This is a genomic window from Actinacidiphila sp. bgisy160 (genome assembly GCF_965342435.1).
In the GTDB taxonomy this organism is placed as follows: Bacteria; Actinomycetota; Actinomycetes; order Streptomycetales; family Streptomycetaceae; genus Actinacidiphila.
On record NZ_CBDRCM010000024.1, the window covers coordinates 54,325 to 102,159 of the forward strand.

At 73.6% G+C, this 47,835-nt stretch carries 42 protein-coding genes (1 of these 42 only partly in view); 22 read left to right on the forward strand and 20 right to left on the reverse strand.

Features of this window, described 5'->3' with window-relative positions:
• On the reverse strand, nucleotides 1-120 hold the start of the coding sequence (locus ACRWNP_RS20035; RefSeq protein WP_431963211.1) for a FadR/GntR family transcriptional regulator. The gene continues 588 nt to the left of window position 1, outside the view; 120 of the gene's 708 nt are visible here — the first part of the coding sequence; it begins with the start codon at nucleotides 118-120; its stop codon lies off the left edge, out of view.
• Between the two features lie 113 nt (nucleotides 121-233).
• On the opposite strand from ACRWNP_RS20035, the gene ACRWNP_RS20040 reads away from it, so the two are divergent.
• The 3 genes from ACRWNP_RS20040 (at nucleotide 234) to ACRWNP_RS20050 (ending at nucleotide 3,194) form a co-directional block, all read left to right on the forward strand.
• Nucleotides 234-755: a gluconokinase gene (locus tag ACRWNP_RS20040; protein WP_431963213.1), complete on the forward strand. Its 522-nt coding sequence runs from the start codon at nucleotides 234-236 to the stop codon at nucleotides 753-755.
• Between the two features lie 39 nt (nucleotides 756-794).
• Nucleotides 795-2,198, forward strand: coding sequence for a GntP family permease (locus ACRWNP_RS20045; protein ID WP_431963215.1), 1,404 nt, complete (start codon nucleotides 795-797; stop codon nucleotides 2,196-2,198).
• Nucleotides 2,199-2,273: 75 nt separating this feature from the next.
• Complete coding sequence (locus ACRWNP_RS20050) at nucleotides 2,274-3,194, forward strand: MBL fold metallo-hydrolase (protein ID WP_431963217.1); 921 nt, start codon at nucleotides 2,274-2,276, stop codon at nucleotides 3,192-3,194.
• A gap of 12 nt (nucleotides 3,195-3,206) precedes the next feature.
• Here the strand turns inward: ACRWNP_RS20050 and ACRWNP_RS20055 are convergent, their stop codons facing one another.
• Together ACRWNP_RS20055 and ACRWNP_RS20060 are read right to left on the reverse strand one after the other, a co-directional pair.
• Nucleotides 3,207-4,496 carry a glucarate dehydratase family protein gene (locus ACRWNP_RS20055; protein ID WP_431963219.1) on the reverse strand — a complete coding sequence of 430 codons (1,290 nt, stop codon included), beginning with the start codon at nucleotides 4,494-4,496 and terminating at the stop codon, nucleotides 3,207-3,209.
• A gap of 79 nt (nucleotides 4,497-4,575) precedes the next feature.
• Nucleotides 4,576-5,022 carry an ADP-ribosylglycohydrolase family protein gene (locus ACRWNP_RS20060; protein WP_431963221.1) on the reverse strand — a complete coding sequence of 149 codons (447 nt, stop codon included), beginning with the start codon at nucleotides 5,020-5,022 and terminating at the stop codon, nucleotides 4,576-4,578.
• Nucleotides 5,023-5,153: 131 nt separating this feature from the next.
• On the opposite strand from ACRWNP_RS20060, the gene ACRWNP_RS20065 reads away from it, so the two are divergent.
• Entirely contained in the window at nucleotides 5,154-6,179 is a 1,026-nt protein-coding gene (locus tag ACRWNP_RS20065; RefSeq protein WP_431963223.1) for a phosphotransferase family protein, read from the forward strand.
• A 3-nt stretch (nucleotides 6,180-6,182) separates the two neighbouring features.
• A complete protein-coding gene (locus ACRWNP_RS20070; RefSeq protein WP_431963225.1) occupies nucleotides 6,183-7,406 on the forward strand; it encodes an acyl-CoA dehydrogenase family protein in 1,224 nt (407 codons plus the stop codon).
• Nucleotides 7,407-7,833: 427 nt separating this feature from the next.
• Here the strand turns inward: ACRWNP_RS20070 and ACRWNP_RS20075 are convergent, their stop codons facing one another.
• From ACRWNP_RS20075 to ACRWNP_RS20085, 3 genes are all read right to left on the reverse strand, one after another.
• Entirely contained in the window at nucleotides 7,834-8,820 is a 987-nt protein-coding gene (locus ACRWNP_RS20075) for an NADPH:quinone oxidoreductase family protein (protein ID WP_431963227.1), read from the reverse strand.
• 21 nt (nucleotides 8,821-8,841) lie between these two features.
• Entirely contained in the window at nucleotides 8,842-9,450 is a 609-nt protein-coding gene (locus tag ACRWNP_RS20080; RefSeq protein WP_431963229.1) for a TetR/AcrR family transcriptional regulator, read from the reverse strand.
• A 159-nt stretch (nucleotides 9,451-9,609) separates the two neighbouring features.
• Nucleotides 9,610-10,377: an SDR family oxidoreductase gene (locus tag ACRWNP_RS20085; RefSeq protein WP_431963231.1), complete on the reverse strand. Its 768-nt coding sequence runs from the start codon at nucleotides 10,375-10,377 to the stop codon at nucleotides 9,610-9,612.
• A 178-nt stretch (nucleotides 10,378-10,555) separates the two neighbouring features.
• Between ACRWNP_RS20085 and ACRWNP_RS20090 the strand changes: the two genes are divergently transcribed.
• Nucleotides 10,556-11,863, forward strand: coding sequence for a serine-threonine protein kinase (locus ACRWNP_RS20090; protein ID WP_431963233.1), 1,308 nt, complete (start codon nucleotides 10,556-10,558; stop codon nucleotides 11,861-11,863).
• A 44-nt stretch (nucleotides 11,864-11,907) separates the two neighbouring features.
• Here ACRWNP_RS20090 and ACRWNP_RS20095 read toward each other — a convergent pair whose 3' ends face one another.
• Nucleotides 11,908-14,655, reverse strand: coding sequence for a penicillin acylase family protein (locus ACRWNP_RS20095; RefSeq protein ID WP_431963235.1), 2,748 nt, complete (start codon nucleotides 14,653-14,655; stop codon nucleotides 11,908-11,910).
• A 188-nt stretch (nucleotides 14,656-14,843) separates the two neighbouring features.
• On the opposite strand from ACRWNP_RS20095, the gene ACRWNP_RS20100 reads away from it, so the two are divergent.
• Nucleotides 14,844-15,443 (forward strand): hypothetical protein, encoded by a 600-nt coding sequence (locus ACRWNP_RS20100; protein ID WP_431963237.1) that lies wholly within the window; start codon nucleotides 14,844-14,846, stop codon nucleotides 15,441-15,443.
• 718 nt (nucleotides 15,444-16,161) lie between these two features.
• Nucleotides 16,162-17,607 (forward strand): amidase, encoded by a 1,446-nt coding sequence (locus tag ACRWNP_RS20105; RefSeq protein ID WP_431963239.1) that lies wholly within the window; start codon nucleotides 16,162-16,164, stop codon nucleotides 17,605-17,607.
• Nucleotides 17,608-17,676: 69 nt separating this feature from the next.
• On the opposite strand, the gene ACRWNP_RS20110 is transcribed toward ACRWNP_RS20105, so the two are convergent.
• Nucleotides 17,677-19,014: a glycosyltransferase 87 family protein gene (locus ACRWNP_RS20110; protein ID WP_431963241.1), complete on the reverse strand. Its 1,338-nt coding sequence runs from the start codon at nucleotides 19,012-19,014 to the stop codon at nucleotides 17,677-17,679.
• Between the two features lie 126 nt (nucleotides 19,015-19,140).
• Here ACRWNP_RS20110 and ACRWNP_RS20115 point away from each other — a divergent pair, with 126 nt between their 5' ends.
• Nucleotides 19,141-19,602, forward strand: a complete 462-nt coding sequence (locus tag ACRWNP_RS20115) for a MaoC family dehydratase (protein WP_431963243.1) — start codon at nucleotides 19,141-19,143, stop codon at nucleotides 19,600-19,602.
• On the opposite strand, the gene ACRWNP_RS20120 is transcribed toward ACRWNP_RS20115, so the two are convergent.
• Nucleotides 19,593-20,225, reverse strand: a complete 633-nt coding sequence (locus ACRWNP_RS20120; protein WP_431963245.1) for a TetR/AcrR family transcriptional regulator — start codon at nucleotides 20,223-20,225, stop codon at nucleotides 19,593-19,595. The genes ACRWNP_RS20115 and ACRWNP_RS20120 overlap by 10 nt on opposite strands.
• 71 nt (nucleotides 20,226-20,296) lie before the next feature.
• A complete protein-coding gene (locus ACRWNP_RS20125) occupies nucleotides 20,297-21,448 on the reverse strand; it encodes an acyl-CoA dehydrogenase family protein (protein WP_431963247.1) in 1,152 nt (383 codons plus the stop codon).
• 68 nt (nucleotides 21,449-21,516) lie between these two features.
• On the opposite strand from ACRWNP_RS20125, the gene ACRWNP_RS20130 reads away from it, so the two are divergent.
• A complete protein-coding gene (locus ACRWNP_RS20130) occupies nucleotides 21,517-22,161 on the forward strand; it encodes a TetR/AcrR family transcriptional regulator (protein ID WP_431963249.1) in 645 nt (214 codons plus the stop codon).
• A gap of 358 nt (nucleotides 22,162-22,519) precedes the next feature.
• On the opposite strand, the gene ACRWNP_RS20135 is transcribed toward ACRWNP_RS20130, so the two are convergent.
• From ACRWNP_RS20135 to ACRWNP_RS20150, 4 genes are all read right to left on the reverse strand, one after another.
• Complete coding sequence (locus ACRWNP_RS20135; protein WP_431963251.1) at nucleotides 22,520-23,602, reverse strand: zinc-binding dehydrogenase; 1,083 nt, start codon at nucleotides 23,600-23,602, stop codon at nucleotides 22,520-22,522.
• A 38-nt stretch (nucleotides 23,603-23,640) separates the two neighbouring features.
• Nucleotides 23,641-25,035 (reverse strand): aldehyde dehydrogenase family protein, encoded by a 1,395-nt coding sequence (locus ACRWNP_RS20140; protein ID WP_431963253.1) that lies wholly within the window; start codon nucleotides 25,033-25,035, stop codon nucleotides 23,641-23,643.
• Between the two features lie 112 nt (nucleotides 25,036-25,147).
• Complete coding sequence (locus ACRWNP_RS20145; RefSeq protein WP_431963255.1) at nucleotides 25,148-27,382, reverse strand: molybdopterin oxidoreductase family protein; 2,235 nt, start codon at nucleotides 27,380-27,382, stop codon at nucleotides 25,148-25,150.
• 94 nt (nucleotides 27,383-27,476) lie between these two features.
• Nucleotides 27,477-28,133 (reverse strand): TetR/AcrR family transcriptional regulator, encoded by a 657-nt coding sequence (locus ACRWNP_RS20150; RefSeq protein ID WP_431963257.1) that lies wholly within the window; start codon nucleotides 28,131-28,133, stop codon nucleotides 27,477-27,479.
• Between the two features lie 66 nt (nucleotides 28,134-28,199).
• On the opposite strand from ACRWNP_RS20150, the gene hmgA reads away from it, so the two are divergent.
• Genes hmgA through ACRWNP_RS20165 form a run of 3 tightly spaced genes read left to right on the forward strand, consistent with a single transcriptional unit; the run spans nucleotide 28,200 to nucleotide 31,533 of the window.
• Nucleotides 28,200-29,528 (forward strand): homogentisate 1,2-dioxygenase, encoded by a 1,329-nt coding sequence (hmgA, locus tag ACRWNP_RS20155; RefSeq protein WP_431963259.1) that lies wholly within the window; start codon nucleotides 28,200-28,202, stop codon nucleotides 29,526-29,528.
• Nucleotides 29,525-30,286 (forward strand): GntR family transcriptional regulator, encoded by a 762-nt coding sequence (locus ACRWNP_RS20160; RefSeq protein WP_329188710.1) that lies wholly within the window; start codon nucleotides 29,525-29,527, stop codon nucleotides 30,284-30,286. Before hmgA ends, ACRWNP_RS20160 begins: the two co-directional genes overlap by 4 nt.
• Before the next feature lie 14 nt (nucleotides 30,287-30,300).
• Entirely contained in the window at nucleotides 30,301-31,533 is a 1,233-nt protein-coding gene (locus ACRWNP_RS20165) for a type ISP restriction/modification enzyme (protein ID WP_431963262.1), read from the forward strand.
• 125 nt (nucleotides 31,534-31,658) lie between these two features.
• Here ACRWNP_RS20165 and ACRWNP_RS20170 read toward each other — a convergent pair whose 3' ends face one another.
• The gene (locus tag ACRWNP_RS20170; protein WP_431963264.1) at nucleotides 31,659-31,922 is read right to left on the reverse strand and encodes a hypothetical protein; all 264 of its coding nucleotides are present in this window, start codon (nucleotides 31,920-31,922) and stop codon (nucleotides 31,659-31,661) included.
• A 116-nt stretch (nucleotides 31,923-32,038) separates the two neighbouring features.
• Nucleotides 32,039-32,812: an anti-sigma factor domain-containing protein gene (locus ACRWNP_RS20175; RefSeq protein ID WP_431963266.1), complete on the reverse strand. Its 774-nt coding sequence runs from the start codon at nucleotides 32,810-32,812 to the stop codon at nucleotides 32,039-32,041.
• 174 nt (nucleotides 32,813-32,986) lie between these two features.
• On the opposite strand from ACRWNP_RS20175, the gene ACRWNP_RS20180 reads away from it, so the two are divergent.
• The 4 genes from ACRWNP_RS20180 (at nucleotide 32,987) to ACRWNP_RS20195 (ending at nucleotide 39,419) form a co-directional block, all read left to right on the forward strand.
• Nucleotides 32,987-34,555, forward strand: a complete 1,569-nt coding sequence (locus ACRWNP_RS20180) for a DUF4331 domain-containing protein (protein ID WP_431963268.1) — start codon at nucleotides 32,987-32,989, stop codon at nucleotides 34,553-34,555.
• 121 nt (nucleotides 34,556-34,676) lie between these two features.
• Nucleotides 34,677-36,032: a tetratricopeptide repeat protein gene (locus ACRWNP_RS20185; protein WP_431963270.1), complete on the forward strand. Its 1,356-nt coding sequence runs from the start codon at nucleotides 34,677-34,679 to the stop codon at nucleotides 36,030-36,032.
• On the forward strand, nucleotides 36,029-37,639 hold the full coding sequence (locus ACRWNP_RS20190) for a nickel transporter (RefSeq protein ID WP_431963272.1): 1,611 nt from the start codon (nucleotides 36,029-36,031) through the stop codon (nucleotides 37,637-37,639). The genes ACRWNP_RS20185 and ACRWNP_RS20190 overlap by 4 nt, the downstream gene beginning before the upstream one ends.
• 82 nt (nucleotides 37,640-37,721) lie before the next feature.
• Nucleotides 37,722-39,419 (forward strand): protein kinase domain-containing protein, encoded by a 1,698-nt coding sequence (locus ACRWNP_RS20195; RefSeq protein WP_431963274.1) that lies wholly within the window; start codon nucleotides 37,722-37,724, stop codon nucleotides 39,417-39,419.
• Nucleotides 39,420-39,510: 91 nt separating this feature from the next.
• On the opposite strand, the gene ACRWNP_RS20200 is transcribed toward ACRWNP_RS20195, so the two are convergent.
• Entirely contained in the window at nucleotides 39,511-40,302 is a 792-nt protein-coding gene (locus ACRWNP_RS20200) for an SGNH/GDSL hydrolase family protein (RefSeq protein ID WP_431963276.1), read from the reverse strand.
• A 277-nt stretch (nucleotides 40,303-40,579) separates the two neighbouring features.
• Between ACRWNP_RS20200 and ACRWNP_RS20205 the strand changes: the two genes are divergently transcribed.
• The 3 genes from ACRWNP_RS20205 (at nucleotide 40,580) to ACRWNP_RS20215 (ending at nucleotide 42,561) form a co-directional block, all read left to right on the forward strand.
• Nucleotides 40,580-40,765, forward strand: coding sequence for a hypothetical protein (locus ACRWNP_RS20205; protein ID WP_431963278.1), 186 nt, complete (start codon nucleotides 40,580-40,582; stop codon nucleotides 40,763-40,765).
• 138 nt (nucleotides 40,766-40,903) lie between these two features.
• Entirely contained in the window at nucleotides 40,904-42,019 is a 1,116-nt protein-coding gene (locus ACRWNP_RS20210; RefSeq protein WP_431963280.1) for a DUF5925 domain-containing protein, read from the forward strand.
• Complete coding sequence (locus ACRWNP_RS20215; RefSeq protein WP_431963282.1) at nucleotides 42,019-42,561, forward strand: TrmH family RNA methyltransferase; 543 nt, start codon at nucleotides 42,019-42,021, stop codon at nucleotides 42,559-42,561. Before ACRWNP_RS20210 ends, ACRWNP_RS20215 begins: the two co-directional genes overlap by 1 nt.
• Before the next feature lie 10 nt (nucleotides 42,562-42,571).
• Here ACRWNP_RS20215 and ACRWNP_RS20220 read toward each other — a convergent pair whose 3' ends face one another.
• The 3 genes from ACRWNP_RS20220 to ACRWNP_RS20230 form a co-directional block, all read right to left on the reverse strand.
• Complete coding sequence (locus tag ACRWNP_RS20220; protein WP_431963284.1) at nucleotides 42,572-42,946, reverse strand: GntR family transcriptional regulator; 375 nt, start codon at nucleotides 42,944-42,946, stop codon at nucleotides 42,572-42,574.
• The gene (locus ACRWNP_RS20225) at nucleotides 42,943-44,109 is read right to left on the reverse strand and encodes a methyltransferase domain-containing protein (protein ID WP_431963286.1); all 1,167 of its coding nucleotides are present in this window, start codon (nucleotides 44,107-44,109) and stop codon (nucleotides 42,943-42,945) included. The genes ACRWNP_RS20220 and ACRWNP_RS20225 overlap by 4 nt, the downstream gene beginning before the upstream one ends.
• A gap of 623 nt (nucleotides 44,110-44,732) precedes the next feature.
• Nucleotides 44,733-46,262 (reverse strand): carboxyl transferase domain-containing protein, encoded by a 1,530-nt coding sequence (locus ACRWNP_RS20230; protein WP_431963288.1) that lies wholly within the window; start codon nucleotides 46,260-46,262, stop codon nucleotides 44,733-44,735.
• Between the two features lie 489 nt (nucleotides 46,263-46,751).
• On the opposite strand from ACRWNP_RS20230, the gene ACRWNP_RS20235 reads away from it, so the two are divergent.
• Both ACRWNP_RS20235 and ACRWNP_RS20240 read left to right on the forward strand, forming a co-directional pair.
• Nucleotides 46,752-47,504, forward strand: coding sequence for a DUF2637 domain-containing protein (locus tag ACRWNP_RS20235; RefSeq protein ID WP_431963290.1), 753 nt, complete (start codon nucleotides 46,752-46,754; stop codon nucleotides 47,502-47,504).
• Nucleotides 47,505-47,614: 110 nt separating this feature from the next.
• On the forward strand, nucleotides 47,615-47,835 hold a 221-nt coding region (locus tag ACRWNP_RS20240), incomplete at its 3' end, for a hypothetical protein (RefSeq protein WP_431963292.1).

A 47,835-nucleotide genomic window follows, 5' to 3' on the forward strand; every position in this document is an offset into this window, starting at 1 on the left:
CCGCTCCAGCTCGTCGATGCGCAGCACGGTGCCGGGCGGGTGCGCGCCCGAGGCGATGGCGGGGCCGAGTTCCGCCAAGACACGGGCGTGCAGGCCGCCGTGCTCTCCCTGCCGATCCATGGGCGACAGCCTATGCGGGAACGGCCTCGTATGACGATTTGATTTCGAACCCTTGAATAAGTAGTACCTATGGCGTTTCCTGGGGCGGTCACGCGGACGAGGAGGTACCTGTGATGACCGAGGCAGGCCAGGAAGGCCCGCATCTCCCCCTGGTGGTGGTGATGGGCGTCTCCGGCTCGGGCAAGTCCACCGTCGGGGGGCTGCTCGCCGAGCGGCTGGGCGTTCCGTACGCCGAGGCGGACGACTTCCACCCGCCCGCCAACATCGCCAAGATGTCGGCCGGGCACCCGCTGGACGACGAGGACCGCGCGCCCTGGCTGGACGCCATCGCGGCGTGGATCGTCGGGCGCGGCGACCGCGGCGGCGTGGTCAGCTGCTCGGCGCTGCGGCGCCGTTACCGCGACCGGCTGCGCCGGGACACCCCCGGGCTGTTCTTCGTCCACCTCCACGGCTCCGAGGAACTGATCGCCACGCGCCTGGCGGTGCGGATGCAGCACTTCATGCCCGCGGGCCTGCTGCACTCCCAGTTCGAGGCGCTCGAAGCGCTGGAGCCCGACGAGGCCGGCGCGGTCGTGCCGATCGACGGCAGCCCCCAGCAGATCGCCGAGCGCGCCCTGGGCGCGCTCCCCCACTGAGCCCCCTTCCCCCTTCCCTCCCCCCCCACGGAGTAGAACGTGTCTGCACTCAGCGCCGAGTTGCTGGCCGCGGCCCCGGCGGCGACGGAACCGATCACCAGCGCGGGCGACACCCAGCTCGCCCTCGCCGCGCTCGCCGGCATCGCGGTGATCGTCCTGCTGATCACCCGCTGGAAGATGCACGCCTTCCTCGCCCTCACCATCGGCACCGGAGTCCTCGGTGCCGTCGCGGGCGCCCCCCTCGCCAAGACCATCGCCAGTTTCACCACCGGCCTCGGCGCGACCGTCGCGAGTGTGGGCGTCCTCATCGCGCTCGGCGCGATCCTCGGCAAGCTCCTCGCCGACTCCGGCGGCGCCGACCAGATCGTCGACACGATCCTCGCCAGGACGAGCGAACGCCGGCTGCCGTGGGCGATGGCGCTCATCGCGGGCCTGATCGGGCTGCCGCTCTTCTTCGAGGTCGGCATCGTGCTGCTGATCCCGGTCGTGCTGCTGGTGGCCCGGCGCGGCAACCACTCGCTGATCCGGATCGGCGTCCCGGCGCTGGCCGGTCTGTCCGTGATGCACGGCCTGGTGCCGCCGCACCCCGGCCCGCTCGCCGCGATCGACTCCATCCACGCGGACCTGGGCACCACTCTCGCGCTCGGCGTGCTCGTCGCCCTGCCCACCGTGGCGATAGCCGGCCCGCTCTTCGGGCGGTTCGCCGACCGCTGGGTGAAGGTCACCCCGCCCGACCACCTCACCCCCACCCGGGCCTCGGACGACCTGGAGAAGCGTCCGGGCTTCACCCCCACCGTGGCCACGATGCTGCTGCCGGTGGTGCTGATGCTCGGCAAGGCGCTGGTGGACGTCCTCGTCGACGACCAGGGCGGCCTGGTCTTCCGGATCTTCGACGTCATCGGCTCGCCGCTGGTCGCCCTGTTGTCCGCCGTGGTCCTGGGCATGTTCACCCTGGGACGGGCGGCCGGCTTCACCAAGGAGCGGATCTCCACGACGGTGGAGAGGTCGCTCGGCCCGATCGCCGCCATCCTGCTGATCGTCGGCGCGGGCGGCGGCTTCAAGCAGACCCTCATCGACGCCGGCATCGGCAACATGATCCTGAACTGGTCGGACGGCTGGAACATCTCGCCGCTGCTGCTGGCCTGGCTGATCGCCGTCCTCATCCGGGTCGCGACCGGCTCCGCCACCGTGGCCACCATCTCCGCCGCGGGTCTGGTCGCGCCGCTGGCCGAGGGCATGACCTCGACGCACGCCGCGCTGCTGGTGCTCGCCGTCGGCGCCGGCTCGCTGTTCTTCTCGCACGTCAACGACGCGGGCTTCTGGCTGGTGAAGGAGTACTTCGGGATGAACGTCCCGCAGACCCTGAAGTCCTGGTCCGCCATGGAGACCGTGATCTCCGTCGTCGGGATCGTCTTCGTCCTGCTGCTCTCGCTCGTCTTGTAGGCGACGCCCCCGCGTCGCCGCGCGTACGCCCTTTCCTGGTACGTTCCATGCGTCTGACCAGGGAAGGGCGTCGAAATGTCACAGCTGCACACCGAGCACCCGTTCGCCGAGGAAGTGGCTCCCGGGGTCCACGCCTACGTCCAGCCGGACGGAGGCTGGTGCCTCAACAACGCGGGCTGGGTGACCGACGGGAACACGACGCTGCTGATCGACACCGCCGCCACCGAGCGCCGGGCCCTGATGCTGCGCGACGCGCTCGTCGCCTCCGGCGCGCCGATGCCCGCGCACGTGGTCAACACCCACCACCACGGTGACCACACCTACGGCAACAGCGTCTTCGCGGAGGAGGCCCGGATCATCGGGCACTCCGCGTGCGTCTCCGAGCAGGTCGCGGCCGGCCACCAGCTGCACGCGATCTGGCCGGACGTGGAGTACGGCGAGGTGCCGGTGATCCCGGCGACGGTCACCTACGAGGACCGGCTGACCCTCCACGTCGGCGAGGAGGAGGTGCAGCTCCTGCACCCCGGGGTGGCCCACACCCTCGGCGACACGATCGTCTGGCTCCCGGGGCGCAAGGTCGTCTTCACCGGCGACCTGGTCTTCAACGGAGGCGCGCCGTTCGTCCCCATGGGCTCGCTCGAAGGCTCGTTGCGCGCCCTGGAGGTGTTGCGCTCGCTCGACGCCGAGGTCGTCGTACCCGGGCACGGCGGCATCTGCGACCCCTCGGTGTACGCCACCGTCGAGGGCTACCTGCGGTTCGTGGCCGAGCTGGCGGCCGAGGGCCACAAGGCGGGTCGGACGCCGATGGAGGTGGCGCGGGCGGCCGACCTCGGCGAGTTCGCTGCGCTGCGCGAGCCGGAGCGGCTGGTCGCCAATCTGCACCGCGCGTACGCGGAACTGGACGGCCTGCCGCTCGGCTCGCCGCTGGACCTGCCGCCCGTGATCACCGACATGGCCGTGCTGAACGGCGGCCGGATCCCGGAGTGCCTGGCCTGAGGCCGGCCCGGGTCACCAGCGACGGGTGACCCAGCCGGGCTCGGCCTTGCGCATGGCGGCGGCGTCGTCGCGCACGTGGAAGGTGCCGTCGTCCTCCAGCCAGCGCCGGTGCAGCACGTCCAGTGCCGTACGGTCCAGCTCGACCCCGAGGCCGGGGGCGTCGGAGACGGGCAGCCGCCCGCCGCGGAACTCGTGGCGGCGGGTGATGACGTCCTCGGTCTGCCAGGGGTAGTGCGAATCGCAGGCGTGGTGCAGGCCGGGCACGGTGGCGGCGACATGGGTCATGGCGGCCAGGCTGATGCCCAGGTGGGTGTTGGAGTGCATCGACAGGCCGACGCCGAAGGTCCGGCAGATCGCGGCCAGTTCGCGGGTGTTACGCAGCCCGCCCCAGTAGTGGTGGTCGGAGAGCACGATCTGGACCGCGTCCTTGGCGAAGGCCTCGGCGATCTCGGGGAAGGTCGTCACGCACATGTTGGTGGCGAGCGGAACGTCGGTGCCGGCGGACACCTCGGCCATCGCGGCGGTGCCCGCGGCCGGGTCCTCCAGGTACTCCAGGACGTCGCCGAGCTCGCGCGCCACGTGCAGCGAGGTCTCCACCGACCAGGCGCCGTTGGGGTCCAGCCGCAGCGCCTGCTCGGGGAACGACTCGGCCAGGGCGCGTACGGCGGCGATCTCCTCCTCCGGCGCGAACACCCCGCCCTTCAGCTTGAACGAGGTGAAGCCGTGCTCGCGCACCAGCCTGCGGGCCTGCGCGACCACCCCGGCCGGGTCCAGCGCGGCGCCCCAGTCGTCCCTGGGCCCCTGGCCTCCGGGGTGCTCCGCCCAGCGGTAGAAGAGGTAGGCGCTGTAGTCGACCGTGTCGCGGACCTTCCCGCCGAGCAGGGCGTGCACGGGCAGCCCGAGCGCCTTGCCGAGGGCGTCCAGGCAGGCCACCTCGAAGGCCGAGACCACCGAGAGCAACAGCTTGTCGGCGGTCTGGACGCCGCGCAGGCCACCGGCGTCCACCGCGTCGGAGGTCTCCTCGGGGGGCGCGCACACCAGCGTCGCGAGGGACGGCAGATTGTTCAGGTCGTCGACCCGGCAGCCGGGCAGGGCCTCCGCCAGCGGTCGCGCGAGTTCCAGGTAGCGGGTGTCGCCGTAGGTCTCCCCGACGCCGCTCACGCCGCCCGCGGTGGTCACCTCGACGATCAGGCGCGGGGTGTAGGGCTGGTGCACGCCTTGGGTGTTGAGCAGCGGCGGGTCGGAGATGAGGACGGGGGTGAGGCGCACCCCGGTGATCGTCAGGTCCCTCTGCGGTGTCACTGCACGCCACCCCTCGGTTCATGTATGTGAATTCCGTACGTCCACCAGAACGCGACCTTAGGTGGCGTCCGGATGCCCGTCAAGAACGCGCAGGTCGGCGGCGCCACGCCGGTCCACCGGGTGGCGCCGGGACCCAGCCGGTAAGCGGCTCCAAGGCCGCGCGCCAGGTGGGCGGCAGATCGGCGACACCGGTGCGGGCGGCGATGGCACAGGTGGTTGCGCCGATGCGGCGCAGGACGTCGTGCATGGAGGGGCCGTACTCGCGGTACGGATCGGCGGCGTAGGCCCCGGCGAGGCCGGCCGCGAGGGCGTCCTGCCGGACGGATACGCCGTTCGCCGCGAGGTGCCCGAAGGGCGCCAGGGCCTGGGCGGTGTCGTCGGTCCAGTACCAGGGAACGTCCCCGGGGGTGATCCGGTGCGCGATGGCGCCTTCCCGTTCCTCGCGCGAGGTGAAGAACCAGCGATCGCCGAAGGCGCCGCCATGCGCCGGTCCGTACAGCGAGTCGAGGGCGGCGGGCGGGATCATGGCGTCAGTCTCGCAGCGGCGGGAAGGCCGGACACCCGCCTTTCGCTCGGGCGGACCGCAGGCGGACTGGACGACATACCGACTGGTCGGCATGATAGCCGGGACACTCATGACAGCGGCGAGGAGCAGGGATGAGCGGGACGGAGAACCCACCGGGACTCGATCTGGAGCGGTTGCGGCGGCACCTCGACGCCGAGCGGCCCGGGCTGGTGGCGGGCCCGATCCACGGCGGGCTCATCGAGGGCGGCCGGTCGAACCTGACCTACGCGGTGACCGACGGCGTCTCCCGCTGGGTCGTCCGGCGCCCCCCGCTCGGCCACGTCCTGGCGACGGCGCACGACATGACCCGCGAGCACCGTGTCATCAGCGCCCTGCGCGACACCCCCGTCCCCGTCCCGGGAGCCGTGCTGCTCTGCGAGGACCCCGAAGTCGTCGGCGCGCCCTTCTACGTGATGGACTTCGTCGAGGGCACGCCCTACCGCACCGAGCGACAGCTCGCGGCGCTCGGGCCGGAGCGCACCCGGGCCATCGTGCTGCGCCTGCTGGACACCCTGGTCGCGCTGCACACCGTGGACCCGAGAGCGGTGGGACTGGACGACTTCGGCCGGCCCGACGGCTTCCTGGAGCGGCAGTTGCGCCGCTGGGGCAAGCAGCTCGACGCCTCGCGCAGCCGCGAGCTGGCGGGCATCGACGAACTCGCGGCGCTGCTCGGCACCCGCCTGCCCGCCTCCGCGCCCGCGGCGGTCGTGCACGGCGACTACCGGCTCGACAACGTTCTCGTCGGCGCCGACGACACCGTCCGGGCCATCCTCGACTGGGAGATGTCCACGCTCGGCGACCCCCTCACCGATCTCGGGCTGCTGCTCATGTACAGCGAGCTGCGCCCCACTCCGGGCACCCCCGTCTCCGTCACCGGGGGCGCGCCCGGCCACCCCTCCCCCGCCGAGCTGATCGAGCGCTACGCGGCCGGCTCCGGCCGCGACGTGTCCTCGGTCGCCTGGTACACCGCCTTCGCCTACTTCAAGCTCGCGGTGATCCTCGAGGGCATCCACTACCGCTACACCCTCGGCCAGACCCTCGGCGCCGGCTTCGACCGGATCGGCGCCCTGGTCCCGGCCTTCATCGACAACGGCCTGCGGACGCTTCAGGAAGGCTGAGCCATGGATTTCGCGTACGACGCCAGGACCGAGGAACTGCGCGAGCGGCTGCTCGCGTTCATGGACGAGCACGTGTACCCCGCGGAACCGGTCTTCCGCCGGCAGCGGGAGGAGGCCGAGGGCGAGGCCGTGTGGTCCGCGCCGCCGGTCGTGGAGGAACTGAAGGCCAAGGCGCGCGAACTCGGCCTGTGGAACCTCTTCCTCCCCGGCGAGCGGGGCGCCGGGCTCACCAACCTCCAGTACGCGCCGCTGGCCGAGATCACCGGCCGCAGCCCGCACCTGGCACCGCCGGCCCTCAACTGCGCCGCGCCGGACACCGGCAACATGGAGGTGCTGGACGAGTTCGGCAGCGAGGAGCAGCGCAAGACCTGGCTGGAGCCACTGCTCGCGGGCGAGATCCGCTCGGCGTTCGCTATGACCGAGCCCGACGTCGCCTCCTCGGACGCGACCAACATCGAGACGCGGATCGAGCGGGTCGGCGACGAGTACGTCATCAACGGCCGCAAGTGGTATATCTCCGGCGCGATGAACCCGCGGTGCCGGATCTTCATCGTCATGGGCAAGACCGACCCGGCCGCGGAACGGCACCGCCGGCAGAGCATGATCCTGGTGCCGCGTGGCACCCCCGGCCTCGAAGTGCGCCGCGGCATGCGGGTGTTCGGCTACGACGACGGGGACCACGGCGGCCACGCCGAGGTCGTCTTCCACGACGTGCGGGTCCCCGCGGAGAACCTGATCGGCGAGGAGGGCGGCGGCTTCGCCATCGCCCAGGCACGGCTGGGACCGGGCCGCATCCACCACTGCATGCGGCTGATCGGCATGGCCGAGCGGGCGGTGGAGCTGATGTGCCGGCGCGCCACGGGCCGGGTCGCCTTCGGCAAGCCGCTGGCGGCGCAGGGTGTCGTGCAGCAGTGGATCGCCGAGGCCCGGGTGGAGATCGAGCAGCTGCGGCTGCTGGTCCTCAAGACCGCCTGGCTGATGGACACCGTCGGCAACCGCGGTGCCCACACCGAGATCCAGGCCATCAAGATCGCCACCCCGGAGAAGGTCGGGCTGATCCTCGACCGCGCCATCCAGCTGCACGGCGCGGGCGGCGTCAGCCAGGACTTCCCGCTGGCGGAGCTGTACGCGGCGGCCCGCACGCTGCGGCTGGCCGACGGACCCGACGAGGTCCACAAGCGCTCCCTGGCGCGCCGTGAACTGAAGCGGTACGCCCGGGAGGGCTGACCCACGGGGGCACGCGGCGCCTTTCCGGTTCGTGTCCGGGGCGGCGCCGCGGTGCGCGCCCGGTGCGGGCCCGACGCGCGCACCGATGCACCGATGCACCGATGCACCGATGCACCGATGGTGCGTGCACGGTCAGCACGCCTCGCGATGGTGTTCCCGCCGCCGGGCCACGGGGCCCGGCCACGAGCCGGAAGGCACGCGATGAGCACGCCGACGGGCAGGTCCGCGCCGGTGACCGCCGGATCTCCGGGGACCCGCCGCGCCGTGACGCCGCGACCGGCCGAGGACGGCGCCCAGGTCGCCGTCCGGGTACCTGGGCGGCTCCCCCTCCGCCACCGCTTCCGCGAGCGGCGGCACCCACCCGCGGCGCCCCGCCGGGCCGGGTCCGCGGGCGAGGGCCGGCGCCGGCGCGCCGGGCGCCGCGCGGTCAGCGGGGCACGACCACCACGCGGCCGGTCGTCGTACCGTCGGCGACGCGCTGGACGGCGTCGGCGGCGTCCTCCAGTGCGACGCGCTCGCTGACGAGGGGCTTGATCGCGCCCTCCGCGGCGAGACGGGTGAGCTCCTCGTGGCAGCCGCGCACGGCGGCCGGGTCATGGGTGTTGTACAGGCCCCAGTGCAGGCCCACGATGGAGTAGTTCTTGACCAGGGCGTGGTTGAGACCGGGGCTTGGGATCGTCCCGCTGGTGAAGCCCACGACCAGGATGCGGCCCTCGAAGGCGACGCACTTGGTGGACCGGGTGTAGGCCTCCCCGCCCACCGGGTCGTACACGACGTCGGCGCCGCGGCCGCCGGTGGCCTCCTTGACGGCGGCCACGAAGTCCTCGGAGGTCCGGTCGACGACGACGTCGGCGCCCAGTTCCCGCGCCGTCCTCGCCTTCCCGGGTCCGCCGGCCACGCCGATCACCGTGGCGCCCGCCGCCTTGCCGAGCTGGACGGCGGCGCTGCCGACTCCGCCCGCCGCGGCGTGCACGAGCAGGGTCTCGCCCGCCCGGAGCCCCGCCCGCCGGTGCAGCCCGAACCAGCCGGTCTGATAGCCGATGTGGAGGGCGGCAGCCTCGGCGTCGTCCAGCGCGGGGGGCGCGGGCAGCACGCTCGCGGCGGGGACGACGGCCAGCTCGGCGAAGGCCCCGCCGGGCAGCGCGGCCGGGCCGATGACCCGGTCGCCGACGAAGTGCCCGGTGACGCCCTCGCCGACCGCGAGGACCTCGCCGCAGAACTCGACGCCCGGTGTGAACGGCAGCGGCGGCCGCACCTGGTAGTGCCCCCGGCACAGCAGCCCGTCGGGGAAGTTGACGTTCGCGGCGCGGACCTTCAGGAGCAGTTCACCGGGGCCGGGCTGCGGGTCGGGGACCTCGTCCAGGCGCATCGCCTCGCGCGGCTCCCCGTTCTCGTGCACACGCCATGCCTTCATGCGGTCTGCTCCCGGTTCGGTTCAGGGCTGCCGCACGGAGTGCAGCAGCATGTCTGCGAAGTCGGCGGCGACCTGGCCGGCGGACAGCGGCCCGTCCTCCCGGTACCAGGTGCCGAGGTGGTGCACGGCTCCGAAGAAGAAGTCGACGACGAGATCCGGCCGGACCTCCCGCCGGAACACGCCCTCGCGCTGCCCCTCCTCGACCAGTGCGCGGAACTTCTCGTGGTAGCGGCGGCGGTCGGCCCGCACGGCCTTCTGCTTCTCCGGGCTGAGCTGGTGCATCGACCGGAAGAAGATCTTGGTGTCGTCCAGGTTGTCGATGCTGGTGACGACGACGTCGGCGGCGGCTTCGACCAGGCGGTCCGCCACCGGCGACGTCTCCTTGCCGGCGATCGCCTCCAGGCGCTCCATCTGCAGCCGCAGCACGCGCCCGTAGATCTCGTGCAGCAGGTCGTCCTTGCTGCCGAAGTAGTGGTAGAGCGCGCCCTTGGTGACCCCGGCGGCCTCCACGATCTCCTGCACCGACGTCCGGTCGTATCCGCGCTCGGCGAAGAGGCGGGTGGCCTCGGCGAGCAGCCGCTGGGGTACCGCGGGCGCGGTCGCCTTGGGTGGGGTGGTGCTCCGTGCCATGGCCTGCCCTCTCTCCGAACCGGTGCGCCCGGACAGCATACCGACCGGTATGTGACTCGATCCCTCCGTGCGCGCGGCTCCCTGCGGAGGATCTTGCCGCTCGGCGTCCTGGGCGGCTCGGACAGGACTTCGATCAGCAGGGCTCGCTCTCGTACGGGCTCACGCGCCGCGCCCCTCCTCCAGCTTCCGTTGCAGTCGGTTCATGCCGTCGATCCAGCGGTCGGTGTCCCCGGCGCGGGCGGTGTAGTAGGCGCCCGTCCCGGAGTGCGGAAGGATCAGGAAACGCTCCTCGGCGATGCCCTGGAACACGGCCTCGGCGACATCCTCCGGCTCGATGGCGGTGGGGGCGAGCACCAGGTCGCCCGCGGGCCCGGCCGCGCGCAGCATGTCGGTGCGCACGCCCTCCGGGCAGACGGCGTGGACGCGCACGCCCCGGTGGCGGTAGGTGACGGCGAGCCACTCGGCGAAGGCCAGGGCTCCGTGCTTGGTGACCGAGTAGGGGGCGTCGCCGACCATGGTCAGCAGCCCGGCGGCGGAGACGGTGGCGACGAAGCGGCCCTCGCCGCGCTCCAGCCACTCCGGGAGCAGCGCGCGGGCGGCGCGCACGTGGGCCATGACGTTGACGTCCCAGACCATTTCCCAGACGGCGTCGTCGGCCTCTGCCCCGGCCATGCTGCCGGTGCCGGCGTTGGCACAGAACACGTCGATGCCGCCGCCGAGCGCGGCACGGGCCGGCTCGACGACCGCCGAGGCGTCGCCGGGGACGCAGATGCCGCCGATCTCGTCAGCGACGGCCTTGGCGGCGTCCTCGTTCAGGTCGTTGACGACGACGCGCGCGCCTTGTGCCGCGAATCTCCGGGCCAGCGCCGCCCCGATCCCGCCGCCGGCACCGGTGACGACCACCCGGGCATCGCGCCGCGCTTCCATCGCGTCTCCTTCGACTGGGAACAGCTCCGAGGGCATACTAAGCGGTCGGTCAGAGCTTGGGAAGGGCGCTCCGGAGGCGATGGAATTCCCCTCGCGCGGTGTATGGCCGCACCCGCGCCGGATTGGGATGATGCGACCGCATCGGTCCGGGCGAGTCAGGGGGACGGTCATGCCGGGGATGAGTGTCGAACCGTACTGGGAGATGACCTTCGACGCGGACGGCGACCCCGACCGGGCGCAACGCCACCGGCTCGCCGCGGGTGTCGGCGCGAAGGGCGTCACCGACCTGCTGGTCTTCTCGCACGGCTGGAACAGCGACCGATCCGGCGCGACCGCCCTGTACGACCGGTTCCTCGCCCCCGTCCCCGGGCTGCTGGCCGGCCGCGCCCGGCCCGGTACGGTCATGGGCTACGTGGGCGTGCTGTGGCCCTCCATGCGCTTCTCGGACGAGCCGATCCCCGACTTCGACGCCCTGCTGCCCGGCCCCGAGCCACTGCGGCCCGAGCCGGCGCTGGACGCGGCCACCCGTGACGCGCTCGTGGCGGTCTTCCCCGGGCACGAGGACGAGATCCGCCGGATCGCCGAGCTGCTGGAGGAACGCCCGGACGGCGAGGAGCCGTTCGCGGAGTTCGCCGCCCTGGTGCGGCGGCTGACCGGGGTGCCGGCGGAGGCCGTGGCGGGGCTGTGCGCGGAGGACACCTCGGACGCGGCGCCGGGTGCGGATCCGGCCGTCCTGTGCGGCGACCCCGTGGCCGCCTGTGAGGAGTACGCGGCGGCCCTGGAGGACGGCGCCGCCGGGCTGCCGCTGGCGGGCGGGGGCTGGACACGGCTGTGGAACGGCGCCAAGGAGATGCTGCGCCAGGCGACGTACTACGCGATGAAGCGGCGGGCCGGGACGGTCGGCGAGCGCGGACTCGGCCCGCTCCTCGGCCGGCTCGCGCGCGCCCACCCCTCGCTCTCCGTCCATCTGGTCGGGCACAGCTTCGGCGGCCGGCTGGTCTCCTACGCGCTGCGCGGACTGCCCGACGGGGTGCGCGCGGTGAGATCCGTGACCCTGCTCCAGGGCGCCTTCTCGCACTACGCGTTCGCGTCCCGGCTGCCCCATGACGGGGCGCACGGCGGCGCGCTGAGCACCGCCCGGCTCAAGGTCGCGGGCCCGGTGGTCGCCTGCTACTCCCGCCACGACATGGCGCTCGGCACGATGTACCCGATCGCGTCCCGGCTGGCGGGCGACGACCGCGGGTTCGGGCCCGGCCAGGGCGACCGCTGGGGCGCGATGGGCCACGACGGCATCAAGGCGGTCGACGAGACCATGGACATGCCGCTGGCCGAGGCGCTGCGCGGGGCGTTCCCGCGGGCCGGGTGCGTCAGCGTGGACGCCTCGGCCGTGGTGTGCCACGGGGGTCCGCCCTCCGGGGCGCACAGCGACATCTGCCACCCCGAGCTGGCGCGGATCGTGTTGCGCGCGGGCCGGCTCCTGGCCTGAGGCCGTGGGCCGGCCACCGGCCCGCGCGGGCCGTGCACGACGGGTCAGCGGTGGGCGGGGAACTCCACGACCTGTTGGTAGGTCGGGCGGTTCTGCCAGCTGATCTTGCCGTGCTTGATGCCGCCGAGGGTGCGGTGGATGACCGTGTCGGCGCACCACTGGTCTCCGGCCGAGCAGTTCTCGTCACCCGGGTACACCTGGGCGGCGGTCCTCGCGGCGGCCTGCTTGAGGGTGCCGGTCAGCACGTTTCGGCAGGCCGCGAGCTCGCCGCCGCCGCAGTAGGTACGGGCCAGGCCGCCCTGCACGGGTTCGCCGAGCACCGCCCGTATGTCCTTGTCGACATAGGACCACCAGCCGTACTGGAAGGAGCTGCCGGCGTGCGAGCCGGTCGGGCCGTGCCCGGCCGAGGGCGCCTCGTCCACGGTGAGGTTGGCGGTCAGCGCCGCGTACAGCTCGCTCCCCAGGCCCGGTTCGAACTCGGCCTGGACCAGCAGCGGCCACCACGCGTCCATGATCCGCACCGCGTCCGCGTTGGCGTAGGCGTGCGAACCCGGCGAGGTCTCCCGGCGCTTGGCACCGGCGGCCACCCAGTCGGAGAGCTTGGTGACGGCCGCGGACACCGCGGGGTCGGAGATGGTCCCGCTGCGCAGCACCTTGAGCAGGCCGGGCAGCACGTCCTCACCGCGCAGGTCGGTCAGGGCCGCGTCGGCCATCGCCTTGGTGAGCTGGGCCCGGGTGACGCCGCCCGCCGCGACCAGCTTCTTCACCCGGTCGTCCAGGAGGTCGCCGCGGTGCACCGAGCCGTTGCCGAACCCGGCCGCGTCGTAGTCCTTGGCCTGCCGGTTGTTCCAGGAGACGTAGTAGTCCTGGCCGACGGACTGCGGGTGCTCCGAGGCGGGCGTGTAGTCGGCGGTGTTGTGGGCGGGGTCGAAACCGCGCCACTCGTAGGCGGGCTCGGCCCATACCGGGAAGGTCGGGTCGACGTCGGCGGCGCGCACCGGGTTGGCGCCGCTGTTGAAGTAGGCGGCCTGCCGGGAGTCGGCGTAGAACCAGTTGAAGGTGTAGTTGATGTGCTGGACGGCCTGCTGGAAGGAGGCCGCGTCGGTGACGGCGGCCGGGTCGTTGAGCATCTGGAAGCCGACGACCGAGTCGGCCTCGTGCATGTAGGAACTGCGCAGCGACACGTAGGCGACCTTCTGGCCATCGATCGTGGCGCGGTGCGTCACCGGTCCGTACCTGGTGCGGTAGATCTGCATCCGGTAGGAGCCGGCCGCGGTGCCGTCGGCGGTGGTGGGCTGCCAGGAGTTGCTGCGCTCCAGCTTCTCCATGGCCGTGCAGGTGCCGCGGTAGAGGTAGTGGACGTCGTCCTGGCAGAGTTCCACGGTGTAGGTGTCGGTGATGTCCTGGGCCGAGGTGGTCGCGCTCCACGCGTAGTCCTGGCCACGCCCCAGCTCCACGTACATGCTCAAGCCCGCGAAGGACGCGCCGCGGGCGCTGATTCCGGGGCCCTGGATCTCCTGGAGCATCAGCAGCTGTGGCGCGAAATAGCCGGTCTGCGGGCCGAAGACGGCGATCGGGTGCCCGCTCGCGGTGTGCGCGCCGCTGACCAGCAGCGCGTTGGACATGCCCCGGGTGTTCGCGGAGAGCGCGCTCGTGGTGGCGCTCTTCGACGCCGCGGACGCCTCCGCGGTGCCCGCGCTGCCGGTGCGGTCGTGGACCAGCGGCTCCACCGTCACGCTCCCGGCGTCGGGCAGAGCCCTCCCCTGGGGGTTCTCCGGCCGGACGGCGTACGGGAAGCTCTCGCCGTCGTGCACGGTCAGGACCGCCTCGGGGTCGTCGCGCTCCCGGAAGGACTCCCAGACCCTGGTGCCCTCGGTGACCCCGTATTTCTGCTGGGCGGCCAGCAGGGACAGGGCGTTGGACACCTCGCCGCCGCCTCCGGTGCCGAACAGCGCGCCGATCACGGAGGCCAGGGCGATCAGGTCGGTGGGCTTGAACTTCTCGATGGTGCCGGCGTTGGTGATGGCGTCCTTGTGGCCGGTCAGCACGTACTCACCGGGGAAGTAGCGGCCGCTGTCGGAGGCGGCGATGTAGGCGTTGATCCCGTCGACGTAGGCGCCCACGTCGGCCAGCGCCTGCCGGCCGCGCTCCCCGTTCTGCGCGGCGATCCAGTCGATCTGGGCCTGCAGGTCCTCCTCCGTGTACGGTGCGGCGCGATAGAACTCCTGTTCCAGCCCCTGGTTGGCGGGGGCGCCGCCGGCGAACGAGGTCAGCCGGCCGCGGCCCACGTGCCGGAACAGGTCCATCAGCCAGAGGCGGTCCTGCGCCGCGGCGTAGCCGGCGCCGAACTCGGTCCCGTACCGGGTCGTGCCGGCGATGTGCGGCACCCCGGTCTTCTTGTCGCGGGTGATCGTCACGTCGCTGCGGGGCGAGACCGTCGAGGCGACCTGCCCGGACGGGACGCCGAAGGAGGCGTCGTTGAAGAAGTCGTTGATCGTGGCGTCGGTGAGGTTCTGGTACCCGCCGGCCAGGTTCGCGTACGGCCCGAGCTGGTCCTCCGCGTGCTCGGGCTGGGTGCCGAAGATCTGGTTCAGCAGGATCTGGGCGAGGGTGGCGTTGCCGTTCTCGCCCGGCGGCAGGATGTCCGAGCACCGCCCCTGGCAGTAGTCGGTGGCGGGGGCGGCGTGCGCCGCCATGGGCAGCGGCGCGACGAGGCTCGCGCCCAGGGCGATGACCGCCGCCGCGGCGGTCGTTCTGAATCTTGTTCTGAACCTGTCAAATCTGGATCGCATGACGACTCCTCCCGAAGCGCGGTGTGACGCAGGTTACTTCGAAATATGACCGCCGAGTAAGGTGAACATGCGTCACGTTTCAGCTACGCCATCCCGGCTGGAACCCGCCACCCCGGGGACGGATCCGGAACGCCGTCCGTTACGTCCATTCGAAAGCGATGCGACACCGACGACGGAGGTGGCACACCATGGCCGGATTCCGGAGCCTCGCCAGACAGGTGCGCGATCCCCGGCGCTCCCCCACCCAGCGCCGCACCTACCTGCGCAGGTGCCTGGAGCGCTTCGCGCCCTACGGGCACCGCGCGACCTGGGACCACCTGTGCACGGGCGCGGGGATCGCGCCCGACGACCGCGAGCCGGACCCGGTCCGGCTCGTCACGGCGCTCGCGGAACTGGAGGAGGCGCGGGCGGTCTGGCTCACCTATGAGCGGGAGTTCGCGGCGCGCCGCAAGGAGGAGAAGTTCTACGGCATCCGGCAGCCCGGCGCGCTCGACGACTGGCACCGGCGCACGTGGGGCGGCAACGGTGTCGCCTGGTGCGAGAACCCCCGCATCCACCCGGACGACCGGCTGGCGGACGTACTGCGGCGCATCATCGCGGCGATCGACGCGGGGCCGGGGGCGGGGTGCCCGGTCTGCGGCGAGGAGCGGCTGCGGTGGCGGAACGGGCTCAACCACTACCCCGGGGCGGGGCCCGTGTGCGGGCGGTGCGGGATCGTGGTGCCGGTGCCGGTTCTCTGCGAGGCCGCCCTGGCGGAGGCGCGCGGCGCACTCGTCCCCTCGGGGTGAGCCTGCGGGCGGTGTCCGCGCTTGCGGCCCGTTGCCGTGTGCGGACGCGTAGTGGTTGATGTTGTGGTTCTCCCCGTCCTCCCGCCCGATTGCCCGGCGCGGTCAGTGACCGCCTCGCACGGTCGTCGCGGGGTCGGTGCCGCGCCGGGGCACTCCCCCAGCCTTCGGCCGGGGTGCCCCGACCTCGGGGCTCGCGGTTCGCGTCCACGTCATTCGGCGCCGGGTTCCCCGCTCGTCCCCTGCGAGGGCACTCCGCGACACTCCTTCGCCGGTAGGAGGTGAGTAGGGCACTTGCGGCAGCCCGGACCGCCTTCTGACCCTCCACCGGCCGTTGGTCGCGGAACCGTCGGAGGGGGCGGGGGAGGTGGGGGCACCCCCGGCCGAAGCTGGGGGTGGGTGGGCGTTCCGGACGCTGACGTGTATGTGTTGTGCGGCACAGACGGCACAACAAGTGCGGCCCGCCATGCACATATGGGGTCCGGAACGCCGCGCAGCCCCGGCGGCCCCTACCCCGGCCCACCCACACGCACGCGCAAGCCCCGCACCAACCGCGCCGGGCGATCGGAGGGCGGGGGAGAAACCCGCACCGCGACCACAACGGCGCCGCACACGACGACCGGCCGCACACACGTACCCCGCGGTACTGACACCCATGGCGCCGTGGTGCGACGATGCCACCCCAGGCAACCACCTCGCGCGGACAGGACGGGACCGGCACATGGCGGAGTTGCACGATCTGACGGCGCTGGAGCAGGGGAAGGCGATCAGGGCCGGGGAGGTCTCCCCTACGGAGCTCGCCGAGCACTATCTGGACCGCGTCGACCGGCACAACGACACCCTCGGGGCGTTCATCACCGTCACCCCGGAGATCGCCCGCAAGCAGGCCGCCGACGCGGAGTCGGAGGCACTCGCGGCGCGCCGCGGGGACCGGCAGGGGGAGCTGTCGGCCCTGCACGGCGTCCCGGTGCCCGTGAAGGACCTCAACTTCGTGGCCGGCGTGCGCTGCACCCTGGGCTCGCAGGCGTACGCCGACCACGTGCCGGACGTCGACGACCACGTCGCCGCCAGACTGCGCGCGGCCGGCACGGTCCTGCTGGGCAAGACCAACACCCCGGAGTTCGGGCTGCCCTGCTACACCGAGAACAAGCTGGCCCCGCCCGCCCGCACCCCGTGGGACCTGGAGCGGTCCGCCGGCGGCTCCAGCGGCGGCGCGGCGGCCGCGGTCGCCGGGGGGCTGGCCCCCCTCGCGCAGGGCAGCGACGGCGGCGGTTCGATCCGCATCCCCTCCTCCGTCTGCGGCCTGTTCGGCATCAAGCCGAGCCGCGGAAGGGTGAGCGCGGGCCCGGTGCAGCACGACGTGAGCGGCCTGAGCGGCAGCGGCCCGATCGCCCGTACGGTCGCGGACGCGGCGGCCCTGCTCGACGTGTTGGCGGGCCCGATGCCGGGCGACCCGTACAGCGCCCCCTCACTGCCGCCGGGTGAGACCTTCTCCTCGTACGTCTCCCGCGAGCCGGGAAGCCTGCGTGTGGTCGGGCTGCCCCGACCGCCCGTGCCCGGGGTCGAACTGCACCCGGACTGCCGTGCCGCGTACGACGGCACCGCGGACCTGCTGCGTGAACTGGGCCACCAGGTGGACGAGGTGGACCTGCCCGTCGACGGCGCGATCCTGGACGCCTTCACCCGGGTGTGGGGCGTGATGGCCACCATCTACCCGGTGGCGCCGGAGCAGGAGGAGCTGCTGATGCCGCTCACGCGGCACCTGCGCGCCGAGGGCGGCAAGGTGAGCGGCCCCGGCTTCGCGGCGTCGCTGTACGCGTTCCGGGCGCTGGGGCAGCTGATCGCGGACGCGCTGCTCTCCTCGTACGACCTGGTACTGACCCCGACGCTGGCCCAGCCCCCGGCGTTCGTCGGGAGCGCGGGCCTGCGCGACGACGATGACCCGGCCGCGGAGTTCGCGGGGCTGGCCGGCTACACGCCGTTCACGCCGATCTTCAACGCCACGGGCCAGCCGGCGGTGAGCGTGCCGCTGCACTGGACGGAGGAGGGGCTGCCGATCGGTGTGATGTTCGGCGGCCGCTACGGGGACGAGGCCACGCTCATCTCGCTGTCGGCGCAGTTGGAGTCGGCCCGGCCGTGGGCCGGCCGCAGGCCCGCGATCTGGTAGCCGGGGCGGGGCGCGGCGGGGCTGGCCGACGGTCGGTTCGCGGTGCTCCCCCCGGGATCCTGACCGGATCTACGGGAGCTCGGCGAGCCGCTTGCGATGCGGGACGCTCGTGCGCCACAGCCGTACACAGGAGACGAGCGCGGCGGCGACCAGCAGCGCGTTGCGGACGGCGACGATGACGGCGCCCTGCCAGGTGACGGCCGTGACGTCCGCGAAGAAGAGCGGGTAGTCGACCGTGGTGACGGCGGTGGCGAGCAGCACCAGCGCGGCGACCGGCCGCTGGGTGGTCTGCCGCATGGTCAGGCAGACCGCGCCGAGGCCGATCAGCCAGATCAGGTACTGCGGGCTGATGACCCTGCTGGTGACGGTGAAGAGGAGCACCGCGGTCAGCGCCGCGTCGTACGGTGTGGCCGGGGTCCAACGGGCCGCTTTCACACGCCACATCAGCAGCCACAGCAGGGCGGTCCCGGTGAGCAGCAGGGAGGCGGTGGTGATCTCGGCGACGTACGGGCCGGTGAACTCAAGCGACCCGTAGTGCGCGACCACCCGCCCCGGCCAGCCGAACATCTCGGCGACGTGCAGGAAGGTCCCGCCGAGGGACTCGATCTCGACCCCGCGGTGGTGCTGGGCGGACAGGAAACCGAGTGCGCCGCGGAACACGGTGCACAGCACCAGCAGCAGCCCCCCGGCGGAGACGGCGAGCGCGGTCCAGGTCTGCCGGGTGGTCCGGCCGCGCGGGGTGCCGAGCACCGTCAGCACGGGCCAGAGTTTGATCAGGGCGGCGAGCCCGGCGAGCGCGCCGCCGAGCCGCGGCCGTGCGGGCAGCGCGAGCAGCGCGCCGACGGCGACGACGGTGACCATCAGGTCGTACCGGGCGTAGGGCAGGTGCATCAGCAGCGGCAGGGCGAGCGCCCACAGCCACGCACCGGCCGTGCTGCGTCCGGGCCGGCCGGTCCCGGCCCGCAGGAGGAGGAGCAGGACGACGGCGTCGGCGGCGAGCGACAGCAGGACGAAGCCCTGGAAGTAGCTGAGCCCGGGCAGCACCGCCGGTACGAGCATCACCAGCGCGGCGCCCGGCGGGTACTGCCAGGTCACGTCGCCGACGGGGAAGGTCCCGTGCGCGAAGCCCTCGCTCCACTGGCGGTAGAGGAAGTGCACCTCGCGGGCGATGTCGCCCTGCCCGCTGCGCAGCAGGGCCAGCATGACCACCCGGCTGGCGAGCCAGTAGACGGCGAGGGCGAGCCAGGTCTGTGGCCAGGTCGCGGGACGCAGCAGGACGGTGCGGGTGGCCGCCGGGGAGGGGGTGCCGCCGCCGTTCCGGACCTCCAGCGTGTGCCAGTCGGGCGGGCTGGTCTCCGTGGGGGCCTCGGCCACTTCCGTCTCCTCCACCAGCGCGAACAGGGGCATACGGAGATGAAAGATAGTCACAAACCGGACTTGCGGCCGTTGATACGCGCCGGTTGCGGGGCGTTGACAGGGGTCGTCCGCGAAGACCATGCTGAGCAAGCGCTTGGACAGTACGGGAGGCATGACATGGGACAGCCCAGGATCTTCACCTCGGTCGGCGAACTGAAGGCCGCCATCGGGGAGGACCTCGGCACGACCGGCTGGCTGGAGGTCGACCAGAAGCGGATCGACCTGTTCGCGGACGCCACCGGGGACCACCAGTGGATCCACGTGGATCCGGAGAAGGCGGCCCAGGGCCCCTTCGGCACCACCATCGCGCACGGCTACCTGACGCTGTCGCTGATCCCGTCCTTCACCCCGGAACTGCTGCGGGTCGAGGGCGTGAAGATGGGCGTCAACTACGGGGTCAACAAGGTCCGTTTCCCCTCCCCCGTGCCGGTCGGCTCCCGCCTGCGGGCCACCGGCCGGATCGCCGAGGTGAGCGAGGTGCCCGGCGGCGCCCAGCTCGTCGTGGCGATCACCGTGGAGCGGGAGGGCGGCGACAAGCCGGTGTGCGTGGCCGAGACGGTCGTCCGCTTCTACCTCTGACGAGGCGCGTACCCGACCATGCGCAGGGCGAGATCGGCGTACAGCGCGCCGATCTCGTCCGGCGTCCGGCGCCCGCCGGGGTTGAACCAGCGGGCCACGTCGATGCAGAGCGAGAGCAGCGCGACGGTGGTCCCGGAGACGTCCGGCACGTCGAACTCCCCTGCCCGCACGCCGTCGTGGATCACCGAGCGGACCGCGGCCTCGCTCTCCCGGCGCAGCTCCACCACCTCGCCGTAGTGCTCGGGGCCGAGCGCGCCGAGCTCGTACTGCACGACGCGGCCCGTGGTGTGGTGCTCCGCGTGCCAGCGGACGAAGGAGCGCACGGCCGCGGCCAGGCGGTCGGCGGGGCCACCCGCGCCGTTCGCGGCGTCCTGGAGCAGCCCGAGGGAGAGCCGGTGCCCCACCACGCTGATCTGGTAGAGCAGCTCCTCCTTGGTCTTGTAGTGGATGTAGAGCGCCGCGGGGCTCATGCCGGCCCGGCCCGCGATGTCGCGCGTGGTCGTCGCGTGGTAGCCGCGTTCCGCGAACGCCTCGACCGCGGCGATCACCAGCCGCCTGGCGGCGTCGGGGGTGATGCCGCTCCACGCCTCGGTCCGCTCCGACTGCTCCGCCTCCACGTCCATGGCGGACACCCTACATGGATGCTGAGCAAGCGCTTAGATACCGAGCGGTCGGTCGGCGCCGGCCGGCGCCGTCAGAAGGCGGCGATCCCCGTCAGCTCCCGGCCGATCAGCAGTTTCTGGATCTGGCTGGTCCCCTCGTAGAGGGTCATCACGCGGGCGTCCCGCAGCAGCTTGCCCACCGGGTACTCGTCGATGTAGCCGTAGCCGCCGAAGACCTGCAGCGCGTTGCTTGCGCAGCGCACCGCCGCCTCACTGGCGAAGAGCTTCGCCTTGGACGACTCCGCCGCGAAGGGCAGGCCGCGGTCGATGAGGTCGGCGACCCGCCAGGTCAGCAGCCGGGCCGCGTCGACGTCCAGCGCGATGTCCGCGAGCAGCTCCTGCACCAGCTGGTGCGCGGCGATCGGCCTGCCGAACTGCTCGCGCTCCTTGGCGTAGCCCACGGCGGCGTCCAGGGCCGCCTGCGCGATGCCGACGCACCCGGCGGCGACCGACATGCGGCCCTTGGCCAGGGCGGACATCGCCACCGAGAAGCCCTTGCCCTCGGGCCCGAGCATCGACGAGGCCGGCACGCGCACGTCCTCCAGCACGAGCTCCGCCGTGGCCTGTCCGCGCAGCCCCAGCTTCCCGTGCACCTCGTGCCGGGTGAGGCCGGGGGTGCCGGTGGGCACGAGGAAGGCGCTGACGCCCTTGTGGCCGGGGACGTCGTTGGTGCGGGCGAAGAGCAGGACGACGTCCGCCCAGGTGCCGTTCGTGATGAACATCTTGGCGCCGTTGATCACGTAGTCACCGCCCTCGCGCCGGGCACGCGTGGTCAGGTTGCCGGCGTCCGACCCGGTGCCGGGCTCGGTCAGCCCGAAGCAGCCCACCGTCTCGCCGGAGGCCAGCCGGGGCAGCCACTGCCGCTTCTGCTCCCGCGTCCCCCAGTGGGCGACGGACTTCGCCACCAGCCCGAGCGATACGGAGACGATGCCGCGCACCGAGGAGTCGCCGCGGCCCAGTTCCTCGGTGACCAGGCAGTACGCCAGGTGGTCGCCGCCCGAGCCGCCGTATTCCTCCGGGATGGTCAGCCCCAGGAACCCCACGGCGCCCAGCTTCTTGACGATGCCCCGGTCCACGCTCTCGGCCCGGTCCCACGCGGCCGCGTGGGGCGCGATCTCGCGCTCGGTGAACTCGGCGGCCAGCGCGCGGACCGCGGCCTGCTCCTCGGACAGCTCAAGATTCACGGCGCACCTCGGTTCGACTTTAAATTATCACTGCTAGTTTCCTGGGGGCAGCCTCTACTATGTGCCGCATGGCCCGACCCCGCAAGCCCCTGCTCAGCCGCGAACGCATCGTCGCCACGGCACTCGCGCTCGTGGACGCGGAGGGCCTGCAGGCCGTCTCCACGCGCCGCCTCGCGGCGGAGCTCGGCGTCAGCGGGCCGAGCCTCTACAACCACTTCACGACCAAGGACGAGATCCTCGACGCGGTCGCCGACGCGGTCGTCGGCGAGGTCGACCTCTCCATGTTCGACGACGTCCGCGACTGGCGGGACGCCCTCGTGACCTGGGCCCGCTCCTACCGCGCCGCCCTCGCGGCCCACCCCCGGATCGTCCCCTTCCTCGCCCAGGGCCCGGGCCGCCGCCCGGCCGGCCTGCGCATGGCCGACGCGGTCTTCGGCGGCATGACCGCCGCCGGCTGGCCCCCGGCCCACGCCACCCGCGTGGGCGCGCTCATGCGGTACTTCGTGGCCGGGTCAGCGCTGGGGTCCTTCGCGCGGGGGTTCGTCGACGACCCCTCGGCGTACGACCCGGCGGACTATCCGCACCTCGGGCAGGCCCACCTGCTCGCGGAACGGCAGCAGCGGGTGGACGAGGGCGCCTTCGAGACGGGGCTGCGCGCCCTCGTCGACGGGCTCGCGGTGCAGTTCGCCGCGCTGGGCCACACCGACTCCTGAGGATCCGGGTCACCGCTCGCAGGGGACGGCGAAGCAGACGGAACGCGTACGCCAGTCGCCGCCGTGGCCCGAACCCCAGTGGGCGTGGTCGGTCCGTATCCGGCCACCGGCTCCGCCTGGCTCATGTCGTCGGTGCGGAGCAGTGTCGAGTGCGCCCCGGTGTCGTCGCCCACGGGGGCGGCGGCGAACGCGGGTGCGGTCCGGAACGCCCGGCCCCGCAGGCCCCGGCCCGCCCAACGCACCCCGCGAGGCGGCGACCAGCCGCGCCGGATGGGGGGCTCCCCGGCCGAAGGCTGGGGGAGGGAAGGCGGGGGATGCCCGCCGCAGGGACAAGCAACCCGGACACGGCGACCCGCCGTCAGAAGACGACCAGGGCCCTCCCGCCCCTCCCCCGAAGCATCCCCTCGAACGCCCCCGGGATCCCCTCCAGCCCGATCCGCTCCGTGACCATCGCCGACAGGTCGAGCCGCCCGGCCCGCACGTGCTCCGCCAGCACCGGCAGGTCCCTCGCCGGGTCGCTGTTGCCGTACACGCACCCGGAGAGCGTCCGGCCGAAGTGGAAGAGCTCCAGCGCGGAGAAGGAGACCAGATCCCCCTTCCCGCCGATACCGACCACCGTCGTGCGGCCACCACGCCGTGTCGAGGACCACGCGGAGCGGATCGTCTCGCCGCGCCCGACGCACTCGATGGCGACGTCCGCCCCGTGCCCGCCGGTCAGCGCCCGGATCCGCTTGGCGACGTCCTCCCCCGCGAGGAGGAACTCCGTGGCGCCCGCGGCCCGCGCCAGGGCCTCCTTCTCCGGGGAGACGTCGACGGCCACCACGGTGCCCGCCCCCGCGATGCGGGCGGCCTGGAGGACGGCGAGGCCGACCCCCCCGACGCCGAAGACGGCCACGGACTCACCCGGGCGCACCGCGGCGCTGTGGTGGACCGCCCCGTAGCCGGTGAGCACGGCGCACCCGAGGAGCGCGGCCTCGACGAGCGGGACCCCGTCGGGGAGGGGCAGCACCGCGCCCGCCGCGACCACGGTCTCCTCGGCGAACGCGGCCGTCCCGAGCCCCGGGTAGAGCTCGGCCCCGCCGCCCGCGAGCTTCGCGTACGGCACACCAGCCGCCGCGCCCGCGCCGGCGCACAGCCACGGCTCGCCGAGCCCGCAGTAGTGGCAGACGCCGCAGGATGGCGCCCAGTTGAGGACGACACGGTCACCCGGCGCCACGTCCGCGACCCCCTCGCCGACCGAGACGACGGTGCCCGCGCCCTCGTGCCCGAGAACGGCGGGCGCGGGCTGCCGCAGCGTCCCGTTGGACAGGGACAGGTCGGAGTGGCACACCCCGGCCGCGGCGAGCTTCACCCGTACCTGGCCCGGCCCGGGTTCGGGCAGGTCGATCCCGGCGAGGGTCAGGGGCGCGTTGACGGCGGGCAGTACGGCGGCGCGGACCACGGTGTCTTCTCCTGCACTCAGGGCGGTGGCGGTAGCGGTCAGAACTGGAGGGACTTGGTCTGGAGGTACTCGGTGAGGCCGTGCGGGCCGAGCTCGCGCCCGACCCCGGACTGCTTGTACCCGCCGAACGGCGCCAGTGGATTGAAGCGGCCGCCGTTGATGTCGACCTGGCCGGTGTCCATGCGCCGGGCGAAGGCGACGGCCGCCGCCTCGTCGCCCGCCCAGACCGCCCCGGCGAGACCGTAGACGGTGCCGTTGGCGATGCGCAGCGCGTCCTCCTCGTCCTCGTAGGCCAGGATCGACAGGACGGGGCCGAAGATCTCCTCCTGGGCGATCGTCATCTGCGGGGTCACGTCGGCGAAGACGGTGGGGCTGACCCAGTAGCCACGCTCCCGCGGGGCGTCGGTGCCGCCGGCGACGAGGCGGGCGCCCTCCTCGACGCCCTTGGCGATGTAGCCGCGCACACGTTCGTGCTGCTTGGCGTTGACGACGGGGCCGATGCGCTCGCCGGGCACGTACTTGGCGGCGGCCGTCGCGGCGAGGGCCACCGCCTCCTCGTACCGGTCGCGGTGGACGAGCATGCGGGTCCAGGCGCTGCACGTCTGACCCGTGTTGGACATGACGTTGGCGACGCCGACGCCCACGGCCTTGGCGAGGTCCGCGCCCGGGAGGATGACGTTGGCCGACTTGCCGCCGAGCTCCAGGGCGACGCGCTTGACCGCGGCGCCCGCGGTCGCGGCGATCTGCCGGCCGACGGCGGTGGATCCGGTGAACGAGACCAGGTCGACGTCCTCGTGGGCGGCCAGGGCCTGTCCGGCGACCGGACCGAGGCCGGTGACGAGGTTGAACACGCCTGCGGGCAGGCCCGCTTCGTGGACGGTCTCGGCGAAGAGCTGGGCGACCAGCGGGGTGTCCTCGGCGGGCTTGAGGACGACCGTGCAGCCGGCGGCGAGCGCGGGGGCGACCTTGGCGACGATCTGGTGGAGCGGGTAGTTCCAGGGGGTGATCGCGCCGACCACGCCGACAGGCTCGTGCAGGACCGTGGAGTTGCCGATCCGCTCCTCGAAGGGGTGGGTGGCGGCGAGTTCGGCGTACGAGCCCGCGACCGCGATCGGGAGCCCCGCGTGGACCGCCTGGCTGAACGGCAGCGGCGCGCCCAGTTCGGCGGTGACGGTCTCGGCGATCTCGTCGCGGCGGGCGGCGAGGGCGTCGCGCAGCGCGGCGATGCGTGCGGCGCGCTCGGCGGGCGGGGTTGCCGCCCAGCCGCGGAAGGCCGCGCGGGCGGCGCGGACCGCGGCGTCGACGTCGGCGGCGGTACCGGCGGGCACGGTGGCGAACACCTGCTCGTCGGCGGGGTTGACGACGTCGATCGTCTCCGTGCCGGCGGCGGGCCGCCAGTCGCCGTCGATGTACATCCCGTCGTGCGGCTTCATCCCTTGTCCTCCCGGGCGGACCTGGCGTGGCACCTGGCGTGGCACCTGGCGTGACATGCCCAAACTAGCGCCGATAGTTTTCCGATTCCAGGACGGTACCCCGTGCGGTGGATCACGCCGGTGCGACCTGGACGGGGAATCCGTTGAGGACGGCCGTGCCCGACAGCGGGTCGAGCAGGGTCCCGTCGAGCAACTGGTTGAGGTTGGCCCCCGGTTCACGGGCCGCGACCGTCAGCCGGGTGCCCGCGCGGTCGTGGCCCCAGCCGTGCGGCAGGCTCACCACGCCGGGCCGCATCGCGTCCGTGACCTCGACCGGGGCCTCGATCTCACCGCCGTCGCCCTTGATCCGGGCCGGTGCCGCGTCGGTGAGGCCGAGCCGGGTGGCGTCCTCGGGGTGCACTTGGAGGGTGCAGCGGTTGCTCCCGCCGGTGAGCGCGGGCACGTTGTGCATCCAGCTGTTGTTGGAGCGCAGGTGGCGGCGGCCGATGAGGACCAGTCCGTCCCTGGACCGGTCGCCGACCGCGGCCAGCAGCCGGGGCACGTCGGCGGTGAGCGGCGCGGGCGCCAGTTCGATCGTGCCGGAGGCGGTGCGCAGCACCTCGGGGACGCGCGGGCGCAGCGGGCCGAGGTCGATCCCGTGCGGCCGGTCCAGGAGCCGGCGCAGGCTCAGCCCTTCGGGGTCGGCGCCGAAGCCGTCGCCGTACGGGCCGAGTCGCAGCATCATGTCGAGCCGGCGCTCGTAGCCGGTGCCTCCGGTGAGCGCGGCGGCCAGTTCGGCGGGGTCGCGGCCGTGGACCGCGGAGTGCGGGTCGGCGGTCTCCTTGGCCAGGCGGTGGGTGACGGCTTGCTCGTCGACGAGCGCGGGGTCGGCGTCCGGGCCGAAGCCGCCGAGCAGGAGCACGAGCCGGGCGAGGATCTCCGGCTCGCCGGGCCTGCCCTCCTCCAGGGGGATCGCGGGCGGGCTGTAGCGAGCGTTGTTGCGCACGGCGAAGTTGCCGAACGCGAAGTCGTAGTGGGCGCTGCGGGAGGGCGGGGGCGGCGGCAGGAGGACGTCCGCGTGGCGGGTGGTCTCGTTGAGGTACGGGTCCACGCTGACCATGAAGTCCAGTCCCGCCAGGGCGCGGTCGAGCCGTGCGCCGTCGGGGGCGGACAGCACGGGGTTGCCGGCGATGGTGACCAGGGCGCGGATCCGCCCTTCGCCGGGTGTGTCGATCTCCTCGGCGAGTGCGGCGGCGGGCAGTTCGGAGGCGACCTCGGGGTGGCCGGAGACCCGGCTGTGCCAGCGGCCGGTGGTGAAGCCGCGGCCGGGCCCGGCGGGGCGGGGGGCGCGCGCGGTGGCCGGCAGCGGGAACATCGCGCCGCCGGGCCGGTCGAGGTTGCCGGTGAGGATGTTGAGGACGTCGATCAGCCAGCTGGCGAGGGTGCCGAAGCGTACGGCGGTGCTGCCCAGGCGCCCGTAGACGGCGGCGCTGGGGGCGGCGGCCAGGTCGCGGGCGAGGGTGCGGACGCGCTCGGCGGGTACGTCGCAGTACGGGGCGACGGTCTCGGGGGTGAAGTCGCGGGCCAGTGCGCGGACCTCGTCGACGCCGGTGACGTGCCCTTGGAGGTTGCCGAGGCGGGTGAGCCCCTCCTCGAACAGCACGTGGACGACGGCGAAGAGCAGCGCGGCGTCGGTGCCGGGCCGTGGGGCGATGTGGAGGTCGGCGAGTTCGGCGGTGCGGGTGCGCTTGGGGTCGATGACGGTGAGTCTGCCGCCGCGGCGGCGCAGCGCCTTGAGCTTGCCGGGGAAGTCGGCGGCGGTGGCGAGGCTGCCGTTGGACACCATGGGGTTGCCGCCGATGACGACCAGGTGGTCGGTGCGGTCCAGGTCGGGCACGGGGACGGCGAGCGCGTCCCCGTAGAGGTGGCCGCACGCGGCCTGCTTGGGCATCTGGTCCAGGGTGCTGGCCGAGAACAGCGCCCGGGTGCCGAGGGCTCGGATGATCATCGGCGGGTAGAGGCCGCCGGCGATGGTGTGCACGTTGGGGTTGCCCAGGTAGACGCCGGCCGCCGCGGTGCCGTGGGTCGCGCGGAGGCGGTCGAAGCCCTCGGCTACCGCGGCGTACGCCCCGGCCCAGGTGGCCTCGGTGAGCACGCCGTCGCGGCGCACGAGCGGCCGGGTGAGCCGGTCGGGGTCGCCGTCGACCTGGCCGAAGGCGGCGCCCTTGGGGCAGATGAAGCCCGCGCTGAAGACGTCCTCGCGGTCGCCGCGGGCGCCGGTGACCCGGTCCGCGTCGATGGTCAGGGTCAGTCCGCACGTGGCCTCGCACAGCGGACAGATACGCAGGGCGGTACGACTGCTGGCCATCGGGCCTCCCGGGGCAGGGCGCTTCCTCGTGTGCGGCCACCATACCGACCGGTATGCATGTCGGGATAGCACTCACGAGGACGACGCTCGCGGGCTACGGCTCCAGCACCCTGGCCAGATAGGCGCGGAGCAGCACCTTCGTCTCGGCGATGAGCGCGGCCTCGCCCTGCGGATCCGCGCGGAAGGCCATCTTGAGCAGGGCGTCGGCGGCCTCCACGCCCACCACGAAGGCCGTCCGCAGCCGCCGGTCGTCGGTCACGGCCACGCCCGCGGCACCGAGCGGGGCGATGAGCAGGGCGCGGAGCCGGTCGGCGACGAGGTGGTTGGCCAGGTCGTTCACGGCTGGTCCGGGGGCCGGGCCGGCGAAGCTGACGAGGGCGAAGCCGGGCACGGTGCGCCGCATGGCGACGTACTGGTCGACGACGACGTCGATCAGGCGGCGCCAGTCCTCGGCGCCGCCGCGGGCCGCGCCGAGGGCGTCGAGGCGGTCAGTGACCCCGGCGAGATACTTGTCGAGGTTGCGGCGGGCAAGGGCGTCGGCCATGGCGCGCTTGTTGGAGAAGAAGCGGTAGACCGAGCCGATCGGCACACCCGCGCGGTCGGCCACGTCACGCGTGCTCAGTTCCTCGTATCCGCTCTCGTCGATGATCGCCGCTGCCGCGTCGAGGATCCTGGCGAAGCGTTCGGCGCTGCGCTGCTGGACGGGTACGCGCCGGAGACCGTTGCCGCTGCTGTGCACGAGATCCATCATGCCGGTTTTCCACAGGGACCCGTCGGTCCCTTGCGGGGTTGATTCCTATGGACAACCATAGGAATCGTGACCAGCACAGAGATCGCCAGCACGCAGATCCAGGACGGCAAGGACCTCGCCTACCTCCCCGGCTTCGGCAACGAGCACACGAGCGAGGCGGTCCCCGGAGCGGTTCCGGCCGGCCGCAACTCGCCACAGCGCGCCCCGCTCGGCCTGTACGCGGAGCAGCTGAGCGGCACCGCCTTCACCGAGCCGCGGCATCACAACCGCCGCTCGTGGCTGTACCGCATCCGTCCCTCGGCGGCCCATCCGCCGTTCCGCCGCATTCCCAACGGGCGGCTGCGCAGCGCGCCCTTCACTGAGGCCGAGCCCGATCCCAACCGGCTGCGCTGGAGCCCGCTGCCGCTCCCGCAGGAGCCGGCCGACTTCGTGGACGGCCTGGTCACCGTCGGCGGCAACGGGGACGTGCTGCGCCGCGAGGGCATCGGCATCCACTGGTACGCGGCCAACCGCTCCATGGACAGCCGGGTGTTCTCCTCCTCCGACGGCGAGCTGCTGATCGTGCCGGAGCGCGGCCGGCTGCTGCTCCGTACCGAACTGGGCGTCCTGGCCGCCGGGCCGGGCCACGTCGCGCTGGTCCCGCGCGGGGTGCGCTTCCGGGTCGAGCTGCCGGACGGCGAGGCGCGCGGCTACGTCTGCGAGAACTACGGCCAGCACTTCCAGCTGCCCGACCTCGGCCCGATCGGCGCCAACGGTCTTGCCAACGCGCGGGACTTCATGGCTCCGGTGGCGGCGTACGAGGACCGCGAGGAGCCGGTGGAGGTGGTGAACAAGTTCGGCGGCAACCTGTGGGCCGCCGAGTACGGCCACTCCCCCCTCGACGTCGTCGGCTGGCACGGCAACCTGGTGCCGTACGTGTACGACCTGCGGCGCTTCAACGTGCTCGGCTCGGTCAGCTACGACCACCCCGACCCGTCGATCTACACCGTGCTGACCTCGCCCTCCGACACTCCGGGCCTGGCCAACGCCGACCTCGTGGTCTTCGCACCGCGCTGGCTGGTCGGCGAGGACACCTTCCGCCCGCCGTACTTCCACCGGAACGTGATGAGCGAGTTCATGGGGCTCATCGAGGGCGCGTACGACGCCAAGGCGGAGGGCTTCGTCCCCGGCGGGGCATCGCTGCACAACATGATGTCGGCGCACGGCCCGGACCGGACGACCTTCGACAGGGCGAGCACCGCCGAACTGGTCCCGCAGAAGGTGGACGACGGGCTGGCCTTCATGTTCGAGACGCGCTGGCCGGTGGTGCCGACGCGGGAGGCGCTGGAGGCTGAGCACCTGCAGCGGGATTACGACGGCGTGTGGCGGGGGCTTGAGCGACACTTCCGGCCATGACGACGAGCCCGAGCAGCACCTTCGCACCCGACTCGCTGGTCCTGAACCGCAAACTCCCCTTGTGGTACCAGGTCTCGCAGTCCCTGCGCGCCTCGATACTCGGCCGCCGTCCGGACGCCCCGCTGCGGCTGCCGACCGAGGACGCACTGGCCGAACACTACGGCGTCAGCGTGCTCACGATGCGGCAGGCGCTGAAGGAGCTGGAGGAGGAGGGTCTGATCAGCCGCCACCGGCGGCGCGGCACCTTCATCGAACCGGCCGCGCTGCGCGGGGCGCCGGTGCGGCTGCTGGGTTCGGTCGACGCGATCGTCGCCCAGCAGTCCGGGGACCGCACCAGTGTGCTCGGCCACGGCCCGGCGCCCGTGCCACCGGAGTACGCGGAGTACTTCCCCGCGCCGGCCGAGACGATCGCCTACCGCCGGCTGCGCTGCGACGAGTCGGGGGAGCCGACCAACTGGGCGGAGAACTTCGTCCTGCCGGAGCTGGCGGCCCGCATCGACCTCGCGGACCTGGCGCGCTGGCCGATGACGAAGGTGCTGCGGGACGCCCTCGGGGTGCGGATCAGCCGCATCACCGACACCGTCGAGGCACGGCTGGCCGACCCGGGCACCGCCCGGCTGCTGCAGGTGCCGCTGCTCAGCCCGATCCTGCACTACACGGGGGTGACCTACGACGACACCGGCCGCGTGGTCGACGTGGTGCGCATCCACTACCGGGGCGACCGCTTCTCCTTCACCGTGACCATGGAGGCACCCTGAGGGGCCTCAGTAGCATGCCCACAGTGAGCGATGAAGCGCCGACGCTGGCCGACCTGATGCCGTGGTCCGTCCCGCCCCTGCGCCTGGGGCGGAGCTGGGTCATGGCACCCGAGGCGGCGACCCTCACCGCGCGTTGGGACCGGCTGGTGAAGACCAGGGGCACCGAGCGCGAGCGGCTGTTCCACCCGACCCGGGCACGCACCCCGCACACGGCCGTCGCCCAACTGCCGGGCCACCCCGCGCCCACCACCCGGCTGGAGCGGGAGGAGGGCCCGTGCGCGGAGCCGGTGCGGGTGCTGCACGGCCCGTACGACCAGCAGTGGCTCATCCCCGACCAGCGGCTGATCGACGCGGCCCGCCCCGAGTTGTGGCGGGTCGCCGACGAGGACCGGCAGCTGTACACGGTGGAGTTGGCGCGCCTGCCGCAGCTCCCGGGGCCGCCGCTGGCCTTCTCCGCGCTGCTCCCCGACGGCCACTCCCCCGCCGGCCGGCCGGGCCGGATCCGGCCGCTGTTCCGCCGCCCCGGCGGGCTGGACCCCAACCTCGCGCCGGGTCTGCTGGACCGCCTCCGCGGACGGCTGGACACCCCGGTCGGCGCGGAGGACGTGCTCGCCTGGATCGCCGCGCTCGCCACCGGCTGGCCCGTGGAGGTCCCGCTCACCGCCGATCCGGCCCTGTGGGCGGAGGGCGTCGCGCTGGGCCGCCGTCTGCTGTGGCTGCACACCCGCGGCACCCGCTTCGCCGATCCGGCGGAGGACCGCCCCGCGGGGCATCCCCGGCTGCCGGGCGGCCGGCGCCCCTATGTCCGGGCGGCGCTGCCCGACGTGCCGCGGGAGGGTCCGTCGTACGACCCGCGGGAAGCGGCGCTGGTACTGGGGAGCGGGCGGGTGGCACCGGTGCCGGAGGCGGCCTGGGGGTTCCACGCCGGGGGGACGCGGGTGCTGGAGACCTGGTTCGGGCGGCGGATCCCCGACGGGGCGGCGGAGGACCTGGACGCGATTCGGCCGGCCGCATGGCCGCGGGCCAGGACGACCGAACTGCTGGAGCTGATCAGTGTGCTGACCCTGCTGGCGGAGTTGCGGCCGTCACGCCGCGCGCTTGCCGCCCGGGTCGCGGCCGGCCCGCGGATCGGCGCCGCCGAGTTGCGCGCGGCCCGCGTCCTGCCGGTGTCCGAGACGGCGCGCCGTCCGGCCTCCGTGCTGGATCACCACGAGGAGGGGCCGGACGGGCAGTTCGCCCTGCTGTGACCGCAAGTCGACTTGACAACAGGCCCGGACGGAGCACACCGACGCGCCGCATGACGCGGCGCGGTGCCGGGACGGTGCACTGCGCCCGAGCCTGTCCGCTGAAGGAACGCCGAGAACGCCTCCGGTCAGCCGCGGCTGCCGAAGAGCGAACGACGCAGCCGCCGCAGCGGCGCGAACAGCGACACACGCGCACCGCGGCTGGCGTTCGCGCGCACATGGTCGCGCGAGGTCAGCTCGCGCATCAGCAGCGTGGCCTCCTCCGCCTCCCGCTGCGGCACGGCAGGGCCGGCCAGCACCGAGAGATGGCGGTCGAGACGCGCGCTGGACGCGCTGCTCCCGCACGTGACGGCAGGCACTCGCGGCCTGCTCCGCATTGCTATCTGATCCATGACACTCCCCACCCGTTCGAGGGCACCCGGCACCGGGCAGGGTAACCCTATCGTCCTGCAGCGTCACCTATGCATCCGTGTTCCCGGATTCACCTTCGCGTCAAGGGGGTTGACGGTCATGAACCGATCCCCAGCGCGAGCAGGGGAAGTTGGACCACGGGATCCGAGGTCGGCACCACGGATCCGCCACTCGGCTCAACCGTCACGGTGAACGCGTACGACAACTCGTCCAACCGGTCGGCCACGAACGGCCCGGGTGTGCCGCCCGCCGCCGGATCGGCGCCCAGCACCGCCAGGGAGCGGTAGGACGTCGGGCGCTCGCTCACCAGCCACAGCTGGTAGACCTCGCGTCCCTCCAGGCCCGGCAGCCCGTGCACCGTCACCACGGCGCGGCGCAGGTCCCGTGACACCACGGCGGTCACCCCTCGTCCACGGTCGTCGCTGGCGTAGGCGGGGCGGGCGTCCTCCGCGGTCAGGACCTCGTTCACCGCGCGCGTGTTCCCCCGCTCCCGGTCCAGTTGTGCGGCGGTCCGCAGCAGCAGGGCGCCCAGCACCAAGCCGGCCAGGAGGGCGGCCCCTGCGCCCGCCGCGGCCAGGCGCGTCGCGGACGGCCGGCGCCACGCCTCCCACCACCGCCGCGGCACCGGGACCTCCGGGCCGTCCGGCGCGTCGTCCACCGGCAGCGGCACCATCGGGGGCGGCGCCATCGGGGGCGGCGACGGCGAGGCCGGACTCCCGGCGCCGAGCCGCACGGTGTCCCCGGCCGGCTCCCGCACGCGGTCCGCGCACGCGTGGCAGCGCATCAAATGCCGCTCGAATCGGCGTGCTTCCCGCGGCGCGAGGGTGTCGAGCGCGTACGCCGCGGCCAGTTCGTGCACGGAACCTCTCATGGGTCGCCCCGCTTTCCTCCGCGGTGCGCGGCACGTCCGGCCGGGCCCATATCACGTTACAACCCTGTGACACAAATTCCTCCCGGTCCGCCAATCCGCGAGCCGACCGGCCCCGAACAACCCACGCAGGACCTCTTCCAAGGGGGAGGGGCCGGACTCGCGAAGGACCGAGCGATGACCGCACACAGCAGGAGCAGGATCAGGGCCCGTTTCGGGCGATCGCGCACGATCGCCCTGCTGGCCACGGGCGCACTGGCCGCGGGGGGACTCGCCGCCGTGGGCGTCACCGGACTGAAGCCGGGGACGGCACAGGCGTCCAGCCACCGGGAGGCGCCGCTGATCTCGGGGCAGCCGCAGTACGACACCACGGACGTCTACGCGTTCGTCAGCCCCGACCGCCCGGACACCACCACGCTGGTGGCGAACTGGATCCCGTTCGAGGACCCGGCCGGCGGCCCGAACTTCTACAAGTTCGCCGATGACGCCCAGTATGACATCCACATCGACAACGACGGGGACGCGCAGGGCGACTACCTCTACCGGTGGACGTTCCAGGACCACTTCCGCAACGAGAAGACGTTCCTGTACAACACCGGCCCGGTCACCAGCCTCGACGACCCGGACCTGAACTTCTACCAGACCTACGACATCGACCTGTTCCGGCTGCACAACCAGCAGGTCACCGGCCGCTACAAGGTCGCGAACGACGTACCGGTCGCGCCGTCGAACGTCGGCAAGGCCTCGATGCCGGACTACAACGTGCTGCGCCAGCAGGCCGTCAAGCACCTCGGCCGCGGCACCACGGCCTTCGCCGGCCAGGCCGACGACCCGTTCTTCCTGGACCTGCGGGTCTTCGACCTGCTCTACGGGGGCAACCTCTCCGAGGTCGGCGACGACACCCTCAAGGGCTACAACGTCAACACCATAGCCCTGCAGGTCCCGACGGCCGCGATCCGCCAGTCGGCGAAGCAGCCGGTGGTCGGTATCTGGTCCACCACGCAGCGGCGGACCGCGAACGGCGACTGGGCACAGGTCTCCCGCCTCGGCATGCCCCTGGTGAACGAGGTGGTCAACCCGCTCAAGGACAAGGACCGGTTCAACGCGTCCTCGCCCTGGAACGACGGTCAGTTCCTCAAGAACGTGACGCACCCCGAACTGCCCGGGCTCATCGAGGGCATCTACAAGATCAAGGCCCCGGCCACCCCGCGCGACGACCTCGTCCAGGTGTTCCTGACGGGCGTGCCGAAGCTCAACCAGCCGCCGCGCGTCCGCCCGTCGGAGATGCTGCGGCTCAACACGGCCGTCCCGCCGACCGCCAAGCCCAAGCGGCTCGGCGTCCTGGACGGCGACACCGCCGGCTTCCCCAACGGACGCCGGCTCGGCGACGACGTCGTCGACATCGCGCTGCAGGTGGTGGAGGGCGAACTGGTCGGCTCGAAGAACGACCTGGGTGACGCGGTCAACGCCAACGACCAGACGTTCGGCGCCAGCTTCCCCTACGTGGCCCTGCCGGCCTCCGGTTCGGACGGCCCGCTGGCCAAGCCGGCCACCAACTCGGCACAGACCGGCGGGATCACACAGCTCAACGCGGGCGGCCTGCTTCCCGGCGGCGGTGACGACGACACCGTGCTGATCGCCTCCGCGGCCTCCGGCGGCGCGGGCGTGCTGCTGATCGGTGCCGCGCTGCTGTGGTGGCGGATGCGCCGCCGCCCCGCCGGCCGCCGGGCGCACGGCCGCGCCTGAGGCCGGGCCTCCGGCCTCAGGCCTCAGGCCACCGCGGGAAGCACACCGCGCGGCACCCGGCCGGGGCGCACCGCGAGCGCCCCGGCCGGGCTCCACCCCGTCATCCCGAAAGGCAGCAGCCATGGACGTACCTGCCCTGGGCCGGCTTCGCGCCGCCGTCCTGTACGCGGCGCTGGTGCTCGGCCTCGCGCTGGCGCTCACCGCGGGCGCACTGGTCCTCGGCGGGTCCCCCGCCCCGCAGGACTCCGCGCGGGACGCGGCGCCCGCCGCCGACGCCCCGCTGGACCGCCTCGCCGAGGGCGACCTCGCGGGCGGCATCGCGGCCCTGCAGACGCATCTGCGGGCCCAGCCCAAGGACGCCGCGGGGTGGGCCGCGCTCGGCGCCGCCTACGTCGAGCAGGCCAGGACCAGCGGCGACCCCACCCGCTACCCGCAGGCGCAGGCGGCCTTCAGCCGCTCGCTGCGGATCGCCCCGCACGACAACGACGCCGCACTCGCCGGGCGTGCCGCACTCGCCGCCGCCCGCCACGACTTCCGCACCGCCCTCACCGAGGCGGACCGGGCGCTGAAGGTGAACCCCTACGGCGAGCGCGCCCTCGCCGTCCGGGTCGACGCCCTGGTCGAACTCGGCCGCTACGACGAGGCGCTGCGCGCCGCCGAGCACGCCGACGCGGTGCGACCCGGCATCCCGGTCTTCACCCGCCTGGCCTACGTCCACGAACTGCGCGGCGACCCGGCCGGTGCCCGCCGCATCCTGACCCGCGCCCTGGAGTCCGCCGCGACCCCGGGCGACACGGCCTACGTCGCCACGGCACTGGGCCAGCTCGCCTGGAGCCAGGGCCGCTACCCGGCGGCGCTGCGGCACTTCGCCACCGCGCTGCGGGCCGACCCGGGCTACCTGCCGGCGCTCGAGGGCCGCGGCCGCACATACGCGGCGCGCGGCGACCGCGGGAGGGCCTTGCGCGACCTGGGCCGGGTCGTCGACCGCTACCCGCTGCCCGCGCAACTCGCCGGACTGGGCGAGCTGTACGAGGCCGCAGGCCAGGACAAGCGGGCGCGGCAGCAGTACACGGTGGCTCGCACCTGGATCGCCCTCGCCAAGGCGAACGGCGTCGCCACCGACCTGGACGCGGCGCTGGTCGCCGCCGACCACGGGGACGCCGCCGAGGCGCTGCGCGCGGCTCGGGCCGAATGGTCACGCCGGCCAACCGTCCACACCGCCGACGCGCTCGCCTGGGCCCTGCACGTCAACGGCCGCGACCGCCAGGCCCTGCCGTACGCCGAGCGCTCCTCCGCGCCGGGCTACCGCAACGCCGCCTTCCTCTACCACCGCGGCGTCATCGAGGCGGCCCTCGGCAAGCGCGGGGCGGCCAGGACGTCGCTGGCCGCGGCGCTCCGCCTCAACCCCGGCTTCTCCCCCACCGCAGCCCCGGCCGCCCGCCGTGCGCTGGCCCGCATCGAAGGAGACCCGTCATGATCCGGCGCAGGACGGCCGCCGCGGCGGCCGCGGCAGCGGCGGGAGCGGCCCTCGCGCTGCTGCCCGCGCAACACGCGCAGGCGCATCCGCTCGGCAACTTCACCGTCAACCGCTACGACGGCCTGGTCGCCGCCCCCGGTGTGCTGCGGATCGATCACGTCGAGGACCTCGCCGAGATCCCCGCGGCACAGGCGGTGCCCGCGATCGACCGGGACGGCGACCGGGCTCTGGGCCGCGCCGAGTTGGCGAACTGGGCGAAGACGCGCTGCGAGGCGGCCGCGAGGGGCGCGCGGGCGTCCGTCGGCGGGCGCCGCGAACCGGTGGCGGTGCGCCGGGCCACGGCGGCCGTACGGCCGGGGCAGGCCGGGCTGACGACGCTGCGCGTCGAGTGCCGGATGACGGCGCGGCTGCCGTCCACGCAGCCGGCGTCCCTGGACTACCGTCCGGCGGACGTCGCCACCGGGCCCGGCTGGCGGGAGATCACCGCGCGCGGCGACCGTATGACGCTCCACGACGCCGACGTGCCCGGGCAGTCGGTGTCGCGCCGGCTCACCGCGTACCCGATGGACCTGCTCTCCTCACCCGCCGACGAACGCGCGGCCGGCTTCCGGGTGACCCCGGGCGGCCCCGCGCTGTCGGCGGAGGAGGACGCCCCCGCCTCCGCCGGTGTGCTGCCGCGCGGCGCGGACCGCTGGACGCGGGCCCTCACCGACCTGGTGTCGCGGCACGCGCTCACCCCGGGCTTCGCCACCCTGGCACTGCTCACGGCGCTTGTCCTGGGCGCGATGCACGCGCTCGCGCCCGGGCACGGCAAGACGCTGATGGCGGCGGCGGCCGCCGCGGGCGGCCGGCGGTCGCGACGGGACATGGTCGCGCTGGGCGCGTCGGTGACGGTCACCCACACCCTGGGGGTGTTCGCGCTCGGCCTGCTGGTGACGACCGGTTCGGCCGCGGCGCCCTCGGTCATCGGCTGGCTGGGAGTCGCGAGCGGGGTACTGGTCGCGTGCGCCGGGGCGGCGCTGCTCCGCCGCGCATGGCGGTCGCGGGGGCAGCCGCACAGCCACGGGCATGACCACGGGGACGGTCACCACAGCCACGGCCATCACCACCACAGCCGTCCTCACGAGCACCCGCGCCCTCACACGCCCTCCCCCGGGACGGCGCCACAGGCCGCGCCCGCCGCCGTCCTCACCGCCGAACACCCCGCCCCCGAGCGCCACGGCCACGTCCACCCACACACACATACGCATCCGGATACGCAGGAATCGCGACCCACCCTCCGGGGCACGGTCCTGCTCGGCTTCGCCGGCGGCCTCGTCCCCAGCCCTTCCGCGGTCGTCGTCCTGGTGGGCGCCGCGGCCCTGGGCCAGGCCTGGTTCGGCTTCCTGCTGGTCCTCGCGTACGGCGCGGGTCTGGCGATCACGCTCACGGCCGCCGGTTTCGCCGTCGTCCGCCTCGGCCGGCTGGCCGGGACGGCCTCGGCGCTGCGGGGCCGCGGCCGGCTGTTCACGGCGGCGCGGCGGCTCACGCCGCTGGTCACGGCGTCCGTGGTGCTGGTGCTGGGCTGCGGCCTGGTGCTCAGGACGGCGCTGTCGATGGCCGGTTGACGGAGCTTTCCGTCGAAAGGGTCCGTTCGGGGGGAAGTTCGGTCATGCTGGGCTGCGGGCGGCACGAAGGGGGGACACGCCGATGACACGGCTTGTGGCGGGGCGCTACCGGCTGATCAGCGAGCTGGGCCGGGGCGGCATGGGTGTGGTGTGGCTGGCCCGGGACGAACTGCTCGGCCGTGAGGTGGCCGTCAAGGAGGTCAAGGCCCCGCCGGGCCTGGACGACCGGGAGGTCGAGCGCCTGTACGCCCGGCTGCAGCAGGAGGGGATCGCCGCCGCCCGGGTCGAGCACCCCAACGTCATCAAGGTGTACGACGTCGCCATGGCCGAGGGCAGTCCGTGGATCGTCATGGAGCTCGTCCGGGGCGTGACGCTCGCCGACGTCCTCGACGCCGAGGGCCCCATGGAGCCGCGGCGGGCGGCGGGAATCGGCGGCAAGGTGCTGGAGGCGCTGCGCGCCGGCCATGCCGCCGGGGTGCTGCACCGCGACGTGAAGCCGGGCAACGTGCTCATCGGCAATGACGGACGGGTCGTGCTCACCGACTTCGGTATCGCCATGATCGAGGGTTCCTCGGCGATCACCCGGACCGGCGAACTGGTCGGCTCACCGGAGTACCTGGCCCCCGAGCGGGCGCTCGGGCGCCGTCCCGGCCCGGAGTCGGACCTGTGGTCGCTCGGGGTGCTGCTGTACGTGGCCGTGGAAGCCGGTTCGCCGTTCCGCCGCGACACCGCGCTGAGCACGATGCGCGCGGTGGTGGACGAGGAACCGCCCGAACCGCGCAGGGCGGGACCGCTCGCCCCGGTGATCACAGGGATGCTGCGCAAGGACCCGGCGGCCCGCCTCCCGGGTGAGGAGGTACAACGGCGGCTCGACGCCCTCGCCTCCGGGCGCACGCCACCGGGCGCCGGCACGGCCTACGCCACCACGCAGGCCGCCGCGCCACTGCCGCCGAGGCCGGACGGCACCCCGACCCGGCCGACCCCGGTCTCCTCGACCCCGGTCTCCTCGACCCCGGTCTCCTCGACTCCGGTCTCCTCGACTCCGGTCTCCTCGAAGCCACTTGGGCCGACGGCACCGGTGGGCGCGGGGTACGGCGCCGCGCCGGCAGGGGCCTCTCCGGCCAGGCCGCGCCGCGCGGCGGTGGCAATGGCGGTGGGCGCGCTCGCCCTCGCCCTGGGCATCGGAGGCGCGGCCTACGCACTCCTCGACGACGGCTCGCCCGGTGGCTCCGGCCACGGCACCACCGCCGGGAACACTCCGGGCGGCGGGGAGACCCCGTCCGTCACCGGCTCGCGGGACGACGACGGCGGCGCGGACGCCAGCGGCTACGAGGCGACGGCCGGCGGCAGTGACTCCGGGTCCCCGCACACCTCGCCGCCGGCCGGCACACCGGTCCAAGTGAACGTCCACGTCACGGTCTCGGCCGTGCGCGACACCTACACCGGGGGCTGTCCGCCGCCGGCAGAGCAGGCGCCGTCCTTCTCGGCGGTCGTCACGGTCGACCGCACTCCGGTGACGGTCACCTACCGCTGGACGTCCAGCGCCGGTGCTTCCGGCCACGGCCGGCAGACCCTCGAATTCCCGGCGGGAGGCCCGAAGAGCCGCACGGTCGAGTACACGGAGCCGTCCTACGAGCCGGACGGCACGATCGAGGGCTGGGTGTCGTTCGCGGTGCGGAGCCCGGTGGAGTCGGCGTCCGGGCACGTCCCGTTCACGGTGACGTGCCGGGCGCCGAGCCCGTCACCGAGCGGTTCGGACGGGACGGCGCCGACCCCCTGAGGTCACGTCGGCACGGGTGAGGGGTGCCGGGCCGTGGCCCGGCACCCCTCGCCTCATGTCGTCCGGGTGCTGCGCGCTGCCGTGCCGCGGGTCACGCGGCGGAGGTGAAGACCGGCAGGTAGCCGCCGGACTGCCCGGAGGCCGTGGGGTGGTAGGACTCGTAGACGGGGAGGGTGAGGCTGTGCAGCCACGCCGAGCCCGAGCAGAGCTCGTGCCCGGTGAAGGTGCCGCGGACGTCGGCGAAGGCGAAGCCGTGGTCGGCGGCGCGCTTGGCGGTGACGGTGTCGAGGAGGTCGGCGGCGTCGTTGATGGCCCTGCGCTTGGTCTCGCTGAGGCCGATGCAACTGGTGCCCAGCTTGTAGAAGCGCGGGTAGCCGAGGACGACGACACGGGCCGAAGGCGCCCGTGAGCCGATGGCGTTGTAGACGGAGTCGAGCCGTGCGGGCAGTTGGTTGTTGGCGAAGTCCCTGGCCTGGTTGATGCGGCTGAGGCAGGTGCTGTCGGAGCTGAGGACGCAGGTGGTCATCACGTCGGCGAAGCCGGCGTCGTTGCCGCCGATGCTGATGCTGACCAGGGTCGTCGAGGCGTTGAGCGGACCGAGTTGGTTGTTGAGCACGTCGGTCGTGGTCGCTCCGGAACACGCCGTGAAAGAGAACCCGGACGGGCTGTGCGCGTTCGCCCACAGCCGGGGGAACGCCTTGCTGCTGCGGTAGCAACTGCCGCTCGAGCTGTCGTAGCTGCCGGACCCGACCCCGGCGGAGTACGAGTCGCCCAGTGCCACGTAGACGGGGCCGGCGGCTTGGGCGGAACCGGCACCAACCAGGGCGAGTGCGGCGGTAAGGAGAAGCGCGGATGCGGCTGACACGAAACGGGACAGTCTCATGGAACCTCCCTTAGCAGGATCTCTGCCGCATCTTTCGTACCGCGCAGTAACACGTTCGGGAAGTGTCCATGCCAAGATTTATGACATGGACATTCCTGTGCGCTGTCCGTGATCGCCGCTGCGTGCACCGGAAGTGACGCCACCTCGGCCGATGGGCTCTACTCCCGTAGTTGACAAGCGCTTTAGGGACTCCGGCAGCCGCACCACTCGAACACGCCGGCAACGCCGGTCGCACAGTACGACGGAGAACGCCCACGCCCGGCGGGACCGTCACCCCTTGGGGACGGCGGTCTCGGCGGCGCTGGAGGAGCAGCCGCGGTTCACGACCGCCTGGCAGCAGGCGGGCTCCATCGGGACCGCACGTCGCCGGCAGGAGGACCAGGGCGATCGCACCGACGCCCAGGAGCACGGTGACCTCTCGCCGCCCCGCCACCGGCAACCCCCCATAGGCACGTCCGCGTGACGTCCCATCACCCGCCGGGGTAACCTGCGCAATGCCCGGATCAAGCCGGTTTCACCGGGAGTTCAGGGATTCAGGGGGATTCCGCCACTCCGCAAAAACCCGGTGCGAATGCGGACCTTGTGCCGGATCATGTGCGGCATGCCCGACGCAACGCCACCGCATCGCGCCCTGTCCATCCGTCTCGGCATGAACGACGACGACTCACCCTCCGACGCCATCGACGCCCTGTTCCTCAGCCGCTTCGTCACCGGCGAGCAGCCCCACTCGTGCGGCACGTCCCTGGACCGGGTCAAGTCGGGACTGACGCTCGTCCCGGGCGGCGGATCGGTGCTGCGCTCCGCGCGGGACAAGGACCGCGGCGCGACCCTCGCCGAGGGCGACGGCTGGACGATCCTCGTCTCGCGCTGGCACCGTCGTGCCGATGTGACGGTGACGGCGGTCAGCGAGGAGCTGGCGCGACGCGTCCTGGCGCAGGCCGTCGAGGACGCCGAGGACCAGCCGGAACCGCAGCCCGACGACGTGACCATGGGCTTCTGGTACGTCGCGCCGCGCCGCGGGCCGCACCGCATCACCCGGCAGATCAGCGCCGCCCCCTGGGACGACGTGCGGGGCAACTACACGGCGCCGGTGGCGGAGGCCATGGACGGACTGATGAAGCTCACCGCCGACGACGTCAGCGGCCGGCTGCTGCTCCTGCACGGCCCGCCGGGCACCGGCAAGACCTCCGCGCTGCGCACGCTGGCGCGCGCGTGGCGCGACTGGTGCCAGGTGGACTGCGTCCTCGACCCCGAGGTGCTCTTCAACGACGTCGGCTATCTGATGGAGATCGCCATCGGCGAGGACGACTCCGAAGGGCCGGGCCGCTGGCGGCTGCTGCTCCTGGAGGACTGCGACGAACTCATTCGCGGCCAGGCCAAGCACCAGACCGGGCAGGCGCTGTCGCGGCTGCTCAACCTCACCGACGGACTGCTCGGCCAGGGCCGCAACGTCCTGGTCGGCATCACGACCAACGAGGACCTGGAGCGGCTGCACCCGGCGGTGGTCCGCCCCGGCCGCTGCCTGGCCCGGATCGAGGTCGGCCCGCTGACCCGCGCCGAGGCGACCGGCTGGCTCGGCACGTCCGAGGGCGTCGGCCGGGACGGCGCCACGCTCGCGGAGCTGTACGCGCTGCGCCGCGCCGCCTCCGCCTCCGGCGGCACGGCGCTCCCCCACCAGACGGCCGCGGCCTCCGCCTCCGGAGGCCTTTACCTCTGATGGCCGGGGGTTCCCCCGGCGGAGCACGGGGGAGGATACGGACCCGCACCCCGGCCGAACTGCGCCGCGGCCGCCGTCCGCGGTCGCACGGCTGCTGGGACCACCTGTACGCGGCGCCGCTGTGGCCGCTGCACGGCGCCAACCTGGGGACACTGCTGCGCACCTGCGACGCGGTCGGCGCGTGCCTGGTCGTCCCGCGCTTCCCCTGGGTGCCGGAGGCACTCGCCCGCGGCAACACCCTGCGGCGGCCCGCCTGCGTGCACTGGACCGGCGATCCCCTGGGCTGGCTGCAGCGGCAGCGCGACCGCGGGGCGCACGTCGTCGGGGTCGAACTCGCCGACGAGGCGGTCCGGCTGGCGGACCTGCCGGCCGCGCGGCGCACCACGGTCGTCGTGCTGGGACACGAGCAGCAGGGCATCCCGCCGGAGGCGCTGGACCTGCTCGACCTCGCCGTCGAGATCCCCATGGTGGGCACGGGCGCCAGCCTCAACGTCGCGGTCGCCGGATCGCTGGCGCTCTACAAGCTGGCCGGGCTGCTGTGAACGGCGCGGGCTACGCCTCGTACGCGGCGCGCAGCGCGTCCCGCACGGCGGCCTCGGCGGCGGCGCGGTCCAGGCCGAGGCGCCGGGCGCGCTGGGCGTAGGCGGACGCGGCGGCGGCCGCCTCCCGGTTCGCGGCGTCGCCCGCGGCCGCGACGAAGGTGCCGCCCCGGCCTCGGGTCTCGATCACACCGTCCGCCTCCAGGGCGCGGTAGGCCTTGGCCACGGTGTTGGCCGCCAGGCCGAGGTCGTCGGCGAGACCGCGGACGGTCGGCAGCCGGTAGCCGACCGGGAGAGCGCCGGAACGGGCCTGGTCCGCGATCTGCTCTCGCAGTTGCTCGTAGGGCGCGGTGGCCGCGTCGGGCCTGACGGTGATCTTGAGGCTCACGGTGTGTCGTCCTCCCGGCGGGACGGATCGGCGCTGTTTGTCGCGGCCATTGTGCTGCACGCGCCGTCGGTGAGGACGACGGCGCGGCCGGGCCCCGCCGGGTCGTGGGCGATCGCGTCCCCCGGCTCGTGCAGGTGCAGCACGAAGCGCTCGCCCGCGCGGTACGCCTCCAGACCGGCCCTGCAGTACGCCACCATGTCGTCCGGCAGCGCGTCCAGGGGGAACCAGCCGAGCCCGGAGCACTTGTCCGGCTCGCGGTTGACCGGCTCGTGGACGGCCGCGTCCGCCGTGAAGAACCAGCCGATGCGTTCACCGCCGCCGGGCGCGCGGTGCTGCATGACGAGGGCGACCGAGACGTCCTCGGGGCGCAGCACGACACCCACCTCCTCGTGGGCCTCGCGGATCAGCGCGGTCAGGACGTCCTCGCCGTCCTCGACGTGGCCGGAGGGTGCGTGCAGCAGGCCGTCGGCGTATCCGGTACCGGCCCTGCGGCCGAGCAGGACCTCGTCGCCGCGGCGGAGGACGAGGTGCACGTCGACGATCTCCGTGTGCCTGCGGGGCTGTTTGATCCGCACGACCGCGACGTAGCGCTCGTCGTGGACCGGGCCGCCCCACAGCGCGGTGTCGTGGGCGAGCTGCTCGACCAGGGTGTGCTCGGCGAGCGGCCGCACCATCGCGGCCAGTTCGGTGGCGCGGATGCCCACCGGCTCGGCCTCCCCCCAGCGGCCCTCGACCAGCACCAGGCGTCCGCCACGGCGCAGCAGCCGGGCCCAGCGGCGCAGCGCCGCCACGGGGTCGGGCAGCGCCCACAGCAGGTGGCGGACGAGCACCACGTCGAACCGGGCATGGGCGACCGGCGGTTCGGCCGCGTCCCCGAGGAGCACGCGGGCCCCGGTGCCGGCCAGCTTCGCCCGGGCCAGCGCCGCCATGCGCGGGGAGCGGTCGACCGCGGTCACCCGGTGTCCTTGCTCGGCGGCCAGCCGCGCGAGGCTGCCCGTGCCGCAGCCGAGGTCGAGCACGTCCGCCGGGGTGGCGGGCAGCCACGCCCGCATCCGCGCCGCCCACGCCTCCCGCACGGCGGGCTCCCGCAAGCCGTGGTCGGGCTCCTCGTCGAAGCGGTCGGCCACGGTGTCCCAGTACGCGTCACTGCTGATTTCGCCCACCCCGTGATCCTTCCACCCCCCACTGACACCGCCCGATGACCGCGGACGGCCCGCCGCCGGGGCGGAGCGGCGGCGCGGCGTCGACGGGCGCCCCCAGCCGAACATCGGCCGCATGGCCATGCCCCCGCCACGGGCGGGCGGACCGCCGTCCCGTCCAAGGCGCGGCACCCCCCTGGATTCCGGGGGCAGGGCGCGGGCAGATCCCCCCACGACCGAACGCCACCTTCGAGACAAGCCCGGATTCGCCCCGGCACCCGCCGCGCGGAAGCCGTCCAGCACCCCAGCGGAACCCGCCGGACGCCACCCGCACCAAGCCCGGCCCCCGAGGACCGGCAGACCAGCGCCCCCGGGTCACCACGCCTGCGCGGCGGCGACGGCCAGGCAACCGCCGAGCGGAAGCCGCCCGGCGCCCGAGGACGAGGACCGGACGGCTCCCGGCCATGGCCGCAATAGCCCCCACGGCGACACCGCCCCTCGCCGGCATCAGCGGTGTCCCCGCCCCGGACGGGGGCACCGTGGCCGGGGGAGCCACCCCCTGTGACTCCGGCGGGGCGCGGGCGGATCCCGCCCCCGAACGCGCCCCACCGGCGCCCGCGGCGCGGAACGAGGTCCGCGGAGTGAGGTCAGCTCAGGCCGAGGTTCCGGTAGCGGGTGCGGCGGGCGGCGAGGCGGACGGCGCGTGGGCGGGTGCGGAGGGCCGCGAGCTCCTCGCCCAGGACCGCGCCGAGGCGGGCCAGGAAGGCCTCGGGCTCGTCCGCCGCGTCGGGCCGCTCCTCGACCACGCGGTCGACGATCCCGTGCGCGGCCAGGTCCGCCGACCGCACCCCCTGGCGCTCCGCCACCTCGTACGCCCGCTCCGTCGTCCGGTACAGGATCGCCGAGGCCCCCTCGGGCGGCAGCGGGGAGAGCCACGCGTGCCGCGCCGCCACCACCCGGTCCGCGGGCAGCAGCGCGAGCGCGCCCCCGCCGGCGCCCTGCCCGAGCAGCAGGCACAGCGTGGGGGCGGGCACGCTCATCAGGTCGGCGAGGGAGCGGGCGATCTCGCCCGCCAGGCCACCCTCCTCGGCCTCCCGGGACAGCGCGGCGCCCGCCGTGTCGACGACGGACAGCAGCGGCAGGTCGAGTTCCGCCGCGATGCCCATGCCACGGCGGGCGACCCGCAGGCCGGCGGGGCCGAGCGCGGGCGGCCGGCCGTCGCCGGTATCCGGCCGGTCGTGGCCGAGGACGACGCAGGGCGTGCCGCCGATCCGGGCGAGCGCCAGCAGGAGTCCGGGGTCCCGCTCCCCCGCGCCGGTGCCGCTGAGCGGGGTCACGTCCCGGGCGGCCACGGCCAGCAGGGCGCGCAGTCCAGGCCGTTCGGGCCGCCGTGAGTGCCGGACGGACTCCGCGGCCGGGGGGACGGGGACGTAGGGGGCGGGACCTGGCTCGGCCCGTCCGGTGCCGGGGGCAGCCGCCGTGTCGCCGCACAGCACCCCCAGGGCGCGTGCCGCGGCGGCCGCGAGTTCCGCGGAGGGCAGGACCGTGTCGACGATGCCATTGACCAGCAGGTTCTCCGCGACCTGGACGCCGGGCGGGAACTTTTCGCCGTACAGGGCCTCGTGCACCCGGGGGCCGAGGAAGCCGATGAGCGCCCCAGGTTCGGCGGCGGTGACGTGCCCGAGGGAGCCCCAGGACGCGAAGACCCCGCCCGTGGTCGGGTGCCGCAGGTGGACCAGGTAGGGCAGGCCCGCGGCCTTGTGGTCGGTGATGGCCGCCGCGACCTTGACCATCTGCAGGAACGCGATGGTGCCCTCCTGCATCCGCGTCCCGCCCGAGGCGGGCGAGGCCAGCAGCGGCAGCCGCTCGCGGGTGGCCCGTTCGACGGCCCGTACGAGGCGTTCGCCGGCGGCGACGCCGATCGAACCGCCCAGGAAGCGGAACTCGCCCGCGACGACGGCGACCCGGCGGCCGCGGATCCGGCCCTCTCCGGTGACCACCGACTCGTCGAGCCCGGTGCGCTCACGTGCCCGGGCGAGGTCGGCGCGGTACCCGGGGTCGTCGAGGTACCCGGGCAGGGCGGTCACGGGCTCGTCCCAGCCGTGCCAGGTGCCGTGGTCGACGACGGCGTCGATGAACTCGAGGGCGGCCGTGCTGCGGCGCGTCGGTTCGGTCATGGCACCAACCCTAGGGTGCCCGCCGGAGGCCTGTGGCCAGGGCCAACACCTCACGGAACACGGGGCGGAGGTCACTCGAACGGCGCAACTCCATCACGGTCCGAAGGTCGTTGTGGGGATGTGGTCACAGTCGATCCCCAGAACGCGCCGGGTGCGCCGTCCGGGCGTGAGGTCCCCCGGACGGTCCCGGCGCCCATCCGCCGCAGCCGTCCGTACCGCCCGATGGAAGGCGTCCCCCTCGGGGAATGGGTCTTCGTCCCGGGAACGGCGGGATTCTTCGGCCGGAGTTCGGACGCCTACATCGAGCGTGGCGAGGAGCGCGTTCCACTCGTGTACTGCTCTTCGGAACTGGAACAGTTCGCCAACGAAATGGTCGGGATCGAGGGAGATTTCACCCGCCGCTGCTCCGGAATCGATCTGGAGGGGCGGTATTAGGGCGTGCATTCCCCGTATCCCCCGCCCACGCCCGGCCCCGACAGGGATTCCTTCATGCCGCCTTTGCAGGACCGTTTCCGCTTCGAGAACGACATGCCGTACGAGGACCATCTCAACGGTCACACCATCTACAGTCCCCGCCGGACCCCTGACGACACGTCGGGAAACGGCGTCTTCTCCGCCCCTGACTACGACGTCCTGAACGGGGTGTGGACGTCCGAGGAGGAATTGGCCCAGCTCCTCGAACCCCCTTTGCCGGACGAGGTGGACGACGACGAGGACGACGTCTTCGCCGCGCCCTCCCCGGAGGCCGCGACCCACGAGCTGCCGCTCACCCGGCACCGGCACCGCAGGATCCGCCGGGCGGCGCTGCGGCAGAAGGTGACCAGGACCCAGACGCTCAGCTTCCTCGTCGCGGCGGTCGCCGCCACCATCGTGGCCATGGTGAGCGTGCTCGGCGGGATGGTCGCCCACGACCCGCTGCGCCACATCGCCGCCACCGACGGGGCGTCGGGGCTCGCGGACTGGTGGCCGCTGCTGGTGTACGGCCCCTGGATGGTGGCCTCGCTGTCGATCCTGCGGGCCGCGCTGCACCAGCGCCGCGCGCCGCATTCCTGGGCGGTGGTGCTGCTCTTCTCGGCCTTCGCGATCCTGTTCTGCGTCGCCTCCGCCCCCCGGACGATCACCGACTGGACCGTCGCGAGCCTCCCCGCCATCGCGGCGCTGTCCTGCTTCCACCAGCTCGTGCGGCAGATCACCCTCACCCACCCCCCGCGGCGCACCTCCCGCAGCCGGCACTCCTCCTGAGGGGCCGGCACGGCGGACACCGCCCATGATCCGCATCATTGACGTGTCCATTGCGATGATGTGAGGATGCCGGTGATCCGGTCGACCAACGAGCTTTTCCTGGAGGGGACATGAACAAGCGCAGGGGCGCCTCGGTCGCCGTGGCCGTGGCCGCGACGCTCACCGGAATGCTGGCGCTCGCCGCCCCGGCGAACGCGAGCGTGCCCTACAAGGTGTACTCGACGAGTGCTGCCTGCAAGACGGCCGGCCAGAACTTCGTCAACTCCGGCCAGGCCTATCAGTACACGTGCACATGGGACAGCCCGGGCTACCTCCTGACGCTCTGGCTCGG

Bases quoted from the DNA above. Each gene is read 5' to 3' on its own strand.
- ACRWNP_RS20140 (WP_431963253.1), bottom strand. From the start codon at position 25,035: ATGAAGCCGCACGACGGGATGTACATCGACGGCGACTGGCGGCCCGCC.
- ACRWNP_RS20040 (WP_431963213.1), top strand. From the start codon at position 234: ATGACCGAGGCAGGCCAGGAAGGCCCGCATCTCCCCCTGGTGGTGGTG.
- ACRWNP_RS20230 (WP_431963288.1), bottom strand. From the start codon at position 46,262: ATGACCGAACCGACGCGCCGCAGCACGGCCGCCCTCGAGTTCATCGAC.
- ACRWNP_RS20075 (WP_431963227.1), bottom strand. From the start codon at position 8,820: ATGAAGGCATGGCGTGTGCACGAGAACGGGGAGCCGCGCGAGGCGATG.
- ACRWNP_RS20085 (WP_431963231.1), bottom strand. From the start codon at position 10,377: ATGGAAGCGCGGCGCGATGCCCGGGTGGTCGTCACCGGTGCCGGCGGC.
- ACRWNP_RS20080 (WP_431963229.1), bottom strand. From the start codon at position 9,450: ATGGCACGGAGCACCACCCCACCCAAGGCGACCGCGCCCGCGGTACCC.
- ACRWNP_RS20180 (WP_431963268.1), top strand. From the start codon at position 32,987: ATGACCGCACACAGCAGGAGCAGGATCAGGGCCCGTTTCGGGCGATCG.
- ACRWNP_RS20090 (WP_431963233.1), top strand. From the start codon at position 10,556: ATGAGTGTCGAACCGTACTGGGAGATGACCTTCGACGCGGACGGCGAC.
- ACRWNP_RS20070 (WP_431963225.1), top strand. From the start codon at position 6,183: ATGGATTTCGCGTACGACGCCAGGACCGAGGAACTGCGCGAGCGGCTG.
- ACRWNP_RS20145 (WP_431963255.1), bottom strand. From the start codon at position 27,382: ATGGCCAGCAGTCGTACCGCCCTGCGTATCTGTCCGCTGTGCGAGGCC.
- ACRWNP_RS20210 (WP_431963280.1), top strand. From the start codon at position 40,904: ATGCCCGACGCAACGCCACCGCATCGCGCCCTGTCCATCCGTCTCGGC.
- ACRWNP_RS20195 (WP_431963274.1), top strand. From the start codon at position 37,722: ATGACACGGCTTGTGGCGGGGCGCTACCGGCTGATCAGCGAGCTGGGC.
- ACRWNP_RS20110 (WP_431963241.1), bottom strand. From the start codon at position 19,014: ATGCCCCTGTTCGCGCTGGTGGAGGAGACGGAAGTGGCCGAGGCCCCC.
- ACRWNP_RS20175 (WP_431963266.1), bottom strand. From the start codon at position 32,812: ATGAGAGGTTCCGTGCACGAACTGGCCGCGGCGTACGCGCTCGACACC.
- ACRWNP_RS20235 (WP_431963290.1), top strand. From the start codon at position 46,752: ATGCCGCCTTTGCAGGACCGTTTCCGCTTCGAGAACGACATGCCGTAC.
- ACRWNP_RS20170 (WP_431963264.1), bottom strand. From the start codon at position 31,922: ATGGATCAGATAGCAATGCGGAGCAGGCCGCGAGTGCCTGCCGTCACG.
- ACRWNP_RS20095 (WP_431963235.1), bottom strand. From the start codon at position 14,655: ATGCGATCCAGATTTGACAGGTTCAGAACAAGATTCAGAACGACCGCC.
- ACRWNP_RS20065 (WP_431963223.1), top strand. From the start codon at position 5,154: ATGAGCGGGACGGAGAACCCACCGGGACTCGATCTGGAGCGGTTGCGG.
- ACRWNP_RS20115 (WP_431963243.1), top strand. From the start codon at position 19,141: ATGGGACAGCCCAGGATCTTCACCTCGGTCGGCGAACTGAAGGCCGCC.
- ACRWNP_RS20100 (WP_431963237.1), top strand. From the start codon at position 14,844: ATGGCCGGATTCCGGAGCCTCGCCAGACAGGTGCGCGATCCCCGGCGC.
- ACRWNP_RS20160 (WP_329188710.1), top strand. From the start codon at position 29,525: ATGACGACGAGCCCGAGCAGCACCTTCGCACCCGACTCGCTGGTCCTG.
- ACRWNP_RS20185 (WP_431963270.1), top strand. From the start codon at position 34,677: ATGGACGTACCTGCCCTGGGCCGGCTTCGCGCCGCCGTCCTGTACGCG.
- ACRWNP_RS20215 (WP_431963282.1), top strand. From the start codon at position 42,019: ATGGCCGGGGGTTCCCCCGGCGGAGCACGGGGGAGGATACGGACCCGC.
- ACRWNP_RS20060 (WP_431963221.1), bottom strand. From the start codon at position 5,022: ATGATCCCGCCCGCCGCCCTCGACTCGCTGTACGGACCGGCGCATGGC.
- ACRWNP_RS20105 (WP_431963239.1), top strand. From the start codon at position 16,162: ATGGCGGAGTTGCACGATCTGACGGCGCTGGAGCAGGGGAAGGCGATC.
- ACRWNP_RS20130 (WP_431963249.1), top strand. From the start codon at position 21,517: ATGGCCCGACCCCGCAAGCCCCTGCTCAGCCGCGAACGCATCGTCGCC.
- ACRWNP_RS20190 (WP_431963272.1), top strand. From the start codon at position 36,029: ATGATCCGGCGCAGGACGGCCGCCGCGGCGGCCGCGGCAGCGGCGGGA.
- ACRWNP_RS20150 (WP_431963257.1), bottom strand. From the start codon at position 28,133: ATGATGGATCTCGTGCACAGCAGCGGCAACGGTCTCCGGCGCGTACCC.
- ACRWNP_RS20120 (WP_431963245.1), bottom strand. From the start codon at position 20,225: ATGGACGTGGAGGCGGAGCAGTCGGAGCGGACCGAGGCGTGGAGCGGC.
- ACRWNP_RS20200 (WP_431963276.1), bottom strand. From the start codon at position 40,302: ATGAGACTGTCCCGTTTCGTGTCAGCCGCATCCGCGCTTCTCCTTACC.
- ACRWNP_RS20050 (WP_431963217.1), top strand. From the start codon at position 2,274: ATGTCACAGCTGCACACCGAGCACCCGTTCGCCGAGGAAGTGGCTCCC.
- ACRWNP_RS20165 (WP_431963262.1), top strand. From the start codon at position 30,301: ATGCCCACAGTGAGCGATGAAGCGCCGACGCTGGCCGACCTGATGCCG.